Here is a 57,671-nt window from a genome sequence, read left to right on the forward strand (position 1 = left end):
CGTGACAGGCTCTGTTGGAATTTTAATTTTCTCACCGATACTCAACTGATTAGGGTCTGCCAACTGGGGATTGGCGGCAATAACTTTCTCCAGCGTCACATTATACTTCTGTGCCAGCAAGTACAGAGTGTCACCTTTTTTGACGATGTGTATTTTCACAGGTCACAAACCTCCTAGACTTTCGTTCGGGCGGGATAAACGCCCGGCTTCTGTTATTACATCCTATGCACCTCCCGGGCGAATGACCCCATACAAACAAAAAAATCCTTATAACTGAATACTCTCGCGAGCATTCAATTAAAAGGATTCGGTTTTATTTTAGTCCTGCCACACTTTGTAGCCATCCTGATCCACGATCTTCCGGAACTCAGCCAGGAGCTCCAAAGTTACTGGGCCAGCAACGCCAGAGCCGATCGTACGACCATCCACTTCATAAGCTGCAATAACTTCTGCCGCAGTTCCTGTAAAAAACACCTCGTCCGCAACATATACATCATGCAGTGTAAAAGGTTGTTCCTTAAGGGAGTACCCAAGCTTAGCACACAAATCGATAATAGCATTACGAGTGATCCCTTCAAGCGCCCCCAAATAGCAAGGAGGTGTATACAACACTCCGTTTTTGACAATGAAAATGTTGTCTGCAGAGCCCTCCGTCACATACCCTTGGGAATTGAGCATAATAGCCTCACCTACACCAGCATAGTTAGACTGGATCTTCACGAGGATATTGTTGAGATAGTTCAATGATTTAATCTTCGGATTCAAAGCATCCGGGATGTTGCGACGCTGAGAGACAGAAATTGTCTTCAGGCCAGTCAAGTAAGCTTCTTCTGGGTAAATGGCGAGCTGCTCCACGATAATGATGACACTCGCCTTCGCACAACGAAGAGGGTCTAAACCTAGATTTCCTGCACCTCGGGATACAATCAGACGGATATATCCGTTACGCATTTCGTTAAGACGAATCGTTTCAGCCATTGCTTCCAACATTTCATCAGGAGACAACGGAATGTTTAACTGAATGGATTTCGCAGAATCATACAGACGCTCCAAGTGCTCCTTACATTTAAAAATATTCCCGTTATAGATACGAATGCCCTCAAATATACCGTCTCCGTACAAGAATCCATGATCATATACGGAAACCTTTGCGTTTTCCTTAGTCACATGCTGCCCATCCAGATAGATCCATTGTTCTGCCATTAAAACCACACCTCCGATTAATGTTCCTTTAAAATAGGTTCGATCGCTGCTTCAACATACTTGTAGCTTGGATAAGAGCCAAGAACACGTACATGGCACCCCAAAGCCTCGATCTCTGCAAAGGCTGCCGGAAGTAGCACGGAATGCAGAGATTCCAAAACTTCAATGTAAAAATAGTAATTCCCCAATTGCTTTTTGGTCGGACGCGATTCAATACGGGACAGATTTAACCTGCGCCATGCAAATGCGGATAAAACCTGATGCAGCGCTCCCGGGAAATCCTGCGGCGGCGTGACCAAAATACTGGTTCGCTGACCTTCAGGCGTACCCGGGAGACTTATAGGTTGATGACCGATCAAGACAAAGCGGGTAAAGTTGTTATCGTGATCCGTCACTTTGCTGGCCAAAATATCCAATCCGTGTTTGGCAGCCGCAAGCTTGGTTCCGAGAGCGGTCCAGCCTTTACCGGGGTTATGTTTAACAATTTCGACGGCTTCCGCCGTACTTCCTGCACTCTCCAACTCGGCCTGAGGAGCGGAAGCCTGTATGAATTCTTTACACTGGGGAAGCGCCACAGGATGAGACATAATTTTGACCACTTTGCTCAAATCTAGCTTGTCCAAATCCTTCGTAAATTCACTGCGATGACCAATAAGATTTTGAATTGAAGGATATACCCATTCCGCCTGCATTTGAATGTCTACTTCATGTACAAGCCAATCCATATGCAAACTTACAGAGCCATCAATCGTATTTTCAATGGGAATTACACTATAGTCTGCCTGACCCTTGTCTACTGCCTGAAATACGTCCGCGATATGTTTGTAAAAAAGTAATTCATGGGACGTATCTCCTAACAAATACTTAATCGCTTCATGAGAAACAGTCCCCTCAGGAAGAAGTGCAATTCGTTTCATATCGTAAGTTCCCCTTTAATCATATCCATAAAAGGGAGAGTATTCCCTTCTGTATATACTTTAACTCCTTCATTCTCAGGGCGCAATTTTAAAACAGAAGCAGTGATCCCCTCTTTGTTCATGGTATCCGTTAAATACTGCTCCAGCTCTGCTTTCCGATTTTCCCGCCGATCTGTCAATGCCAGCAACGTTGGTCCAGCCCCACTTAGAGCCACACCCAAAGCACCATAATGGTGCGCATCCTGCAAGATCTCTGTCATACCTGGCACAAGTGCCGCGCGGTAAGGCTGATGAAGCTGATCACGCATCGCTTCAGCGATTAAGTCGGTTCGCCCTGATGCCAATGCTGCTACCAGCATGGAAGCATGACTTATATTATATACAGCATCCTTCAATGATACTTGTGCGGGTAGAACCTCTCTGGCTTTCGACGTGGACAGCTGAAAATCTGGAATAACTACCATAACCTCCAGATTGGTATCCGGTTCAAGTCGTAAATGCCTAGCACGCTCACCGTCCCACATCGCTGTAATAATACCGCCAAACAGAGAAGCTCCAACATTATCCGGATGTTTTTCAATGGCGCTTGCCATATCGAACAACTTGGAATCCGGCAGAGGCGAGCCAATCAACGTATTTGCAGCGACCAAGGCGCCCACAATGGCGGAAGCACTGCTGCCCAAACCACGAGTGAGTGGAATATCTGAGTACATCGAAATATCGAGCTCAGGAACTGATACACCCGTTTCCCGAAAAACCATTTGTGCTACCTTGAAAATCAGATTAGTTTTATCTTGGGGAACACCATTCATTTCATCTCCGTATAAATGAAAAGCCGTCTGTTCGGCCTCCTTCATTTCAATCCATGCATATAAGGACAACGCCATGCCCAATGTATCAAAGCCCGGACCCAAGTTGGCCGTACTCGCGGGCACACGCACTCTTGCTGTTTTTAAAACGGTCATACAGACAATTCCTCCTGCTTTTATTGACTATCCCTCTACTCGATATACGCTCTTGATGCGACGGATGACGTCCAAAGTTTCAAAATGCTCCAAAACCTTTTTCATACTTGCTTTACTGGCTAAATGAGTCACGATAATAATTTCAGCATCGGGGTTAACCTCATTCGGTTGCTGCACAACAGATGCCAGACTGACATCAAATTCAGCAAATACTTGCGTAATCCGTGCCAACACCCCTGCTTTATCATCCACATGCAGAAGCACGAAGTTTTTGAAATACACATCTTCGTCGTTACTAATTTTTTTAGGGTTGTAAGGAACGATGGCTTTAAGCCCATTGACACCAAGTTTGAGATTTTTCACTACAGCAACTAAATCGGCTACAACTGATGTTGCCGTCGGCATTTCACCTGCACCCGCACCATAAAACATGGTTTCACCCACTGCTTCACCATGCACATACACCGCGTTGAATACCCCGTTCACCGAAGCCAATGGATGTTGCTTGCGTACCATGGTCGGCTGAACGTTAATCGTAAATTCATCACCCTGGCGCTCTGCAATGCCTAGCAATTTCATTTCATATCCTAGTTTTTTAGCAAAAGCAATATCTTCACTGGTTACCTTTGAAATGCCGCTGACACTTACATCCTTGAGCTCTACATTAGAGCGGAAACCCAGCGTGCCGAGAATTGCCATTTTACGGGCTGCATCCAGTCCTTCCACATCTGAGGTCGGATCGGATTCAGCATACCCAAGCTCCTGTGCTTCCTTGAGAACTTCCTCGTACGAGGCCCCTTCCTGACTCATTTTGGTTAAAATAAAGTTTGTCGTACCGTTCACAATCCCCATAATGCGGGTAATGCGGTCGGAGGAGAAACCTTCAATTAGTGTACGAATGATCGGGATACCACCCGCTACACTCGCTTCATAAAAAATATCACACTGCTTTTCCTGCGCCTTTGCTAATACTTCAGAACCGTGCAAAGCCATTAAGTCCTTATTTGCCGTTACGATGTGTTTACCCCGCTCCAGCGCTTCAAGAATGTACTCCTTCGTCTGATCAACGCCGCCCATGACTTCGATAATTACATCAATTTCAGGGTCCCGAATAACTTCCCATGGGTCCTCAGTAAGTTTGCTCGTCTCCACTTCAATGGAACGATATTTTTCTATGTTTTTTACAGCTATTTTTTCAATGATGATCGGTGAACCGACTTGTCTGCTCAAGTCTTCCTGATTGCCTTCTACGATTCGAACGACCCCCGTTCCTACCGTCCCCAAACCTAACAATCCTACTTTGACCGGTTTCATCCATTCCCCTCCTGATAACTTTTATCTAATGAACTGTATTGCCTTAACCTTGCCCAATCAGGCGAACACGTTTGACTCCAGAGATATCTTCCAAGCCCTCCAGTAGAACACCCAACTCTTCACTGAGTCTGGACATTTCTACCGAGATGACTACGTTGGCTCTGCCTTGCAGTGGAATACTTTGCTGAATCGTCAGCACATTGCCTCCGAAATCTGCCACTCTGCCAAGTACCCTGGACAACATTCCGGATTGATGTTCCAAATCAATAGAGATATTAACAATTCGCTCACGCTCCAGCTGGTTAACCAAATGTATGCCATCCTTATATTTATAAAAGGCGCTTCGGCTTAGCCCAACTTGCTCGACGGCATCATGCACGGTTTTAACATCTCCTGAAGCCAGCAGCAGTTTCACCTGTATGGTCTTAACAATAGCTTCAGGCAAAATATCTTCCCGTACCAAGTAATAGCGCTCTTTCAAGAACGTCCTCTCCTCAAAGACTTATGTTTTTGTATAGAGGACATTATATCGAAACTCATGAAAATCGGCAAGCAAACAATGCAAAAAACGGCTACTGCCTTCTATAGAGTTTCCTATAGTACAGTAACCGTTCAGGTTTTAGACCTTTATTTGAAATTTAGTAGTAGCTGCTGCCTTCAACAAATTCGAACTCGAAATCAGCAATGCGTACAGATGTACCATCTTTGGCGCCACGCTTGCGTAACTCAGCATCCACACCCATGTGGCGTAACGTTCTTGCTAATTTCAAAATGGCATCATGCGAGTTCAACTGCATGCGCTTCATCATGCGCTCAATTTTAGGGCTCTGCACCACGAATGTATCGTTTTCACGTACAATTGTAAAGCCCTCGTCTTCTGCTGTATCCAGCTTAAATACCTTACGTTCATTAACTTCTGCTACTTCCTCAACAACCGGCTCGTCCGGTATTTGATCCAGCAAATCAGCAGCCCGGTAGAGCAGTTCCTTCACACCTTGACGTGTCAGTGAGGAAATAGGCATGATTTCAAGATCAGGACGTATAGAAGCAATCTGCTCTTTGAAGTGAGCCAGGTTTTCTTCAGCTTCCGGCATATCCATTTTATTGGCCGCCACAATTTGCGGACGCTCAGCCAATGCTGAATTATATTGCTTCAATTCGTCGTTAATTTTAGTCCAATCTTCAAACGGGTCACGTCCTTCGGAGCCCGCCATATCCACGACATGGATAATAATACGCGTCCGCTCAATGTGCCGCAGAAATTCATGTCCCAGCCCAATACCTTCATGAGCCCCTTCAATTAAACCAGGCAAATCCGCCATCACAAAATTACGATGATCACCCACATCCACAACACCCAAATTCGGAGTAATCGTTGTAAAGTGGTAGGCCCCAATTTTCGGTTTTGCGGAAGATACAACCGACAACAAGGTAGACTTCCCAACACTAGGAAACCCGACCAAGCCTACATCAGCCATTACTTTTAACTCAAGCGTGATATAACGTTCTTGTCCCTCTGCACCGTTCTCAGCCAACTCAGGCGCTGGATTACTCGGCGTAGCAAAACGGATGTTCCCGCGCCCTCCGCGTCCTCCTTTAGCTACGACGACTTGTTGACCATGACGTGTCATATCTGCTACTACTTCACCAGTATCATCATCTATGATGACCGTTCCCGGCGGTATACGTACGATCATGTGCTCCGCATTGGCTCCGTGTTGACTTTTGTTACGACCTTTCACTCCACGCTGGGCTTTAAAATGTCGTTGGTACCGAAAATCCATCAAGGTACGCAAACCCTCATCTACACGGAAAATTACATCTCCACCGTTCCCTCCGTCACCACCACCTGGGCCACCTTCAGGAACGTATTTCTCACGACGAAACGCAATTAATCCGTCTCCGCCGTCTCCGCCTTTAACAAAAATCTTCGCTTTATCTACAAACATGGTTACACCTTCCTTATGTCTGGCACTGCATCCGAATTTGAAACATTTCGCCCGTAGGGAGCTTCTCTGTTCGAATGCGTTCACTTCCGGGTACGGATCTGACCCGCTTAAGGATATTCAAATCCGCAGGTATGTCACTTCCTTCAAAACGGACGATAACATCATTCTGATCCATACCGAAATAAAGTGTCAATCTGCGCACTTCTCCCCAGGACGACCGGCCCCCGCCATATTGATACGCACGCACCGTTTCTATGACGGCCGAGGCAAGCGACTCGCCGTCTTCGGGAGACATGACAGCGTCTAACTTTAACTGCTCCTCAACCTGTACCGACAACTGTAAATTACCGGCGTTCACGCGAAAAGACTGTAAATAAAACACCAGTGAGGGAATACCCAACTTAGATATTTTACTGTCTTCCGCCACGCGCCCTTTTATTGTTTCCACATAAGCAACAGATTTATCATGCTTATTCATGCGAATATATCCATAAAGCACCTGCAAGTCATTCATCCAGTCATGCCGATGATGGTTAAGCATTGCAATCGCTGTACGCTCAAAAGAACGCAAAGCAGCTTTCCGCTCATACTCAACCTGTCTATTCGTATACCACATACCAAAACATGCAGCAACTACAGACCATACTGCTAATAAGATAATCGTTAATACTTCGGGATAGAGCAGTGAAAAAACCAAAGGAATCAGAATGGAACCCAACGCCAGATAAGGCGCTCTTATCCGCTGGAACATGGCTTCTCTCCGTTCTGCGATAATTAAATGGATTATTAAAGAACCTTAATCCAGTATAGCACAGACTAACTTTCCAGTTCATTACCATCATGCAAAAAAGCCTCCGACAAAAGTGCCGGAGGCTTTTCAGCGTGTCTAAGCCGCTATTAAGCTTCTACAGTAGCTGCTACTGGAGCAACGTCGATCGGGTAGATGCTCACCTTTTTGCGATCACGGCCCCAACGTTCGAACTTCACAACGCCGTCCACTTTCGCGAACAGGGTGTCGTCCTTACCGATGCCCACGTTCGTGCCCGGGTGAATTTTCGTTCCGCGTTGACGAACCAGGATGCTACCGCCGGTAACTGCTTGACCGTCAGCACGTTTCACTCCAAGACGTTTCGATTTACTGTCACGTCCGTTTTTTGTGGAACCTACACCTTTTTTCGATGCGAATAATTGAAGATCCAATGTCAATTTCAACATGATGTCTACCTCCTTCTTTGATTATTTTCTATTTGAATATACTTACCGTATGATTCAGCAATGCTTGTCAGCATAATCACCATGGACTCCAGCAACAGTTGAACCTGTGCGTTCGCATCATGATAACTTTCAGGAGAAAGATACGCGCTTAAAAAGCCGTTTTCCATTTCCGTTTCCATCTCAACGTCCGTAAGAGCTCCAATCGAATTGACAGTTCCTACTGTTACCGCCGAAACGCCAGCACATACGATATCCTCGCCAGATTTAGCGAAATTTGCATGTCCTTTAACGGAAAACCCCTGTATGCTGCCATCCTCCAGTCGTGTAATACGCACGATAATCACTTATCGCACCCTCTTACGCTTGGATTTTTTCAATCGTCACTTTCGTGTACGGTTGACGATGACCTTGCTTCACATGGTAGTTCTTTTTAGGTTTGTATTTGTATACGATGACCTTTTGACCTTGACCATGCTTCTCAACTTTAGCTGTTACAGAAGCTCCAGAAAGAAGCGGTGTACCTGCTGTCAAGCCATTGTCGCCGGACACTGCCAGAACACGATCGAACGTTACAGTTTCACCATCATTAGCTTCCAACTTCTCGATGAACAATACGTCGCCCTCTTGAACTTTGTATTGCTTACCACCTGTTTCGATAATTGCGTACATTTGCTTGCACCTCCTTATGTCTCAGACTCGCCTAATAGCAGGTGGCAGATTCCCTTAGGATACTGCACTTCAGTACCTGATTGGAGCGGTTACAGCATGTGCAGCCAATCTTACGCATAACACATACTAAATGATTGTAGCACAAGCTTTATACACATTCAACCTTTAGTTTTAAAATGATTTTGGGTTACGCATCGCTCTACACGAGCGTCTTTTCTTCACGCACTTTTTTGCGGGTCATTTCCAGCAAACCTAACCGCGTCCAACCGACAACATAAGATTTGGTCCGATCCTTCTTTAATCTTGCTTCCAGCACAGAGGATACTTCCCGACGGTTCTCCTCTTGTTCCATGTCAATAAAATCAATGATGATGATACCACCAATATCACGCACACGTACCAGGCGGGCAATCTCTTCAGCTGCTTCAATGTTAGTCCGGGTTACCGTTTCTTCCAGATTACTGCCTCCCGTAAACTTCCCGGTATTCACATCAATGACGGTTAGTGCCTCCGTATGATCAATGACAATGTATCCACCGCCCTGCAGCCATACCTTTCGCGCAAAATCGCGTTCCAGCTGCTCATGAATGCCATAAGCTTTAAAAATCGTTTCTTCTGCACCACGAAATATACTTACATGAGCTTTCGCAGGACCAATCTGTTGCAGCATGATTTCTGCATCCTTTGCTTGCTCTTCACTGTCAATAACCAGTTCATCCTGTTCAGGTGTAAACACATCCCGAATCAATCGCTGAACAATACTTAAATCCCGGTGTAATTCGCACGGAGCCGAGTGTTCACCAGCTTTACGCTGAATAGCCGCCCACTGCTTACGTAGTTGATTCAGATCATTTTCAATCGCCTCTATACTCATGTCCTCCGAAACGGTACGGATTATGAGTCCTTCCTCACTTGTGCGTAGCTGCTCTCCCATTGCTTTCAAACGGGTGCGCTCGCCCTCACGTTCGATCTTCTTGGATACGGCCACATAATCAGCACGGGGCATATATACGATCCAGCGACCCGGAAGTGAAAAATGAGTGGTGACCCTGGCTCCTTTGCTACCAACTGCCTCTTTTAATACCTGTACTACAATTTCCTGCCCCACTTTTAACACTTCAGAAATGGATGGCTTTACCTCCGGCTGCTTGTCCAAATGAGCGTGAAGTACGTCATCTACGTACAAAAAGGCATTCTTTCGCTGTCCAATGTCAACAAAGGCGGCTTGCATACCTGGTAGCACATTGACCACCCTCGCTTTGAAAAAAGAACCTAGAATCCCCCGTTTTCGCGGTAGTTCAGCCGCATATTCAACCAATCGTCCCTCTTCCAACAGCGCCATTTGGGTCATCTGCTGCTGGCATTGTACAATCATTTGCTTCATGGTTTTTCAACCTCTCTGGATACAGCCTCTTTCTTACTCATAAAACATTATTTAGGCTTGGGTTCTCCACCATCTGGCGGGCGTGTCGCAAAATAAGAGCGAATAAGGCGTTGCTCCGGCAGTACGGCTACAATTCGTCCCTGTTCATTCATAACATAAACCATATGATACCGATCTCTTCTGAAAAGACGCAAAATAGGCTCCAAATGTTTCATTGGCAGGGATACAATAGGTAAGGCAATACTTCCCTTAGCTATTTCGCGGTAAAAAAGCTCGTCCCTCCCCAGCAAAAACCGTATAAAACGGTAAGGGATATTCCGATAATCCACAATATTAGAATAAAGCAAAAAAATCCCTACCGCCAGCAGATTTAAATGCATAGGCCCATTTTGCCTTAACAACGGTGAAATACCATACATACAAAATAGCAGACTCGTTACGATACTGGCCCTAAAGGTCCACACTAATGTGCGGTGATAAGAAAAGGATAAGCTAATCATTGCCTGCAATATTTTCCCACCATCAAGTGGTAAAATGGGCAGCAAATTAAACAGTGCAATAACTGCATTCCCCTGAATTATATAATTTACATAATCATACTCCGGTCCACTCACATTTTTGAACCATAAAAGGATGATGATCATGATTCCGTTTTGCAGGGGCCCCGCTAGCGCAATGACAATCTCCTTCCACGCATTGAGCTTCCCCTGATCCTCAATGACCGCAACTCCTCCAAAGGGTAGCATCTGTATGGAAAGCACCCGCGCGCCTAACAACGAAGCAGCTGTCGCATGACCTAGCTCATGAATAAACACCAATGTAAATAAAGTGATGATCTCGATAAAATGTCCCGTTATTATGGAGGTCAGCATAACCAATACAAACAGTGGATGTAGTGATAAGGTCACCCCTCGGACATTAATCAAGGGCTACCACTTCCGACGGGTCAATGTAGTGATCCCCTCTCTGAACTGCCAAAAATAAAGTTGCCGCCTCGCTGCCGCTGCGACTTGCTGGCAGTACACCGATCTCATCTCCCTCCTGAACCCAGTCGTTCACTTTTAAGGTAGAGCGGGAAAGCCTCCCGTAAGTTGCTGTGATACCGCCAGTGTGTCGAACTGTAACCGAAATCCCGCTTTTGGGATGATTTAATATGTCTAATACTCGTCCTGCATCTATACTTTTAACAACGATTGGCCCGTTGTCAGTGACATTCGGCGTAATTTCTACCCCTTTCAGGCTCAGTACAAAAGGCTGTGTTATAGTACCTTCGATCGGTGGAGAGCCCTTTCGATTTGCGGCTACCTTGTGCGTTTCATGCTCCTCGCCAAAAATCGGCAAAAAGGAAGGAGCTCCGTCAAAATAAGTTTCATACCATTGTCCGACGGCTGCAAAATCCATATCCTTATTCAAGGCATCCGCAATAAACATTCTCAAATTCACTGCATAGGGAATATCCCAACGAAACATTCCCCATACCATTCCAAATAACACCGTTGCTATGACTGATCTTCGCCAAAAGGAAGTCCAAAAAGACGGAGCACGATTCGCCCCAAAAGATTGCTGCCAGTGTTGCCGCTCATTTTTCCACTCCGTTTCTGGGTCTCTGGACGAGTTGGCACTGACTATAGGCATCGACCTCATATCTTTATCCCCGTGCCTGTACTGATATATGCCAGAGGGATACGTCTCCGCTTTGCTTCCCGCGATTAGCTGCTGTATACGTTCTTCTCTGCGCTGCTTGATTCCGGAATTTTTATTCATCCTGTTCAGCCCCCTCAGCGAGGTATGTTTGATACATCTTATGAGGACGGGCTTCAACTTATGTTGTCCCGCTCGGGAATAAGTACCTAAAAATCAAAAAAACCGGCGCTAACGCACCGGATTTGTTTTGTGTTTATAATATTTATGTAGTGACCCTAAATTTTGTGAAGCCGTATTATAGGAATTTAAAAAGACAAACCAAAAACACTTAAATAAGATTATTACTTATTTAAGTGTCTAGTATTACAAATGAATACTACTACAGCTCCTACCTTAGAACCAATAGAAAATCACTTAGGAAGCGTGGAAGCAATTTACCAGCCATAACTTCCGGTTTTCCTCATCCACCCATACCAAAAAACTTCTTAAAACGTGTCATCACGCTTTTCTTCTGGTCTAGCTGCATGAGGGGCACTGTATCGCCCAAAATCCGTCTCGCAATGTTACGGTAAGCAATCGCGGCCTGTGAATCTGGATTCATAACGGTGGGCTCCCCTGTATTAGCTGCTTTAATTACCATTTCATCATCCGGCACAATCCCAATAAGGTCTATGCTAAGCACTTGTAAAATCCCATCAATATCCAACATATCTCCGGATTTAACCATGCTATTGCGAATGCGGTTAACCACCAACTTGGGTGATATCACATGTGAGCTTTCCAGTAAACCAATTACCCGGTCTGCATCGCGTACGGCTGCATTTTCCGGAGTAGTCACAACAATAGCCTGATCCGCCCCAGCAATGGCATTTTTAAAGCCTTGTTCAATACCCGCAGGGCAATCGATCAATATATATTCAAAATCCTTTTTAAGCTCCAAAATAATATCCTTAACCTGCTCCGGCGTAACAGCACTCTTGTCCTTGGTTTGAGCGGCTGGCAGCATATACAGCTCCTCAAAACGCTTGTCCTTAACCAGTGCCTGATTTAAACGGCAACGACCTTCCGCTACATCAACAAGGTCGTAAATAATTCGGTTTTCTAGACCCATCACAACGTCTAGATTACGCAAACCGATATCCGTATCCACCAAACATACCTTTTTGCCGAGCAGTGCAAGCGCTGTTCCTATATTGGCTGACGTCGTCGTTTTGCCGACGCCGCCTTTTCCTGAAGTGACGACGATAGCCTCTCCCATGTGCTACACCCCTTTGAACACGTTAAAATCGCGGCCCAGACGCACAATATTGCTCATTTTATCTATTTGCATAGCGCCATCCTTGAGATACGCAAATTCCATACCGGATTCACGTGTCTCCCATTCGTCTGGTGGACGGCTGATCATTTCGGAAATTCGCAACTGTGTCGGTGCAAAATAGGAAGCCGCTATAATCGCTTCACTATTTCCCTCCATCCCTGCATGCGCCATGCCTCGCAGAGCGCCGAGGACATAAATATCACCAGTACATGTTATAATTCCACCCGGGTTTACATCTCCCAAAAAGAGTAGGTTCCCATTGTGATGAAGCACTTGACCAGATCGGATAATCCCTGTCACCGTATGAATAGGGGGCTTTCCCTGCACTTCCACAGGCAGTCCAGGTGATTCTACAGACCTGATGAGCAGATTCCCCTTTTGCTTCAAAATCTCCAGAATACTTTCCTTCTGTTCCTCTGTCACTTCTCGGCTTCCCAGCTTAATATCCACATGAATGATCGGGCCTGTTAAAATATTTTGATGACTGTGCTCCAGCTTAAAACGCAGCTCACCCAGCAAATTCTCAAACTCGCATTGATCGTCCAGCAGGAATACCAGGCCATCTTTGATGCCTTTAATCGTGACATGATTCGATTTCACTGCCATTAGCCTGTCCCTCCTATCTCAATCATTTCGTCCCCGGGACGTCAAATCCCTGCTAACCCGGACAAAATGTGTGTAAAAAGACCTAGACAGCCTCTTCCTTTTTCACACGGGTACCCAAACGCTGCAACTGCTTGCGAACTGGGACATAAATGATGAGGGCGAACAGAAAATGGATAAATAAATCAGGAATTATATACTGAGCAAGTGCCCAATTGAAAGTCTGATGATTCAGCTGGAACAGCTGGTCAATGGCAAAAAGCATAGAATCCAAGAGGAAACTACCAATCAACACGGCTGCCATCATAATGGGCATCTGCGCACGTCGAGCTGTAAAAACAAGCCCCAATAAGTATGCAGACAACCCCATTGCAAAAGAATAAGGCCCAATGATAAACCCATAGAACACTACATCATGAATAAGTCCAAAAACAATACCTAGCACCAATGCTGTATGACGGCTGTAATACACAGACACAAACAAGATCACGACATACACAAAATTCGGAACCATTCTTGAATGCCAACTATCCGGAAGAAGCCATGGAAGAATCGTCCCTTCAGCTATAAACAGTACAAACAGCAGCAGTATTAGAACCTGACCGCGCATCTTCATTATTCCGGTACCTCAGGAGTGTAGAGGATGAGCAGTTCTTTCCAATCCACAAAGCTAGCTGCCGGTTTAATAATCGCTGTCCGTGTTTTGCCAAACTCCCCAACCTGAATCTTCTCTACCGTTCCAACCATTAGGTTTTTGCGGAATTTACCACCTGCGCCAGATGTAATAATCTGATCACCCTTTGCGATTGGATCTTTTTCCTCAATGCGAGTCATTTGAAATCTGTTCGTACCCGGATCATAGCTTTCAATCATACCAAACGATTGATTTTCCTTGCCCAAGACTGTCGCTGCAATAGCATAAGAATTCGGATTTTTAGGATCCAATGTAGTCAATAGGGTAACGGTGGACGTAAAATTCCCCGTTTGACTAATGACTCCGACAAATCCTTCAAGCGAACTGACTTCCTGACCAACCTTCGCTCCGTCCTTCTCACCAATATCGATCACAAGCGTTTTGGAATCATTGCTGACGCTGTTCACTTGAGCAACACGATAATCATAATTATTTTTCGCCTTTTGCGTTTGGGTGAACTTCAGTTCATTCTGCAGTCTGGCATTTGTTTCAACATAATTATGGGTCTGAATTTGGTCACGAGTCAGCTTTGCCACAGCAATTTTTAACCGTTCATTTTCTTCGTAGATACTGCGCATATTCCCGATATCTTCAAAGAAGCCCGCTATTGCAGAAGCGGGCCTGTAAAAGATACCTTGCACAAAGCCAATCGAATCTCTGGCGAACTTCTCGGGCCAGGTTAAGGAATTCCTCTGTCCAAGTGTAATCCCCATAAGGGCAATAAACAGAACGATTCCTATCAATAGAACAAATAGTCTTTTATTGCCAAACAGCTTAAACAGTTCCTACACCCCCGATTCAACGTTTGGAACGGACGGCAGAACTGCTGCGCGATTTGAACAAATGAATATTTTCCAACGCTCTGCCTGTACCGATTGCCACACAATCTAGAGGATTTTCTGCTACGATCACCGGCATTCCGGTTTCACCTGCCAACAGCTTGTCCAGGTTACGTAGAAGTGCTCCACCGCCAGTAAGTACAATACCTCTATCCATGATATCCGCTGCCAATTCGGGAGGGCATTTTTCCAGTGTTACTTTAACCGCATCCACGATTGCATTGACTGTATCCGATAATGCTTCACTAATTTCATCAGAAGTAATCGTGATCGTCTTCGGCAAACCTGTTACCAGATCACGTCCGCGGATTTCCGAGGTTTCCACTTGCTCTAATGGCATAGCTGAACCCACTTCCATTTTCAGTTGCTCTGAAGTCCGTTCACCAATCATCAGATTGTATTGGCGCTTCACGTATTGGATGATGGACTCGTCCATTTCATCGCCAGCGACACGCACGGAGCGGCTTGTTACAATCCCACCCAGGGAAATGACTGCCACCTCGGTTGTACCTCCACCGATATCGACAACCATACTGCCTGTAGGCTCCCATACAGGAAGATCAGCGCCAATTGCTGCTGCAAACGGCTCCTCTATCGTATATGCCTCTCTTGCGCCTGCTTGCTTCGTCGCATCTTCAACAGCACGCTGCTCCACCGCAGTAATGCCCGAAGGCACACAAACCATCACGTTCGGATGGCGTGGAAACAAAGAGCGTTGGGCTTGCGCCTGACGGATAAAATATTTGATCATCGTTGCTGTCGTATCAAAATCAGCAATGACACCGTCCTTCATCGGACGAATCGCACGGATATTTCCCGGTGTGCGACCGATCATTTTTTTCGCAGATTCACCAACAGCCTCAATGGTTTTTGTATCTGTACGCAAAGCGACTACAGATGGTTCACGAACCACAATTCCTTTACCTCTTACGTATACAAGCGTGTTTGCCGTCCCCAAATCTATTCCCAAATCTTTTGTAAAGCCACCCAGCATGATGTAATCTCCTTTTCTCTTCCCTGAAATCTGTTATCCAATGTATAAGCGGTTTATTCAGGCCGGATTATCCGGTCGTGTTTAAATGTTTGATTTAAATATTATATTATATCAGACCTTGTTCCTTCAAACTTACAAAGGTCCCGTCCCCGATCACTATATGATCAAGCACGTCGATACCCACGATGTTGCCCGCTTCCATCAGGCGGCGAGTCAACTGGACATCTTCGGGGCTTGGCTTCGGATCACCGCTCGGATGGTTATGAGCGCAAATTATTGAAGCACTGCTGCATTTGATTGCTGCCCGAAATACTTCACGTGGATGCACGATGGCAGAATTCAGGCTACCCATAGATAGTGTTTCCTGAGCAATGACATGATTTTTAGTGTTAAGGAACAAGCATACAAAATGCTCTTTCTGCAAATAACGAAGCTGCTCAAACAACAGATCTGCCACATCCCGCGGGCAACTAATCACCGGGGTCTCCAAATGGCGAGACAAAGCTAATCGACGCCCCAGTTCGATACCCGCTTTTAGCTGTATCGCTTTAGCATCCCCAATGCCCTTAATCTGGGTCAACTCGCTCAAGCTCATATCCACCAGTTGACGCAAATTTCCTGCCTGCTGCAAAATACGCTGCGCTAAATGCACCGAAGACTCATTTTGCGTTCCTGTACGCAGCAATATTGCCAGCAACTCCGCGTTGCTTAAGGCATCCGCCCCATATGTCATCATGCGCTCTCTTGGTCGTTCTTCATGGGGGAGGTCGCGAAGCATCAGTATTGGCGACTCCAGCATATGTTTATCCCCTTTATGGACGCAACACATTCACTCCAAAATCGGACAGCATGTCCGACAGCAAGGAAAGCGGCAATCCTACGACGTTAAAATAACAACCCTGAATAGATTCCACCAGCGTAGCACCCATGCCTTGAATGCCATACGCTCCTGCCTTGTCAGACGGTTCACCAGTATTCACGTATGCCACAATTTGCTCTTGACTCAGAGGCTTCATTGTAACCTCCGTTTGGCGATGTCTGACAAGCACTTCGCCGGTTCCGGTATGTATGCAGGCTACCCCGGTGTACACGCGGTGTGTCCTTCCCTGCAATGCAGTCAGCATGCGAACTGCGTCCGCATGGTCGGCTGGCTTGCCCAATACCGAACCATCCAGCACGACAATGGTATCACTGCCAATCACCAGTCCGGCTTCCTTCGACTGAGTGACGGTGTTCACGACCGCTTGGGCTTTGCGTGCCGCAAGGGTCTCCACGATTTGCTGAGGCGTCCAGCTCTCAGGCGTGCTCTCATCCGCATGACTTGGCACCACCTCAAAGGGGAGTCTCAAAAATGCGAGCAATTCCTTCCTTCTTGGTGAAGTCGATGCCAAAATAATGCGGGGCGTAATTTTCCCGTCCATAAGGGAAGCTCCTTTTCATCAGTTAGAGCCTGCGGTACAGCCAGAACGCGGCAATGATGCCGATCAGACTAAGCAGGCTCAATTCAAAATTTATTGTTATGTTGTAGCTGATAATATCCAGGTCCGCTCTCGGCGACCAAGATATCCTAGTGGGGTGGGTCAGAAAAGAAAGGAATTTGATCGATTGAAGGGCTTTGGCAATCCATGCACCCAAGAGCCAACCGAGCAACAAAAACAGTATAAGCATTCCTACATTTTTTTTCATCCTGATCTTCCCTCGCCATTTTTTGACACCTTCATTATTATACGGTGATTTGTACTGCAATACAAACAGAAATCCGGCATGGGGAACTATTTCCAGTTCCTTGCCGGAAAATATGGTTAGCCTATTGTTTTATGAATTGGATAAATTCCCTCTCACGCAAAACATATTCCATCATGGAGGACTGAATCTCCCAAATGTGTTCCTTGGCTGTATTCTTATTATATTCCCCAAGTGCAGAGATCGCGCTGTTCATCGCCTTTTCAAGTGAGGTTGCGGAGGCAACCGCTTCCTTTGGAAGACCACTGGGAAGTACAGTGATATTTTGTGTCCACTGCTGATGCAGGTCGTTCAGCTCCTTCATGTCGGAGGCTGGCACCGTATTCGGACCTCCTTCTCCGAGCAAGTTTGAGGAAAGTCCGCTCAACTTACCCACCAATGAGCTACTTAACTGAAAAAAGCTAGTGAGTTTATCACCTTCGCCTCCGTAAGCCGCTTTTTCAAATCCAGGCAATTCAAGCTCACGAACATACAATTCGACTCCTTGTGTTTTCAACTGATTGCTGAGCAACTTGGCTTGCTCCCTATCCGGTGATATTCCTGCATATACCCGGTTTTGGTCCTCGGTATCCCCTCCTGCTGCAATACCTGCCTTTAATAGTTCTTCTTTTGCTTGTAAGGCCCGTTCTGGGGTGCTGAAAACCCCATATTGCAACAAATAGTAGGTTTGAGGTGGTACCTGAGCCTCTATGACAGTGACAGGGACAGAATTCTCTTTTGCAGATATTGCATCCACACCAACAGATTCTTTAAAGACCGGTACAGCCTCCTCTACTGAAGGATCTGATCCCGGAACCATGCCTCCTCCGTTAAACAGTAACAACATAATATATCCAAACATGCCTCCGGTCACCAGTGCGCTGGCTACAGAGCCAACCAGTTTCCATCTAGAAGGGTTGGGCGGACGTCTTCTGTACTCTTGGCCAGAATGATAAGCTTCCTCATCCTCTTCCAGGCTATCCGGTAGAACTTCCGCATCTGACCAGGAAGCCGCCGAACGACCAAAGGGGTCATCCCATCCCTCTTGTACTCTTAATGTCGGAGCAAAACGCCGACTTGAAATGCGTTTATTCCGATCCTCAGGCTCATTGATCTTTGATTCTTGTGTAGTTGCAGTATTTTTCTCCATTCCTCTGTTCCGTTCCGTTCCTTTATGCGGGTTATCAGTTTCACGCTGTTCGTTCGTAATCGACTCGTTTTTGTACGGAAGCACCTGTAGCTTATCCTCCCGGCTTGTCTCCGGCAACTGTTGGTCGAACCGGAATGTCATCTTGGTCTTGTTCATGGATGCACTCCCTCCTTGTCCCATACTTCCTCATAGTCTGTTGTATGAGTCAAGCTAAGAATATATGCCCCAGCATTACAAAAAAGGGTATCCCGAAACAAGTCGTGTTCGGAATACCCTTGAATAATTGTAATTCATTGGCGCAACAGCTCATTTTTATACGGTTTACACTTGCTGTCCGCGAAGATGGCGCGCTAACGCGTCACCTGCTTTCCAGATATCTCCTGCTCCCATCGTCAGCACAAGATCACCCGGCTGTAATCGATCTTTCAACTCCTCGATCACAGCTTCTTTGGTCGGCAAATAGATTGCATTAGCATTGCTGTTTTGGACGATTAAATCCACGAGCTTGGAAGAATGCACGCCTTCAATCTGTTTTTCTCCCGCTGGTGAATAAATATCGGTAATGATGACTTCACTAGCCTCGCTAAACGCGCGGCTGAACGCATCGAGCAGGAAAAAGGTGCGGCTATAGCGTTGCGGCTGGAATACAGCAATAATACGCTTGCCAGTCGCTCTCGCTGCGCTAATCGTAGCCTCAATCTCTGTTGGGTGATGCGCATAGTCATCAATAATCAGTATGTCATTGCTTTCACCTAGTACTTGAAACCGACGCTTCGCTCCGTGAAATTCCACAATTGTAGCAGCGATTTGATCGAATGGAATCCCTGCTTCCAAACATGAAATTACAGTTGCCATCGCATTATACATGTTATGTTTACCCGGCACTGATAGTTCGATTGTTCCGAGTGCTGTTCCCTTACGGCTCATAGTGAAGCTTAATCGACGGTCACCTAATTGGATATCTGTCGCCATATAATCCGCTTCATGCTCCACTCCATAAGTAATGACCCGAGTCTGGAGTTGAGGCAGCATTTCCCGGATGTTCTGATCATCTGCGCATACAATAGCCGCTCCATCCGGTCGAATTTGACTCAAAAACTGTACATAAGCACTTTTCAGACGATTAAAGTCGCCATCGTAATTTTCCAAATGATCTGCTTCAATATTGGTTACGATGCCTTGCCAAGGATGATACTGCAGGAAAGAACCATCACTCTCATCCGCCTCAGCAACGACAAACTCGCTTTTACCTGCTTTGGCATTCGTCCCCAAATTCGTGATTTCGCCGCCAATAATATACGTTGGATCAACGTTACATCTCTCCATAACCAGAGCGATCATGGAAGAGGTTGTCGTTTTACCGTGCGCACCCGCAACAGCTATTCCCTTACGTTCGTTAAGCAAGCGAGCCAGCATCTGCGAACGGTGCAGAGTTGGAATATTCAATTCCTCCGCTGCCACCCGCTCCACATTGTCACGTGACAATGCTGTTGAATAGACGACGATATCCGCGCCTGCAATATGCTCAGGCGTGTGTCCAATATATATTTTTGCGCCTTTTGCCGCCAGTTTTTCTGTCAGCTCCTGTGATGCCACATCTGAGCCAGTCACGGTATAACCCATCTCCAGCATGACTCGAGCAATCGCGCTCATCCCGTAGCCGCCGATACCGATAAAATGAACATGTTCCGAAGTAATCAACAAATTTCACCAACCTTTTTCCGAATCGGTTTGATACATAAGGGTAGCCCGTACATCCGCAATAAGGTACAGCGTGCCGGACACCACCCCCAGATCTTCCGCTTCCGTATGTGATTGAAACAGGCCAAGAGCCTTTTTCCAGTCACCTTCTACAATTATTTTTAAATCCGTTTTGGCATAAGACGGCCGCAGCTTCTCCACGAGATGAGCCAATTCAGCGGCATTCATTTTGCGCCGAAAATCGGGCTCGGTCAGGATAAGCGTATCCACTAGTGGCAGTATATGCTGCAAGTATGCTTCATGATGCTTGTTTGACAGCATCCCCATCATTAAAACCAATTTTTTGTACGAATACACTTGAGGAAGACTCTTGGCCAGCGTCTGTGCTCCTTCTGGATTATGAGCCCCGTCAAGAACAATTCTCGGTGATGTACTGACTTGTTCGAGACGCCCTGCCCAGGCAGTTTGCCTAAAGCCCTCCAGCAGTTCTGCATCATCCAACACAAAAGCCATATACTGACGTAGGACCTCAAGTGCCATCATAGCTCCTGCCGCATTAGAACATTGGTGCTCGCCTAACAACGTGATGTCAATTTCCATATGTCGGAAGGGCCCCGCGAATGAAAAGGTTTGAGCTGTTTCATCTCCGTTTAGCCGTTCATACGTAAATTGTTCTCCTGCCAGGTACAAGGTAGCTCCTTGCTTTGTCGCCGTTTCACGTATGACCTGAATAGCCTCGGGTTGGGAAACACAACTGACGACAGGTACACCCGGTTTGATGATACCGGCTTTTTCCCTTGCAATCTGTTCGAGCGTATCTCCCAAAATATCCGTATGGTCATAGCCGACATTTGTAATAACCGAGAGGATTGGATTCACGATATTAGTTACATCCATCCTTCCCCCAAGACCTGTCTCCCATACCACAACATCTGGGAAAGATACCGTAGCATAGTATAAAATAGCCAACGCTGTCGATACCTCAAACATTGTAGGTGATCCCAATTCACTATCTGCGATTTCTTTCACCAACGGATACAAGCGATTGGCAAGCAAAACCAGCGTTTCATCGGGAATATCGGTCCCATTGAATTGAAAGCGGTTCGTAAATCGGGTGATGTACGGAGACGTAAAAGTCCCGACATTGTACCCACATTTAAGTAGCACAGAGGTCAGAAAGGCACAAGTCGAGCCTTTACCGTTGGTTCCCGCAATATGCACAAATTTCAGATGTCGTTGCGGATCACCCAATTTACTCATTAGTTGTTCAATTCGTTCCAGTCCAGGTCTGATACCAAACGGAATCAAGCCGTTAATCCATTCCACTGCCTCATCATAGCTTTGTAAAGGAGCCGTATCTCCGCCCCTGATCGTATCTGACATCCTCTTCACCTTCAGGTCATTTTATTGTGAGTGAAATTATCCCTTGAGTTCTTCAATACGTGCGATAACTTTAGCGCGCTTATCTGAGTAATCGGCTTGCTTGGCCTTCTCTTCCTCGATGACTTTAGCTGGTGCCTTCGCCACAAAGCCTTGGTTAGATAACTTTTTCTCCACGCGCTCCACTTCACTGTTCAAATGCTGAAGTTCTTTTTCCAGTCTGCTAATTTCCTGGGCAATATCAAGCAGTCCGGCCAGCGGCAGGTACAACTCTGCGCCGCTAACTATAGATGTCATCGCTTTATCTGGAACGGTGAACTCTAATCCCGCGTCGAATTCAGACGTATTACAGAATCTACGCACATATTCCCCATTGCGGTTAATGATATCGAGAACGGCTTGATCGCCGGGTTTTATGAGCAACTCAATTTTTTTACTCATCGGCACATTGACTTCAGCACGGATATTGCGCACAGCGCGAATTACGTCGATCAGCAAATTCATTTCTGCAACTGCATCCTTATCCTCAAAAGCCGGATCATAAACAGGCCAAGCGGCCAGTGTAATCGTTTCTCCCTCATGTGGAAGATGCTGCCATATTTCCTCAGAGATAAACGGCATGAACGGATGAATCATGCGCAGCGTCCGGTCCAATACATATGCAAGTACGGACTGCGTTTTCTTTTTCGCATCTGCGTTGTCGCCATATAGGGAAAGCTTCGCAAACTCAATGTACCAGTCGCACAAATCATCCCAAATAAAGTTATACAGAAGGCGGCCTGTCTCGCCAAATTCATAAGCATCTATTAGACGCGTGATGTCGCGTGAAGTTTCGTTTAGACGATGCAGAATCCAACGATCAGCGGTGCTCAGGTCACCAGTAATGTCTATATCTGCCGAAGTGACGCCTTCCAGATTCATCAGCGCAAAGCGTGACGCATTCCAGATTTTATTGGCAAAGTTGCGGGCCTGCTCCACCCGCTCCCAGCGGAAACGAAGGTCTTGCCCAGGCGTGCTACTGGTGGAAATCATATAACGCATGGCATCGGTACCATATTGGTCAATCACGTCGAGCGGATCAACACCGTTGCCGAGGGATTTGGACATTTTTCTACCGTCCGCATCACGAACCAACCCGTGCATAAGTACGTCCTTGAACGGAATCTCTTCCGTAAACTCGAGTGCTGTAAAAATCATACGCGATACCCAGAAATAAATAATGTCATAGCCTGTAACCAAGACATTAGTCGGATAGTAGCGTTTGAGGTCCTCTGTCTGCTCAGGCCAGCCCAGTGTCGAAAACGGCCACAAAGCCGAGCTGAACCAAGTATCCAGCACATCCTCATCCTGTTTTAGCTTTCTGCCAGCATACTCAGGCAAAGTTGTAGGGTCCTCCGCCGATACAATCACTTCTCCGGTATCCTCATCGTACCAAGCCGGAATACGGTGTCCCCACCATAATTGACGGGAAATACACCAGTCACGCACATTTTCAATCCAATGCAGATAAGTACGTTCAAAGCGATCCGGTACAAAGTTTACCCCGTTGCCAGCCTTCTGCACTTCAATGGCTTTAGCTGCCAGAGGCTTCATTTCCACAAACCATTGTGTGGACAGATAAGGTTCTACAACTACACCTGTACGCTCGCTGTGGCCTACTTGATGTACGTGCTCTTCAATACGAATCAGTACGCCCTGCTCTTTCAGATCAGCGACGATTTGCTTACGGCAATCGCTACGATCAAGGCCCTGATATTTGCCTGCTTCGGCATTCATCGTTCCCGTTTCGTCCATCACTGTAATTTGTGGCAGCTGGTGACGTTGTCCCATTTCAAAGTCATTCGGGTCGTGAGCCGGTGTAATTTTAACCGCGCCGCTACCGAAATCTTTATCAACATAATCATCCGCAATGACCGGAATTTCCCGTCCGATGATTGGGAGCACAAGCGTTTTGCCGATCATTTGCTTGTAGCGTTCATCTTCCGGGTGTACAGCTACAGCTGTATCGCCCAGCATCGTTTCAGGACGTGTAGTGGCTACCGTAATAAATCCGCTACCGTCTTTCAGTGGATATTGCAGGTGATACAGATTTCCGTTCACCTCTTTGTATTCCACCTCAATGTCCGATAATGCAGTACGTGCAGCAGGGTCCCAGTTTATGATGCGTTTACCGCGATAAATCAGACCCTTCTTGTACAGTTTAACGAATACCTCGCGTACCGCTTGGGACAGTCCCTCATCCAGCGTAAAACGCTCACGAGAATAATCGAGAGAAAAGCCCATCTTTTCCCATTGGTTATGGATATTATCTAGGTAAAGATCCTTCCACTCCCACACTTTCTCCAAAAACTTCTCGCGGCCCAAATCATAACGTGTCAGGCCTTCTTCACGCAGCTTTTGCTCTACCTTTGTTTGGGTAGCAATACCCGCATGGTCTGCCCCTGGCAGCCACAAGGCATCATAGCCCTGCATCCGCTTGGCGCGAATAATAATATCCTGCAAAGTAAAGTCAAGAGCATGTCCAATATGCAACATACCTGTAACATTCGGTGGTGGAATAACGATTGTAAAAGGCTCTGCCTCTGGATGTTGCCCAGCGCGGAAATAGCCCTTCTCCATCCACGTTTTGTACCATTTTTGTTCTGCTGATTTTGGATCGTACGTTGTTGGCATTTCCAAGGTTGTCTTGTTGTCTTGTTCTGACATATCAGGATACCTCCATGATTTTTCAATTGGCAAATAAAAAAAGCCCTTCATCCTCAAAGGACGAAAGGCTGTTCTCTCGCGGTACCACCTTTGTTTCACCCCTAGTGTATGTATCCACTGATCCATTACACATGGTGTGACACTTTATGCAGATAACGGTTGCGGACCGGCCTTATTCTACCGTGAACCTCTTATCTTCCGTAGGAATTAAATGAGGAACCGTTCAAACAGGCGACTCCCGGGTGACTTCGGCCAGTAGCTTCCTGCGGAACCTCACAGCGCTGCAATTCCACTCTCTGAAGGGCTTGCTGCCTACTCTTCCCGATCTCAGTCTTTCAATAACTATACCACATCATACATTTCCCATTGACTATAGTCAACACCCGCTGTGCATTTTTCAGCAACCGGATCAAGGGATGTACAATACCTGTCCTTCTTCCACATGATGCTCCGCCAATCTGTTATACAGTTGAAGCTCACGCGTGCTGAGCTGATAACGGTCAGCTATGGTTTCCAGTGTATCCTCGCGCTGTACTATGCATAACCGCACCTTACGAAAAGGTGTTTCATCTTGTGTATGAAAAAAAAGGTTCTTCCACTTGGCATTCTCCCGCTCTTCTTCGGCTTTCTGATCCTGCGGCTCCTGCTCCAATTGCTGCTGGTATTCCGCTTCTTTCACCGAACGGCTGGATTGGAGCAATGATGAGTAGACAACCGGGTCTGGCTCGTCTGCCTCTTCATCCTTTTTACTGTTAAGCGCCACACGCATCTCTGGCTTATCCTCAGTAAAAGTGTCATGGGCCTCGTGATTCACCTGTTCTGACGCTTCAGGCCTGAAGTCGAAGCTATCTACTTGACTCGCTTCCAACTGTGGCTCCAGATAGACCTCGGACTCCGTAGCAGGATGCGGTTCAGACAGCAAAGGGTCATAATTTACATTAGGAGATGCGGAAGATACTTTGGACTCATTTCCCCCTGCCCATGCTTCCTTTTGCTGAAATCCCCACACTTCCGGAGACCCATGCTCATGTTTGACCTCGGGAGAGTTATCTTCAACTGCTTTGCCCGTCCAAGGCTCATAGAATCGGTTAGGATCTACTGCTGGCTCATAAGCTTGCTGTTCCGACGATGATTGCTGTTCCCCTTGGTCCTCAGACAGCTGTTCCCAGGAAATGGACTCCTGTTGTACTGGCACACTGTAGGAGGTTTCAGGATCTGTAACGTAATCAGAGGTCGAGTCATTGGTAGAATAGGCCTCTGCCTGACGATACTCTTCATCGGCGGAAAGGGATTGAACCGGATGCTCAGGTGCATGCACTACGGTAAATTCTTCATCCAACCAGACCGCCGTCTCTTCCGCGTGCGAGCTTTCCACACCATGCAAAGAAAGAACGCCTGTAATGTTTAGACTACGTAAAGAAAGCAGGTCCACATCAAAATTTTCAATCTCGACAGAGATATCTTCCAATCTCCCTACGCGGTTTAGCGGAATGGTAATTTCCACAGGGATCAAATGATGAAGCTCGCTCGTGAACTGTTCAGGTGTGCGGTACACGCCCTCCAGCAGCAAATGCCCTCGCAAAGCGGCATGGTCGCCGTGGGTTACAACCTGAATGCGTGGCAGAAGCTCGATTTCCTCCAACTCAGCAATCCCGGCAGCTTCCTCCGTCAAATGAATGCGTTCATAAATATCAAAACGCAAGCCTTGCGGCTGATCATTCTGTTGTTTGTTCAAGGATGGCATCCTCCTTTGGGCAGTCTCCGCACATCCTCTGACTTCTGGTCAGGCGCACGGAAACTCCATATTGCAAACCGTTTCTAGGTTCAAGTATATGCGCCAAAATAGAAGGCATGCCATCTTTTATAGCTGTTTGTGCAGCTTTTGAAAATCATCCGGCCAAGCATCCTCCACAGTAATCGTTTCGCCACTCAGCGGATGACAGAAGGTAAGACGCTCTCCGTGTAGCGCCTGCCTGCCAAAATCAGTAGCACGCCCCCCGTATAATACATCCCCAAGCAACGGGTAGCCAGCATGACTAAGATGTACGCGAATCTGGTGCGTCCGTCCTGTCTCCAGCGTCAGATATACGAGACTCACTGCACTTGAACCGCTTCCCCATACTTCCCCGAGTTCAATATGGGTAACCGCCTTCTGCCCAGTCGGAGATACACGACGGCGCTGCTTATGATGCCTGTCCTTGCCAATCGGCCAATCCAACATTCGCAGCGATGGAGGTACTTTCCCTCGTACCAAAGCTACATACCGGCGGTCGATATCCTTAGCTCTCATTTGCTCGTCCAGCTTGAGCAACGCAAACTCATTTTTGGCATATAGCACTGGGCCCGTCGTATCCACATCCAGACGATGTACATGCCGTACCACCGCATGAATGCCATTCATCTCATAGTAGGATGCGACAGCATGATCCAACGTCAGCGGACCATCCTGCACACCACCGTCCGGATGTACTGCCATACCTGCTGGTTTATGTACTACCAGACAAAAATCATCTTCATACAGTACCTTCAAATCATACCAGCGAGGGGTGATGCCAAGGTTCATTACAGGAAAAAGGGCCAGCCGTAGCCGGTCCCCTGTAAGTTCAATCTCTTTATCATGGCGCAGTCTGCGCCACAGCTTTTCCGGTAATTCCAAACGATTCAGCAACCACTGATCTACAGCATCAGCGCTGTTTTTTTCCTCGTCTGTGATTTCCCGTCCTGGCGTGACTTCCAGCCACGGTCCTCTTCTTTTCCAGCCACCTTGCCAGCTCATAGACGTTTGAGCGCGCGATAGTTCGCCTCAATGGTGGCATCAATATCCTCTACCGTATGCACGCCCGATACAAACATACCCTCAAATTGAGATGGTGCTACACTGACTCCCTCATTCACCATTTCAGTAAAGTAACGACGGAAGTGGTCCTGATTACTCGTTTTAGCTGTATCAAAATTGACAACCTTTTCTTCTGTAAAAAATGGACAAACCATGGAACCCACGCGATTGATCGTGACAGGGATACCTAGCTCGTTCGCATTACGTTCGAATCCGGCTTGAAGTCGTGCTGCCCGCTCTTCCAAGCGATCGTATACTTCTGGCGTCAGCAATTTAAGTGTCGAATAACCTGCTGCCATAGCCAGCGGATTTCCGCTAAGCGTACCCGCTTGATAAATGGGCCCCGATGGAGCAATCCGCTCCAGAATATCACGACGTCCGCCGTAAGCACCTACAGGGAGTCCACCACCAATCACTTTACCCAAACAGGTAAGATCCGGTGTCACACCAAAGCGACCTTGAGCCGAATGAAGTCCAACCCGGAATCCAGTCATCACTTCATCAAAAATCAGCAGACTTCCGTACTGCTGGGTTACCTCACGCAAACCTTCCAAAAATCCAGGCTGTGGCGGTACAACTCCCATATTGCCTGCTACTGGCTCGACAATAATTGCGGCAATCTCTTCGCCAAATTTCTCAAAAGCTAGCTTCACCGAAGCTAGATCATTATAAGGGACAGTGATGGTATGGGTGGCCACAACTTCAGGCACACCGGGACTATCGGGCAAGCCTAATGTGGCAACACCAGAGCCTGCTTTAATCAGCAAGCTGTCCGCATGACCGTGATATGATCCCTCAAATTTAAGAATTTTACTACGGCTCGTAAATCCGCGTGCGAGTCGAATCGCACTCATAGTCGCCTCAGTACCGGAGTTAACCATACGTACAATGTCCATAGAAGGAACACGCTCACATACGAGCTTGGCCATTTCGGTTTCTGCCAACGTTGGTGCGCCGAAGCTGGTTCCTTTTACAACAGCAGCCTGTAAAGCTTTAACCACTTCGGGATGTGCATGGCCCATAATAAGCGGTCCCCATGAACATACATAGTCTAAATAGGATTGACCATCAATATCATATACGCGCGATCCTTCGCCATGGTCGATATACACAGGTGTAATTCCAACAGATTTAAAAGCCCGTACCGGGCTGTTTACGCCACCCGGAATGTATTGTTTTGCCTCATCAAAGGCTACTTTGGAGTTCGTATCCTTGCGCACTGTTCGTTGTTCGTCGATCATTCTGACCACTCCTATCTTCTGAAAATAGACTTATTGCTTCAACCATCTTGCCGCATCCTTGGCCGAATAGGTAATAATCATATCTGCACCCGCACGCTTCATACTTGTCAAAATCTCTAGCACCATTGCTTTTTCATCAATCCAGCCTTGAAGAGCCGCTGCCTTGACCATGGCATATTCACCACTAACGTTGTAAGCCACCATAGGCAGATCAAATTGATCCTTAATCGTGCGCATTACGTCAAGATAAGAAAGGGAAGGCTTCACCATCAGCATATCTGCCCCCTCCAGCACATCAGATTCTGCTTCTCGCAATGCTTCACGTGCATTAGCAGGATCCATCTGATAGGATTTGCGGTCACCAAACTGCGGCGCAGAATCTGCGGCCTCCCGGAAAGGACCGTAAAAAGCAGACGCATATTTGACGGAATACGACATAATTGGAATATGTGAAAAGCCTTCTAGATCCAACCCCTGCCGAATCGCCTGTACAAAACCGTCCATCATATTAGATGGCGCGATAATATCTGCACCAGCTCTGGCCTGAGATACAGCTGTACGTACCAGCACCTCCAGAGATTCATCATTCAATACCTCACCGCATACCTCACCATCATGCTCATGCATGTGCACCATACCGCAGTGTCCATGGTCCGTAAACTCACACAAACAAGTGTCAGCCACAACCAGCAGTTCGGGATAACGCGACTTGATCAGACGAGTAGCTTCCTGAACAATACCATCGTCCACAAAAGCCGAAGTCCCTACGCTGTCTTTGGTTTCTGGGATGCCAAATAGGAGCACAGCGGGAATGCCGAGCTCACTAATCTCTTTCAGTTCTTCCTCCAGCCGATCCAGAGAAAAACGGTATACACCTGGCATAGAGCTAATTTCCTGTTTCACCCCAGTGCCAAATGTTACGTAGATCGGTTGGATAAAATCAGTGGGATTCAATACGGTCTCACGCACCATACTGCGGATTGCAGCCGACTGGCGCAAACGGCGATGTCTGGTAAAAGGAACACTCATGATTACAAACCTCCATTTTTTATACATTCATTAGTAAAAACAAAAAAATTATAATGTCATAACAGTACTTGAACGTTTCCACTCACACAACGATTGGATCAGACTTTCAATGGTCGCCTTCTCTGACATAAAACTTACAGTCAAGCCGGCTTGGGTAGCTGTCTCACCGGTCAAAGGACCTATCACAGCAATCGTAACTCCCTCCAGCAGCGACACCGGATCATGGATCCCCATTTGTCTGAGGGCTTCTAAGAAAAAGGTTACAGTTGAGGAACTGGTAAACGTAATCGCATGAATGGCACGCTCCTCAAGCAGCTTGAGAAGTTCATCATCCTGTGTGTTGGCTGCTAGCACCGTTTGATACAAATCAGCCTCGGTCACATGAAGTCCCATCTCCCTCAGCTTTTCTGGCAGCCACGGCCGAGCTAGATCACCTCTTGGGAGAAATACGTTCTGCCCTGCCTGCAAATCCTGCTCAAATCCCTCGAGCAAGCCCTCTGCCTGAAATGGGCCCTCGATCTGTTCTGCCACAATTCCGTGCGTCCGAAGCGCGGCTGCTGTAGCCGGTCCGACTGCGGCAATACGCGCTTTGAACAGCATACGTACGTCCTTGCCCTGTTCCTTTAAGTGCGTGAAAAAGTATTCCACTCCATTAACGCTGGTAAAAAACACCCAATCATATTCTGGCAGTCGCGCAAATGCCTCTTTAATTTCCTGTTTGGTTGGCTCGTCCGAAGGGGCGACCGTCTGAATAACTGGAAATTCATAAGGCTCGCCACCAAGCTCTTCTATCCGATGGACCAGACTGCTGGCCTGCGCACGCGCGCGAGTAACCAAAATTCGCTTGCCAAACAAAGGCATGTCCTCAGCCCATTTTAACTGTTCACGTTGATTGACCACTTCTCCAACAACGATGACGGCGGGAGGCTGAAAATTCGCAGCCTTCACCTTAGCTTCAATATCCGCAAGCGTACCCACCAGCGTATCCTGCTCGGCACGGGTTCCCCAGCGGATCAAGGCAACAGGAGTATTTGATGGCTTGCCGTGTTTTATCAGCTGTTCACTGATATAGCCAATCTTTGCTACACCCATCATAAAGATCAGTGTGCCCGTTGCGTTCGTCACTTTATCCCAATGAATACTTTTGTCGAGTTTATCCGGACTTTCATGACCTGTAATGATAGATAGCGATGAGGCCATATCCCGGTGTGTGACTGGAATCCCCGCATAGGCGGGCACACTGATTGCTGATGTGATGCCGGGTATAATTTCATAGGAAATACCATGTTTACGCAGTAGCCCGGCTTCCTCGCCGACTCGTCCAAATATAGTAGGGTCTCCCCCTTTAAGACGAACAACTGTTTTTCCTTCCAAGGCCAAATCCACCAACAGCTGATTAATTTCCTCTTGCTTCATAGTGTGACGATCTGGCAACTTTCCAACATATATTTTTTGGGCCTCTGGCTTCATCAATCCCAAAAGGCGCGGGCTTGCCAGTCTGTCGTACACAATGACATCGCCCAATTGAATGCATTCCCAACCCTTGACCGTAATTAATCTTGCGTCTCCGGGTCCTGCACCTACCAAATATACTTTTCCTGCCATGCTATCATCCCCTCACCTGCGCCAGAATCTGTTCTGCTCCTTTGGCTATCAAACTGGCCGCCACCGCTTCTCCCAGCTTTTGCGGATCATTTCCCTGGAGCGTTTCCTTCAAAATAACCTCGCCATCTGGCGAGCCTACCATGCCCGTAAGGCTGATTTCTTGACCAGCCCAGACGGCATGAGCCCCGATCGGCACTTGGCACCCCCCATTTAACACGCCCAAAAAGGTTCGTTCTGCCGCAACGGTAGCCGAGGTATCCCGGTCGTTGTAAAGGCGCAGCAAGGCCAATAGCTCTTCATCACTCGCGCGACATTCAATACCCAGCGCTCCCTGCCCAACCGCCGGCAAACAGTCTTCTTCCGGTATATAGGATGTAATTCGATCTTTCCAGCCCATCCGATGCAAACCTGCTGCCGCCAAAATGATAGCGTCAAAACCTTCCGTCTCCAGCTTTTTCAGACGGGAATCAATATTCCCACGCACAGGCTCCAATTGTAGATCAGGTCGCATGGACTTGATTTGACTGGCTCTGCGCAGGCTACTCGTGCCCACCTTTGCCCCTTGAGGCAATTCCTCCAGGCTCTCGGCGCCCAATGTGATCAGGCAATCACGTGGATCCTCACGACGCGGTACAGCGCCGTTGACAAGCCCTTCCGGCAATTCGGAAGGCATATCCTTCATACTATGTACTGCCATATCAATCTCACCAGCCAGCATGGCCTGTTCAATCTCTTTGACAAAAAGCCCTTTGCCACCCACTTTGGACAAGGTTACATCCAATATTCGATCACCCTTGGTCAGGATTTTCTTTACGACAAATTGCAAATCCATTCCATGCTCCGCGCATAGCGCGTTCAAATCTTCAATGACATGCCCGGTCTGAGTTAACGCCAGCGCACTCTGTCTGCTGCCTACCACAATTGTTCGCATGTTATTCCTCCTGATTTTGCGCAATCCACAGGTCTATTTGTTGTTCGGTCCAAGCCATAAATTCATGACGGCGTATTTGATCCAAAATTCCGCTACTCGCCAAGCGCCTCAGTAGTTTAGTCCTTTGCTGTGGGGAACTTATCTTACGTTTGATGATCTGTCGCATATCGTGCATGAAATCCAGATATGGCTCGTATTCGCTACCAAACAACGTATCCAAGGCTGATGTAATATCAGCGGTCACAGCGGGGCCTGCCCCTTCTGTAGAGATACTAATCGTCAGTCTCCCTCGTCGGATGATGCCCGGCGTTATAAAATCTCCCTCTTCCGAGCGATCCGCCACATTTACCAGTATACCCCTTTGTCTGGCCTCATGCGCAACCTTATTATTCACTTCTCTCTGGTTCGTAGCGGCATATACAAGAAAGGCTCCCTGGAGGTCACCCTCGCGATATACGCGATTTACCCAGTGGAGCTGCTTGTGATCGGCCAGGACCTGTAAATCCGGCGTTATATTCGGGCTAATGAGGGTAATGGACGCCCCACTTTCCATCATCCCCTTAACCTTTCGTTCCGCAATCCTGCCGCCGCCTACAATACAACAGATCTTATTGTTACAATTCAACGAAATCGGGACAAAATGCTGCAAATGGCTTTTCACTCTCCCGTCCACTGATGAAATACAGACCAGGAATTCAGCAAAAAATTAAGAATCAATAGCGTGTAGCCCACCAATGCCCACTTTGCCATCACAAGCCCTGAACGCTGATTCAATCTTTTGCTCACTAAAAATATAATATACACACACAGGGCAATCGCTGTCATCAGCACCTTGGTATCTAGCAAGAGAAGCCAGCGTTCCTCAGCAATAATAGAAATAACGGCAACTACAATAGAGACTCCCAGCAAAGGAGTACCAATCAACAGCGCCATATGCGTATACCGATCCATCATTTCCAGACTCGGCAGGCGTCTGATCGTGTCATTCCATTTCTTTACTTTCAATTTACGATGCAAAAACAGATATAACCCCGAAAATACAGCTGCTACCGTCATCGCTACAAAACCAAGATTAGCCAGCGCAATATGAATCAGGAGCAGCCCATGCACGGTATGCCAATTTCCAAGTGGATTGTCGAGAGGCTCCATCCATATATTGTTGAGCACCAGCACTGCAAAACTAATAATATTAAGCAGCAATACCGCAAATTCGGAACGCTGATAACGTGTCAAAATCAAAGAAATCAGCACTAAAATAACTGAAAACAGAAATAGAAAATCGTAGGTCACGAAAATAGGAAGGTGCCCTTCATTCCAGGTTCTTATCCCCATATAAGCAAGCTGGAGCACCAGAACGACAACAAGAAGCCCTGTACCTGTCCGTTTAGCATTCGCATTGCGACGAATCCCATCCGAGAATACAAACAGAAGGCTCAGGGCAAAAACATAAATCATTGAATCATATATAAGCATGCCTGAAGCCACGTCTGTTCACCCACTTTTACAGGCTGGCCGGCGCAAACGACGCTGGCAAAGCCTGAGCCTGAACGGTTTTTTCATGAACACCGGCTTCCGGTTTTATTAACGCAGATGCATCGCTTTTATCTACTTTCTGAGCGGCGTCATCCAAACGATCCTCCAGAGCAAAAATGTGGCTAAACATGTCTAGGGCCTCATTTCCCTGTTTTTGGACAGCCAGTTCCTTTACCCGATTGATCGGATCATGCATCATCTGGTTCAGCATACTCTTCGTCAAACGGCTAATCACTTTGCGTTGCCGTTCATCCAGCTCGGGAAGCTTATTGAACAAGCTTTCCAACGTATCCTGATGTACAGACTCCGCTTTTTCCTGTAATGCACGAATCACCGGACGCACTCCCATCGTTTTCAACCATTGATAAAACTCGCTAAGCTCATCTTCGATCATATGCTCGATTTTTGTAGCTTCGGTACGGCGCATTTCCAAATTGCTCTCCACGATCCCTTCCAGATCATCAATATCGTACAAGAAAACATTCTGTAATTCACCAATAGCCGGGTCGAGATCACGCGGAACCGCAATATCAATCATAAACAAAGGACGGGACTGTCGACGTTTCATACTTGCTTCAACCCGAGTCCGATCCAGAATATACCCCTGGGCACCTGTCGAGCTAATAACAATATCCACGTCCGCCAACCGATTCATGCCTTCCTCCATCGTAACCGGCGTTCCATGGAACTTGGAGGCAAGGTCTTCCGCACGGGACAAGGTTCGGTTGGCTACAATAACCTCGGCTGCTCCGCCGCTGTACAAATGCTTAACCGTAAGTTCGCTCATTTTACCAGCACCGAGAATCAGTACCTTTTTATCGGTAAACATCCCGAAAATCCGTTTGCCTAGCTCAACTGCTGCATAGCTGACAGATACGGCACTTTCTCCAATAGATGTCTCTGAATGGGCACGCTTGCCCAATGTGACGGCCTGCTTAAACAACATATTAAACCACGTTGCCGTAATTTTCTGGGATTGAGCCTGAAGAAAAGCGTTCTTTACCTGTCCCAAAATTTGTGTTTCTCCGATTACCATAGAATCAAGACCACAAGTCACACGGAACAAATGCCGAATCGCCTGCTCGTCCTCATATATATATAAATGTTGTGTAAATTGATCACGCGGAATGCCAAACCATTGCTCCATAAAACTGCGTATAAAATAGCCGCACATGTGAAGGCGGTCCACTACAACATATATTTCAGTCCGATTGCAGGTTGCGACAACTACGCCCTCCAACACACTTTTGGTAAGTTTGAGTTGCTCCAGCGCTTTTGGCAAATCTTGTTCTGCAAATGTAAAACGCTCTCTGACTTCCACAGGCGCCGTACGATAATTCAACCCAACAACGACGATGTGCATTGCAAATTCACCTGCCTAAACTGTAATAAGAATAACCACTGTTATCATAAACTATGTTAATTATATCACAGAAGTCCGAATCTCCTCCGGCTGTTTTATGAATTGTTTATGAAAATTGAATAGCTTTCATGAAACCAGCACGTTCTGTATGATTTGATTTAGTGTAGACCACTTTTAAAACAAATAACCATGGAAATGTTCCATGGCTATAATATAGGACGCACAAACGGCTCCATAAAAAACGATTTACACTAACTCAGCCAGCTTGCACTCTGGTGATTCCACCTGAAGTTCTCCCAAGCCGCGAATCAGCTTTTTCGCATATGTTTTTTTCGGTTTTAGAACGGATACCAGGTAATCAATAGCCAGCTGCGGATCGACAGTCTCACCGCAAGTATAACAATCAATAGCGGCAAACCCTCTCTCAGGATACGTATGAATAGAGAGATGACTCTCCGACAACAGTACAAGCACGGTAGCTCCCTGTGGTTCGAACTGCTTGGATTGAACGGACATCACCGTTGCTCCGCAAGCTTCAGCTGCTTCAACTAATTGAGCCTCCAAAAACTGCGCATCATTCAGTAATTCAAACTCAACACCCCAAGTATCTACGGCAACGTGTCTTCCGAAAGTTGAGTACTCCAATTCCATCTTTCGGTTCCCCCTTCCTAGGAATAAAATGTTTGGAAAAATTTCATCCGCTAGGACCTACGTCATTCACTTCCCGAGGGAATAACCTCTCGCAACATTCAATGTCCTGAGTGAATCCTGGTTCCTATATTTCATTTTCAACGAGATTAAAAATAACATCTATGTGCAGCAAATGCAATCATTTTTTAAGAATAAAAAAGCCTATTTCGGTAAAGAAAGGGACTACATGGCATAACGATTCATTCCATATATTCATGCCTTATTAAGCTTCCAGTGCAAATAATTTTGAGCAACTCATTCGAAGCTTGTGGTCAATCTGTTCCAACTCCGAGAAAGTACGCGCCAAATTCCGCTGGTCAAGCAACGAATTAATGAGATGATATACGTCAGATATTTCATTTTCGACGTTCTGATGCTGAAAAAGCTGTTGCAATTCCTGCACCGTATTTTTATATTCGAATACCAGCCTGGAACCTCCGGCATTCTTCTCCATAATTTTACGAACCGTACCTTCATTATAAAAATACACCATAGTGAATCCTTGATACATTCGGTAAACGATGCCTTCGCCCTTAAAACGAACAAAAAGTTTGCGTATAAACAGGGTTAGTTGCGGATGAATTAAGCGACAAGTCAATTCACACACAAACGCTCCCTCTTTGGCTTCAAAAAACAAATGAACTTCCTCACCCGCACTATGCTCCAGAACGATTTCCTGTCTTCCGTTATCTAGAACTTTAATATAGTAATGCACCTGGGGATCATCCACTGCCCGCAAAAATTCGTCCATTTGGGTTTCCGACAAGGTCAAAGTGGTTTTAACATACTCTGTGGCTAACCGCTGAGCCATACCCATCTCCTCAATTCTTTCCTGAACCTATAAGTTTAAGCTTTAAATTTATTATACATCAGACCTAAAGTGCTTTTCTTGCACATCAAATCATAAATTCCCGCCATACATCGGAAATAAACGGAAAATGATGGGGTTGAGACTGCATTATCCCCCATATACTCACTTTTCGGCTTAAAATCCACGAGTTCTTTTTGTTATTATATATTATTCCCACCTATTTAGTAAGTTTATTTTTTTGAAGCCCGAACCATGAAAAAAGGACGTCCTCAAGGACGTCCCTAGCCTTACAATTCCGTCTGCTCTTCTTCGTCATTCTCTATATAGCTGGAGATGACAGACCACAGCTCTTCCTTGCCCATACCTTCTTCGGATGAAAAGGGGATAAACAATCCCCCGGGAAGTATTCCGAGTTCCTGCTTGATTACCTTGTAATGCTTTTCTCGCCGCGTTTTAGGGATTTTATCTGCCTTCGTGCCTACTACACATACGGGAAGCCCGTTATGACGCAGCCAATCATACATCATGATATCGTCCTTGGACGGCGGATGGCGCAAATCTACCATTTGAAGCACCAGTTTGAGTGGCTCACGCTCCAGCAAATAAGACTCAATCATCTGCCCCCAAGCCTTGCGGGACGTTTTGGATACCTTGGCGTAACCGTAACCGGGAAAATCGACAAAATAGAGATCATCATTAATCCGGTAATAATTGAGTTGCTGGGTTTTACCTGGCGTAGAACTGGTACGCGCCAAATTTTTACGGTTAATCAACCGATTAATCAATGAAGACTTTCCTACATTGGAGCGCCCCGCCAGAGCAATCTCTGGCAAAGCGTCCACAGGAAACTGATCGGGACCAACCGCACTTATTATAAATTCTGCTTTTGTTACTTTCATTGTGTCCTTAATTCCTCTCTAATGTACCCTTGCCTGCTCAACCAAAGCATGCTTTAGCACCTGATCCATATGGGCAACGGGGACAAATTCAACATCCTGCCGGATACTGTCGGGAATATCCTTTAAATCCCGTTCATTATCTTTGGGAAGCAGAATTTTTTTGTAGCCTGCCCGGTGGGCAGCCAGCGACTTCTCTTTTAAACCACCAATCGGCAATACACGGCCGCGTAGAGTAATTTCGCCCGTCATAGCCACATCCTTGGATACATGACGGTTGGTCAAAGCTGAAATTAACGCGGTAGCAATAGTAATTCCCGCAGATGGACCATCCTTCGGAATCGCACCCTCAGGAATATGAATGTGGATATCATTTTTCTCATAAAAGTCTAGTTCAATGCCCAGATCAACTGCTTTGGAACGGGTGTAGCTGAATGCCGCCTGTGCAGATTCCTTCATAACGTCTCCCAGTTTACCCGTAAGAATCAGTTTACCACTACCAGGTACGACCGTCACTTCAATCATCAGTGTTTCACCACCGACCTCTGTCCATGCCAAGCCTGTAACCGTACCGATCTGATCCTCCAGTTCTGCAACACCGTAACGGAATTTAGCGATACCCAGATAATCCTTCAGATTATCCGGTGTGATTTGAATTGGTCCTTCGCCACCAGATACAACGGACTTCGCCGCCTTGCGGCACAGAGAAGCCATTTGCTGCTCAAGATTCCGCACACCAGATTCACGCGTATATTCGCGAATGACACGCAGTAGCGTATCCTCCCCGATAACCAGTTGTTCCTCGTCCAAGCCATGCTCTCTCTTCTGCTTGGGCAATAGGTACCGATTGGCGATTTCCAGCTTCTCCAGTTCGGTGTAGCCAGGAATATAGAGCGTCTCCATGCGGTCCATTAGCGGACGCGGGATGTTGTGTGCAGCATTGGCTGTCGTTACAAACATCACATTGGACAGGTCAAACGGCAGCTCAACAAAATGGTCACTGAACGTATTGTTTTGTTCAGGATCAAGCACTTCGAGCAATGCCGCCGATGGATCTCCTCGAAAATCGGAAGCCATTTTATCAATCTCATCCAGCAAAAATACTGGATTAGACGTTCCTGCGGTCTTCATCCCCTGAATGATCCGCCCCGGCATCGCACCAACATAAGTCCGACGGTGACCGCGGATTTCCGCTTCATCCCGCACACCTCCGAGAGAGATGCGGACAAATTCCCGACCCATGGATTTGGCAATCGAACGGGCCAACGAGGTCTTGCCGACCCCTGGCGGACCCACGAGACACAGAATCGGTCCCTTAATGGTCTTCACCAGCTTGCGTACAGCCAAATACTCCAATACACGCTCCTTGGGTTTATCCAATCCGTAGTGGTCGTTATTAAGTACCTCTTCAGCTTTGACGATATCCAGATCATCATCGGTAAACTTGTTCCATGGCAAGCTTAACAACCAATCCACATAATTACGGATGACGCCACCCTCGGCAGAGCTTGCCGGCATTTTTTCCAGACGATCGATTTCCTTTTCGACCTTCTCCTTCACCGGAACAGGCAACTCCAGTTCACTTAGCTGGTTGCGCAGTTCTTCAACTTCTCCCGCGCGACCTTCCTTCTCGCCAAGTTCCTTCTGAATTGCCTTCATTTGTTCACGCAGATAATACTCCTTCTGCGTCTTTTCCATCTGCTTCTTCACACGCTGGTTGATTTTACGTTCCAGCTCCAGTACTTCACGCTCATTGTTCAAAATATCCAGAAGCTTCTCCAGACGCTGAGTAACGTCGATCGTCTCCAGTATATCCTGCTTTTCCTTAATTTTGAGCGTCAAATGACTTGTGATTACGTCTGCTAGCCGTCCCGGCTCCTCAATATCCGATACCGCAGCGAGAGTCTCCGGTGTTACCTTTTTGGACAAGTTGATATAATGCTCGAACTGAGTTAATACAGTGCGCATTAGCGCATCCGTCTCAGGCTGTACGTTTTCTGCCTCGTGCAGCTCCTTCGCCATTACCTCGTAATATTCTTCATTGTCCGTATATTGAATAATCTCGGCCCGTTCCAGCCCTTCCACCAATACTCGAATGGTTCCATTAGGAAGTTTGAGCATCTGGCGTACCTTGGCTACCGTGCCGACTCGAAAGATGTCCTCTTGTGTAGGTTCTTCAATATTTACTTCTGATTGAGAACACAGGAGAATCAAATTGTCTTCAACCATCGCTTTTTCCAAAGCCTTGACCGATTTTTCCCGGCCCACATCGAGATGCAGAACCATACTCGGGTAGACCAGAAGCCCTCTTAAAGGCAGCAAAGGAAAACGACGACCTTTTGTCTTGGTGGGTCCCATCGCTTTCGCACCTCCAGTGATTCTCAGGTTCCGGATTTTACAATCCTCAAGTTGTTATCTTTCATATTTTATCAAATGTTTTATGAAAAAACCAATGAAAGGGTGGTTCATCAGCAAGATCCTGTATCTGATATCGTCCCGTTATGCGTTCCATCAGCCTGTAACAAGGAAGATTGGGATGGGCGAAAAGTCTCAATTGGCGCATGTACAGGCGAATCCGACGTTATCTCTTCCCCGAACACATGTCGGAACACTTCGGTAACCGACTGTACGGGAATCACTTTTAAACCCTCAATGCTGTCAAAAAGAGCTTGCCAGTTGTCCTGCGGAATGATCACTTTTTTGGCTCCTGCCTGAAAAGCGGCTTCAACCTTGGCTAATACACCACCAATCGGTTTGACACGACCATGGATGCTAATTTCGCCAGTCATTGCAATTTCATGATCCACCGGAATTCCCCGCATCGCGGAAGCAATGGCTGTTGCCATCGCAATTCCTGCGGACGGGCCATCTACCGGCGTACCCCCAGGAAAATTGATATGCAAATCGTAATTCGACGGAGACAATCCGAGCGTACGCAAAACGGTTAGAACATTTTCTACAGAACCTTTAGCCATGCTCTTACGGCGCAGTGTACGGGACCCGCCTCCGATTTCTTCCTCATCCACAACCCCCGTAATATTATAGCTGCCCTTTCCCTCAGGAACCGGAACTGCTGTAACTTCAATTTCAAGCAGCATCCCCATGTTCGGGCCATATACAGCTAATCCGTTAACGAATCCGATTTGCGGCAAGCCTGGTATTTTTCGGTCAGGACGCGGTTGAATTTGACTACTGCCCGCTACCCATTCGACGTCGGAAGCATTGAGACATTCCCTTTTCTCGGTAAGTGCCAAACCAGCAGCCAGCTGGATCATATTGACCGCCTCCCGACCGTTCGTTGCGTAACGCTGTACAACTTCTACCGCCTCAGGACAAGGGCCAAAGCCTAGCTTGTGGACGGCATCCTCTGCAATACGAGCAATCTCCTGTGGCTGCAAGGCACGGAAATAAATCTCCATGCACCGGGAGCGAATCGCAGGTGGCAGTTCATGCGGCGAACGGGTCGTCGCACCCACCAAACGAAAATCGGCTGGCAAACCGTTTTGGAAAATATCGTGGATATAAGCAGGAGTATTCGAATCTTCCGAGTTGTAATACGCACTCTCCAAAAATACCTTGCGATCCTCCAGTACTTTCAAGAGTTTATTCATCTGCGTTGGATGCAGCTCACCAATCTCATCAATGAACAGCATCCCCCCATGCGCCTTCGTCACAGCTCCGGGTTTAGGTTGTGGGATACCCGCTACCCCCATCGCTCCTGCCCCTTGATAGATTGGATCATGCACTGAACCTATCAGCGGGTCCGCAATACCGCGCTCATCAAAGCGGGCCGTCGTAGCATCAATCTCCGTGAATTTGGCATCTCCCTTGAACGGAGAGGACAGATTCTTCTTAGCCTCTTCCAGCACAACGCGTGCAGCAGCTGTCTTCCCTACACCCGGCGGGCCATAAATAATGACATGCTGCGGATTCGCACTACATAACGCAGCCTTGAGCGCGCGCAGTCCATCCTTCTGACCCACGATATCCTGTAATGTGGCAGGACGTGTGCGTTCAGCCAACGGCTTGGTAAGTGAAATAGAACGCAATTTGCGTAGCTTATCCAATTCCTTGCGGGATTCCCGATCCACCGCACTACGGTTCGTTTTCTGGCTCCGCAGGAGGTTCCAGAAATACAGACCAATAACAATCCCGAAAAACATTTGCACCAATAACAAAATCATAGTCAAGTCCATCGTATTTCCTCCGTTTCTCATCTCAGCAATTTTAAAAATGCCGCTCTATGAAAAACAGTATTTCCTTTTCCGCGATAGCTAAACGGCGGTCTTTCAAAAGATCAGAGAGAAATACAAAAACACCGCGAAGAACAGTTCTGTAGCAGAGCTGCTCTCCACGGCGTTTAAATGATGACAATAGATTATGACTATGCCTCTTTATAATAACTGCTTTTTGCCTACACCTTCTCGGCGGTATGACGTTCTTCACGTCCAGGTATTTTCCCTGTTTCCTCATATGCTTTGACGATGATATCAATTTCTTTTTTCAATTCGTCCACCATATCAGCCTCAGGTACTTTGCGAATCATTTTTCCATAACGGAACAAAAGGCCTTCACCGCGCGCTCCGGCAATTCCAATATCAGCTTCCTTCGCTTCACCCGGGCCATTTACTGCACAACCCAGTACTGATACTTTAATCGGTACCTTGAGTTTTGCAATGTAGTCTTCTACCTCGTTGGCAATAGAGAACAGATCAATATCCAGACGTCCGCAAGTCGGACAAGAAATCAGTGTAGCTGCGTTTGTGATTAATCCAAACGTCTTGAGCAACTCACGAGCTACCTTCACTTCTTCCACCGGATCAGCACTAAGTGAAATACGCATTGTGGAGCCGATGCCTGATGCTAGCAAAGCGCCCATACCTGCCGCGCTTTTAACTGTACCCGTAAAGAGTGTACCCGCTTCGGTAATACCCAGATGGAGCGGATACTTAATAATTTCAGCGGCCTTCGTATAAGCAGCAATCGCCATAGGAACATCAGACGCCTTCAGTGACACGATAATGTCATGGAAATCAAGCTCTTCCAGTATCCCGATATGATACAGCGCACTTTCTACCATCGCTTCTGGTGTAGGGTAGCCATACTTATCAAGTAAATGCTGTTCCAATGACCCGGCATTCACACCAATTCGAATCGGAATCCCTTTTTCCTTACATGCCTTCACAACAGCTTCCACTTTTTCACGTCGTCCTATGTTACCTGGATTAATGCGAACTTTATCAATCCCATTTTCAATTGCCAGTAGAGCCAGCTTGTGATTAAAGTGAATATCTGCAACTAGCGGAATATGAATCCGTTTTTTAATTTCCTTAATGGCTGCGGCAGCTTCCTCATTGTTGACGGTAACCCGCACCAGTTGACACCCGGCTTCTTCCAAGCGAAGAATCTCGGCTACAGTTGCTTCCACATCTGCTGTTTTAGTTGTACACATGCTTTGGATGATGACTTCATTGCTGCCGCCAATCGTCAGATTCCCGACTTTAACGGGACGTGTGTCTTGTCTTAAGAACATGTACTTTTCTCTCCCATTAACGCCAAACCTCCACCCCTTAAAACCTCATACAGGTTTAGTGAAGTGGAGATCCGGCTTCTCATGTTTTAGAGATCGCGAAGTATCAATCCTTAGGCGCTCTCTTCTTGTTTTTTATCCTTATCTGTACCACCGAGTTCCGGTGCGATTTTGTCTTTTACAACCTGCTCATTGATGACGCAAGTAGTCACATCCTCACGGGAAGGAACCTCATACATTACGTCCAGCATAATACCTTCGATGATCGCACGAAGGCCACGGGCACCCGTGTTACGCTTGATCGCTTCACGAGCAATGGCTTCCAGAGCATCTTGCTTAAACTCCAGTTGCACATTATCCAGCTCAAGCAGCTTCTGGTATTGCTTGGTTAACGCATTTTTCGGTTCGGACAGAATACGAACCAATGTGTTCTCATCAAGCGGCTCCAGCGTAGAAATTACTGGCAAGCGTCCTACAAATTCCGGTATCAGACCGAATTTCAAAAGATCCTCAGGCAATACCATTGAAGTATATTCGCCTGGTTTCAGATCTTTTTGTTCGCTGGTAGCGTTGAAGCCGATAACCTTTTTACCGATACGGCGTTTGATCATTTGCTCCAGACCATCAAAGGCACCACCACAAATGAACAGGATATTCGTGGTGTCAATTTGAATAAACTCTTGATGTGGATGCTTGCGACCGCCTTGAGGTGGTACAGAAGCAACCGTGCCTTCCAAAATTTTAAGCAACGCCTGCTGTACACCTTCACCCGAAACGTCACGCGTAATGGACGGGTTTTCGGATTTGCGGGCTACTTTATCAATTTCGTCAATGTAGATAATGCCGCGTTCGGCTTTTTCTACATCATAATCGGCAGCTTGAATCAGTTTCAGCAAAATATTTTCAACGTCTTCACCCACATAACCTGCTTCCGTAAGGGAAGTGGCATCTGCGATAGCAAAAGGAACGTTCAAAATTTTAGCCATGGTTTGCGCAAGCAACGTTTTACCCGAACCTGTAGGTCCAAGCATCAAGATGTTACTTTTTTGCAGTTCCACATCATCAATTTTGTTTTGAGTATTAATTCGTTTGTAGTGATTATATACCGCTACAGACAACGATTTTTTCGCTTGATCCTGACCAATAACATATTGGTCCAGAATGTCACGGATTTGCATTGGTTTCGGAATGTCTTTCAGATCTACTTCTTCTTCATGACCCAATTCCTCTTCTACAATCTCCGTACACAACTCAATGCATTCGTCACATATATATACGCCCGGTCCGGCAACAAGCTTGCGAACCTGATCCTGAGATTTACCGCAGAAAGAACATTTCAATTGTCCTTTTTCATCATTAAATTTAAACATAGAGCCACCCCTTTACAGATTAATCGGTTTAGACAGCACCTGGTCAATGATACCGTATGCTTTTGCCTCTTCCGCTTCCATGAAGAAATCCCGGTCAGTATCACGTTCGATTTTTTCGAGGGGCTGACCCGTACGCTCTACATAGATTTGATTCAGCTTAGCACGTGTTTTGATAATCCAGTCCGCATGAATCAGCATATCGGAGGCTTGCCCCTGAATGCCACCAAGTGGCTGATGAATCATGACTTCACTATTGGTAAGCGCGTATCTCTTACCTGGCGCACCCGCTGTTAGCAGCAACGAACCCATACTTGCAGCCATGCCTACACAGATCGTCGATACGTCCGGCTTAATGAATTGCATTGTATCATATATACCCATGCCCGCAGTTACAGAACCGCCTGGCGAGTTAATGTACAAATTAATATCCTTCTCTGGATCTTCCGCAGAAAGGAACAATAGCTGTGCAATGACGAGATTGGCGACATCGTCATCAATCGGGCCACTTAGGAAAATAATACGATCCTTAAGCAACCGCGAGTAAATATCGTAAGATCGTTCTCCTCGATTCGTTTGTTCCACAACCATAGGGACGAGACTCATCACGACCAACCTCTTTTCTTTATTAAAATGAACACCTGTATTCATCCGCTTCCTTATGTCCCATTAAAACGGAAGCAGCAAGCATGAAACGTGAACACCTTACAAAATATTTTAACATGTTCAGAGTCTCGTGTCATATTTGCATGCGCTCATATATGCAGTGCGGGCTATTTACAGTACACTCTGCCGAGACCTTCTCATATTTAACCATGTTTCGTATGTATGTGCAAATATACGGTAGTGACTTATGTAAAACAAGAAAACGCGACTCACAGCACTTTCCATAAACGACTAAAATTTGGGTTATCAAAGGTAAAAATAAGGCACGTAACTTTCACTACGTGCCTTATCCCTATCTAATTACTACGTTTCAGCTTGTTACAGCATACTCCGTATATTTTATCGTCTGAATTACTCAGCAGCTTCAACTGGCGCTTCTACTTCTTTGCTGTTTTCCACCAACAAAGCAATGGTTTTGCGCAGTGAAATTTCTTCTTTCAGGTTAGCGAACGAGCCGTTACCTTCCAGAATGCTACGGATTTCTTCAACTGAACGTTTGTAAGCTTCAGCCATGTTTTTCAGTTCTTCATCAATTTCCGCTTCGGAAACTTCGATGTTTTCTGCTTTAGCCACTTGCTCCAGCACGAGGTTGTTACGTACGCGCTTCTCAGCATCAGCTTTCATTTGCTCTTCCAGGTCTTCCTTGCTTTGACCAGAGAATCCAAGGAACATTTCAAGGTTCATACCTTGGCTACGCAAACGGTTGTCGAAATCGCGAACCATGTTTTGCACTTCGCTCTTCACCATTGCTTCAGGAATGTCGATTGTTGCATTCTCAGCAACTTTCTCCACTACAGCACCCTCGCGGGCTGCTTTAGCTTCGTTTTCCTTACGATCCAACAATTGCTTTTTCAAGTCTTCCTTGAATTCAGCCAGTGTGTCAAATTCGCTTACATCTTTAGCAAATTCATCGTCCAGTTCAGGAAGAACTTTGCGTTTCAGTTCGTGAACTTTCACTTTGAATACCGCTTGTTTGCCAGCGAGGTCAGCAGAATGGTAGTTCTCAGGGAACGTTACTTCAACGTCCTTGGAATCGCCAGTGTGCAAACCAACCACTTGCTCTTCAAAACCAGGGATGAATGTGTTAGATCCCAGTTCCAAAGAATACTTCTCAGCTTGTCCGCCTTCGAATGGTACACCGTCCACGGAACCATCGAAGTCAATAATAGCTGTATCACCGGATTGAGCAGCATCTTCATCAACGACAACCAGTTCAGCATGACGTTGTTGCAGGCGCTCCAGTTCTTGAGCCAGTTCTTCGTCGCTTACTTCGAGTTTGCTTACAGGCACTTCTACGCCTTTGTAATCGCCCAAAGTCACTTCAGGTTTAACAGTAACCTTTGCTTTGAACTTGAAAGATTCGCCTTTAGCAAATTGATCAATTTCAACGTCAGGGCTGTCAACCGGGAAGATGTCCGTTTGCTCTACAGCTTGGCTGTAAGCTTCTGGCAACAGGATGTCAATTGCATCTTGGTACAGACTTTCAATACCATAGCGTTTTTCAAAGATAGGACGTGGTACTTTACCTTTACGGAATCCTGGTACACTTACTTGTTTTGCCACTTTATTAAAAGCTTTGTCGAGTGCAGCGGCTACACGATCCGCGTCAACCTCAACTTCAAGAACCCCAAGGTTCTTCTCTATTTTCTCCCAAGTTGCTTTCATTTTATGCTTTCCCCTCCAACAAAATCTTCACTTAGTTTTCATTACAATCAACGCACACAAAATAACCACTATAGTATATCTAACATTACTGTCTTTTTCAAGAGCAGCCCTTTGAATGCTTCACAGGTAAACGTTTCCGGTCACTAAGGAGTGTGCATTCCCGCCGCTACGAATAGTCGCATCGACCGATACGCCTGCTCAAAACGGAAGCGCAACGCATCTGTAATACCATATATAGCACGGGTTTCTTCCTCATTATTATTACCGTTCAAACTTTCCGAAACGGTCTGATGGAGTGCTGCGGCCCAAATATCCGGCATTCCGTCCTCTTCCACCAACATGGATCTATAATCATTCGTACCGTATACTGCCATCACAAACTGTGACCACAACTCCTGTGCAAAATAGAATAGTGTAGGCTCGTGCACCTCAGTCTGATCAGCCACCCGTTCCAAAATACGCATAATCGACTCTGGAAAATCACCAGGCTGTAACGGAACCGTTTCAATGTCGATTTCCGCTTGTTCATCACCCCGTCTGATTTCTATCGTCCCTTCCATTCCGCGTCGTCGCATTGTCTGTAGAACACGGAATTGAAGTAAAGGATGGATTTCCCGGTCCATAATCCAGCGAAGCAAGGCATCGTCGATTTCTGGCAGTTCCAAATAGGACAACTGCTCCAACGCTAAAATCGTCTGTTCGGATAAGGGTTCATCCATAGCCATCCGCAACAGCTTGTTGCCGTAGCCCGCATCCTGCTCCTGCTTAAAGCGTGCATGACGGCGAGCTAACTCTACTTCACTGACCTCTTCTTCCACAGCGTCCGTTATCGCCCCGCTGTCAGCGTGCTGTGGAAATGCAGCTTCCAGCCATTGTAATAGAGCGTTCCATTCATCGTATTGCTTCTGCTCCTGTCCCTGACACTGCATTAAAAAACGCAGCATCGCCATCGCCTCTCCGTAACGTTCGTTTTCAAGCATCACAGTAAGTTGGATTTGATAATAGTCCAGTGTCTTCGGAAACAATACAATATTATTTTCTTTTGTCGTCACCTTGGAGTCCTTTATTCAAGGCACCCCCTCTCCTTCACAAGCTCAAGTATTTGTAGATTATATGAGAAATAGTAGCCGAAGTCCAACCACTCGTCTTACACATATTCACCTGTATTCTAACATACCCTTTTATAAGGCAAAAAAAACTACGTCTACTCAGAATTTATGCTGTATAAAGCCTAAATAAGCGATATATGCAAAATAAGACTTGAATTTCTTTTATCCATATGATATATTAATATTCGCTTGAATTTTATGTCCCAGTAGCTCAGCTGGATAGAGCAACGGCCTTCTAAGCCGTCGGTCGGGGGTTCGAATCCCTCCTGGGACGTCATAACAAGAAGCTTCCATAATGGAGGCTTTTTTTGTTCTCATGAAATAACTCACAGGGGAACGTCGGCCCATCGGCATCGTTAGCCTATACTTCGCAGTCAACCATAGGGAGAGTATCTCTCTTGATAAATTACATCAAAAAAAGCTTCCGCAAGGGAGCTTTTTTTGATGATAAATAATGTAGAAAGAATAGTCTGCCACGCTACTTTAGGCGCTGGTTTCAAGTCACTACTCTTTCAATAAAACGCAGATATTGCTATCATCTATCATGTTACACCATTTTGAAGTAAAGGAGGTTGGCTGACTCCCTTGACTACGAATAAACTCCAAAAGTCGCGGGAAATTCATCGTTTTGTTGCCACTTTGCTTTCTATATTAGGTACTGGATTGGGTATGTTTTATCTCGCCATTCCTTCCTATATGATTGGAGGAGCGGCTCTGATCATCACACAGGGAATTCTGATCTATTTTACATTATTTTCTCTCGGATACCTGCTTATTATTTCGGGACCGCTGGCCATTATTCTCCACATTTTAGGCATTATTTTTACAATACGATCTTTTCAAATTACAAGCAATGTGGGTAGCGCGCCGACAAGTGCATCGTTGCCTTCCAAATGGCGCATGTTGCTCAGTCTCACTGTGGGAGCTACACTTCTACTTCTTGCAGTCACAATGAAATACGTAGATATTATAGAACCTTTTACACAAACAGGTGAAAATAAACGCAACGTAGCCGCAGAATCAGAGCAATATCTGGAGCAGAAATACGGAGAGGACTTTCAAATTCAAAATATTAGCTATCATAGTATTCCCTTCACTGAATATACCATGGAGGCGATCTCTAATCGTCATCCTTCCGTCCTCTTTAACATGACCAAGCGTCCTTATGAGGATGTCCCATTTAGAGAAAAATATCTTAACGCCCTTTGGGAGAGCCAACTGGACATGAAGCTCAAACCTGTTATACAGAAGCTATACAATGATGCAGCCGCTGTTCATTCTGGGGTGCAAGAAGGGGAAACAGATAAAATGATCAAAGAATACGACGATTTTAAACTGAATCCCGAAGCGGTCGGCGATCAATATATTCGTATAATTGTATTCGAGGATCTAACTGACTCAGGATTGTCATTGGAAAAAGAACGGGTATTACAAACTGCAAAAGTTCTCAAAACAGTGTTGGCCGGAAATAAAGCCTCATTAGACATCGAATACTTCCCTTCGGCTATGAATACCAACCGAAACCTTAAGGCAATAGAACTAAACGATTATATGTTTGGTCAGGACCATTTTGATGAAAAGACCTATGAAGTCAAGATAGAAGACATTTATAAGCTTATGTCAACAAAGGATATACAAATCACATCGCTTGACCGCGTGAAGTAGCAAGGAGATTAATCAAATGAAATTAATATCTTGGAATGTAAATGGCTTAAGAGCCTGTGTGACCAAAGGGTTTTATACTTATTTAAAAGAAACGAATGCCGATATTTTTTGCGTACAGGAAACGAAGCTTCAAGAAGGGCAGATCCTCATGGAGAACATGGAGGAATACACACAATACTGGAATTATGCTGAGAAAAAAGGATATTCCGGCACGGCTATTTTCACCAAAATCAAGCCGCTCTCTGTGCATTATGGACTTGAAGAAAATGAAGAACCGGAGGGCCGAACCATCACTTTGGAATTCGAAAAATTTTATCTCGTCAATGTGTACACACCAAATACCAAACGGGACTTATCCCGACTGCCCTACAGACTGGAATGGGAAGACCGTTTTCGCAGCTACCTGCAACAACTGGATGCTTTGAAGCCTGTCATCGTGTGTGGAGACTTGAACGTAGCTCATCAGGAGATCGATCTCAAAAACGCCAAAGCTAACTACGGAAATGCCGGTTTTACGCCTGAGGAACGGGAACGCATGTCACAGCTGCTAGACGCCGGATTTATAGATACCTTCAGAACCTTTTATCCTGACCGGACGGATGTTTATTCCTGGTGGTCCTACATGCCAAAGGTGAGAGAAAGGAATATTGGCTGGCGGATCGATTACTTCCTCGTCTCGGAGAGACTTCGTTCGCTATTGATGGATGCGAACATTGATTGTCATATTACAGGCAGTGACCACTGTCCTGTGATATTGGAGTTGCAAGATATTTCAGCATAAGCCCCCTGCCCTGACACAAGGATTTATGAAACTTTAAAAAGCGGTCATGCTCTGTTATTGCAGCATGACCGCTTTAATGAATGGAGCTATGTCCCCAAATATACCTCGATACGGGAAATCAACCGCTCTCTCACATCTTGTGCCTCTTTATGATCTAATATAGCCTGTCTTATCGTCTTCTTTTCGCCACTAGCGTAATGCAGTACATACTGGGTCACTATGCATTCCGGTGGATAAGTATCCTTGCGATCCGTATTAAAATAAGTCACCTGACAGCTTCCGAGAAAACAGAAAGATAGCTCACCTGTAGCTGTGAACAGCCAGCCTGGCAGCTTGGGCTCCAGCTTCAAGGATAGGCCCCTATGATCATAGCCAAACGGCTGCCCGCCCGTCATCATCCATATCCACATATGAATAAATTCTGCCGTAGATCCGCTCAGCCTCGCGATATATCCCGTTCCATGCAAACTTGCATCAGGATTAGCACTGCTAGCAATAAAGGAGCTGTTCGGTTGGCCGGAAAAAACTCCATGATAGCTCCATTCTTATCCTCCACACCAAAGCTCGCAATTCCTTGTCCACGATTAACATAATACGCCCACAGAGGAATTCCCTGAACACCAGCAATACCGGGTAGAAAACTGGAAAAGGGCTTGGCCTGCGCAAAATTCTCAATCACAAAACGTCCTTGATCGTCAAAATAATACTGCTGCATCGTGCACCCCTTTTCTTTTTAAAACCCGTTATTCGCCATCATTTGCTTGAACCACAGCGCACTTTGTTTGGGTGTCCGTTCCTGCGTATCGTAATTGATGTGTATAATACCAAAACGTTTGCTGTATCCCCAGGCCCATTCGAAGTTATCGAGGAATGACCATACAAAATAGCCCTTAAGCTGACCTCCCTCCCCAATAAAGCGATGGCATGCCTTTAAATGTTCCTCAATGTAATGCTGACGCCCAATGTCTTCAATCTTTCCATTCACCAGTTCGTCCTTCATCGCTGCTCCGTTTTCTGTAATCAGGATGGGTAATCCTCTGGTAAAATCCTTCTCAATCCGTGTCAGCAGCTTATAAAAGGATTCAGGGTGAATCTCCCATCCCATATCCGTTACCGGTTCCTCTATGGAAATCTGCTCGACCTGAAGCAACGAAGCGTCTGTAGTCGCTCGAATGATACTGCGGGCGTAGTAGTTGATGCCCAAAAAATCCCCTGGCTGCTGAATCAGCTCCATATCACCAGGCTGTACAAAATCCAATCCGTTCAAATGCTCCCCGTACCATTCCACCATATCCTCAGGGTATTTCCCGTTAAACAATGGCTCGGCAAACCAACGATTAATAAAGCCATCCCGCCGGACAGCAGCGGCTACATCCTCGGAGTGTTCAGAGGCTGCATCGACATGCTCCATGTTCAGCGTAATACCGATATTGCCCGTCAGGCCCTTTTCCTTGTGTAAGTTCATGGCTATCCCGTGACACATCAGAATATGATGAGCGGCAGCAAGAGCTTCCCTCCAGTTCTCATGGCCGGGGGCATGCTCGCCTGTGCCATAGCCCAAAATAGAGGCGCAGTAGGGCTCATTTATCGTATTCCACCAGCTTATACGCTGTCCAAATCGATCCATGATTACAGAGGCATACGTTTTAAAATGTTGGATAGTCTCTCGCTGCGTCCAGCCACCCTCGTCCTCAATCCATTGCGGCAGATCCCAATGATACAGCGTCAGCATTGGAATTAGCCCAGCCGACTCAATCTCATCCAGCAGACGCTCATAGAAGAGTAGCCCCTGTTCGTTAACCACGCCAGGTGCGGGAATAATGCGCGGCCAGGCCACGGAAAAACGGTAATGTAAAAAGCCAAGTTGCTTCATTAATTGCACGTCTTCCTTAAAGCGGTGAAAATGGTCACAAGCCACATCTCCGCAGTCCCCTCCGATCACCTTCCCGGGTACTTGACAGAAAGTATCCCAAATAGAAGGCGTTCTTCCTTCCTCATCCACGCCACCTTCAATTTGATAAGAAGAGGTCGAAGTTCCCCACATAAACGTGGTGGGGAATGTATAGGTATTCTCATTCATACTTGGTATCATCCTTTCAGGAATCAAGACTTCACAGCTCCGGCTATCTTAGAATAAATGCACTTACCTTTACGAAAGCGGTTTAGTTAATTACAGCTACTATTATGTATCGGATAGCCTGTATTTGTAAATAGAGATTTGTAAATTATCAAATAAAATACAAATCACCGTTATTACTCCTTAAAATATTAGGAACCATCCTTTATTAGCACGGTTGACTCACTTCTATGAGGTAGCATAGAATACGAGTAATCATTAATTTTGAAAAACAAAGTCAATTTAACTAAATCAGTTTAGTTGCGGAGGATTCCATGAATATAAAAACAATAGCTAGCATGGCAGGCGTTTCAGTAGCAACGGTTTCGAAAATCATTAACAATTACACAGACATCAGTGAGGAAACCCGGCAGCGGGTACTTAAAATCATGGAGGAAACAGGCTATAGACCCTCCTCCTCGGCTAAAACACTTGCTACCAAAAAATCTAATCTGGTAGGCGTTATATTTGCTGGTAAGCTGAATGTTGATTTTAGTCATCCTTTTTTTGTAGATATCATTAATGTCTTCAAAAAACAGATTGGCTTGCTCGGTTACGATCTGCTGTTTTTTTCAAATGAGAAATTTCTGGATAATGGAGAGGACTATTTGGCACGCTCGAAATATTTTTCAGTGGACGGGTGCATTATTATCGCTGGAGATGAAGTGGAGAAGAGTGTTTTTGATCTCGACGCCAGCCCTATCCCCTGCATCGGTGTCGATATTGAGCTAACCGGAGCCAGCTCCTGCTACATTATGTCCGACAATCAGAAGATTTCAATGAAGGTTGTTGAGCACTTTTACATGAATGGATACCGCGACATGGGTTTTATAGGCATTGAACGCCCCTCCTTGGTTATTAAAGAGAGAGAGGAGGCCTTTATCGCTTCACTAAAACGGTTTAGTCTTGATGTCAGACCTGAATGGGTCGTATATGGTAAGGACTACGCGGCAGAAGATGGATACCAGGTCGCGAAGGCGTGGATACAGCAAGGAAATTTACCAAAAGCTATTTTTGCGGCTACCGACCTGCTTGCCTTTGGTGCCATACGTGCTTTCAAGGAAAGCGGCTTGAGGGTACCCGAGGATATTGCTGTAGTGGGATGTGATGATATAGAAGCCTGTCGTTATACCGAACCTCCACTGACAACTGTAAAACAAGACAAGCAAAAAATAGGCCGTCTAGCTGCTATGGTGCTGTTTGACCTGATGAATAAACAAATGGATACCAAATGTATTAAAGTCGAGCCGGAACTGGTCATTCGTAGTTCCTGCGGAGCCGGCCAACATTGGAACCATACGAAGGTCAAAGGTTAGCTCATGCCTTAAAAAAGATGACTCCTGATAAGATTCAGAAGTCATCTTTTTGCAGTTTAATATTCAGAGACCCAGCGCTTAATCATTACTTGTAGGCCATCGTCGCATTCACAGCCTTTTTCCAGCCTTCATACAAGTCTGCACGTCTTGATTCATCCATATTCGGGGCAAAAGAGGTTTCCACCCTCACCCGCTTACGAAGTTCATCCGTACTCTTCCAATATCCAATAGCCAAACCTGCCAGACATGCAGCCCCCAGTGCCGTCGTCTCATGGATCACTGGCCGCTCCACCGTTGCATCTAAAATATCGCTCTGGAATTGCATCAGAAAATTGTTCAATACAGCTCCTCCATCCACCCGCAGCGTCTTCACCGCAATACCTGAATCGATCTCCATGGCTGTAAGCACATCTTTGGTCTGATAAGCGAGTGACTCCAATGTGGCGCGGATAAAATGCTCCTTCGTGGTCCCTCGTGTTAGGCCGAACATCGCTCCGCGCACCTCGCTATCCCAGTAGGGGCTCCCCAGTCCGACAAAAGCGGGGACAAGATACACTCCTTCCGTAGACGAAACACGAGCGGCATAAGGCTCACTGTCCTTCGCTTCACGGAACATACGCAGCCCGTCTCGCAGCCACTGGATCGCCGACCCCGCTACAAACACACTCCCCTCGAGTGCGTATTGCACTTTGCCTTCCTCCAGTCCCCAAGCGATGGTCGTAATCAGGCCGTGTTTAGATTCAACAGGCTGATCCCCCGTATTCATTAGCATAAAGCAGCCTGTGCCGTAAGTATTTTTGATCATCCCTTTTTCGTAACATGCCTGACCGAACAAGGCTGCTTGCTGGTCACCTGCTGCACCGGCGATCGGTACATTCTGACCGAAGAAATGATAATCCACGGTGTGCGCATATACCTCAGAAGAAGGTCTTACCTCAGGCAGCATGATTTTCGGAACACCCAGAATGTCCAGCAGCTCTTCGTCCCACTTTAGCTCATAAATGTTGTACATGAGCGTCCTGGCTGCATTCGAGTAGTCCGTCACATGTGCCTTTCCGCCGGATAGTTTCCAGATCAGCCACGAGTCAATCGTACCGAATAACAGGTCACCTCGTTCCGCCTTTTCCCGCGCGCCCTCTACATGGTCCAGTATCCACTTTACTTTAGTGCCTGAAAAATACGGGTCGATCAGCAGCCCTGTTTTGCTGTGAAACAGTTCCTCGTGCCCTTGTCGCTTCAATTCATCACAGATGTCCGAGGTTTGGCGTGATTGCCATACGAGTACATTATATACGGGCACTCCTGTATTTTTGTCCCACACAGCCACCGATTCTCGCTGATTGGTAATGCCGATGGCAGCCACTTGATTTGCTTTTACACCGGATTCGGAAAGACAGGAGGCAATGACTCCGAGAATAGAACTCCAGATTTCATTCGCATTCTGCTCTACCCAGCCGGGATGAGGAAAATATTGCGGAAATTCTCGCTGAGCCGAGTACACTACATCTCCCTCGCTATTGAACAAAATCGCTCTTGAGCTTGTCGTTCCCTGATCTAGTGACAAAATATATTTTCCCATTGTTCATCTCTCCCCGTGTAAATCCATCGTTTTTACGCTGTAAGTTTGTGATCCGTTTTATGATTTTTATAAGTACGACTCATACGGAAGGTAATCAAGAGTACAATCACGATGATCCCTAGTAAAATCCAGAAAGCCGGAGTCACACTCCCCTTAAAAACAGCCTGATAAAACAGCCCTGCGAAAGATCCACCCAACAGAGGCCCTACAATGGGCACCCAGGCATATTTCCAGTTGGATGCTCCCTTACCGGGAATCGGTAGTAAATAATGCATCAGACGCGGCCCAAAATCCCTCGCTGGATTGATGGCATAGCCCGTTGTGCCTCCAAGGGATAAACCGATACTGACAACTAAAAAACCAACAATCAGCGGTTTCAGGCCGTCTGTAAATGAATTGGCGCCAAACGACAGTAAAGCAAGAACAAAGATGAAAGTACCTATCATTTCACTAAGCACGTTGGCAAACGGATGATCAATAGCTGGTCCTGTCGCGAATACACTGAGTTTGGCTGCTGTGTCCTCCGTCTCTTTCCAGTGGGGCCAATAATGCAAAACGACGATGATCGCACCCGCCATGGCCCCAAGAAGCTGAGCCACAATATAGCCGGATACATCTTGCCATGGAAAACTACCCTGAAATGCCAACGCGAGTGTAACTGCCGGATTCAAATGCGCTCCGCTGATTTGACCCACTGCATACACCGCAATAGCTACCGCAAGCCCCCAACCCATTCCGACCACAATCCAGCCGGAAGCGTGGGCAAATGACTTTTTCAGGGACACCCCTGCGCACACTCCGCCACCTAGGGCAATAAGAATCATTGTCCCTATGAATTCGGCTGCGTATGGCGACATACAACCTACCTCCTCAATAGATCACCCGATTTTGATCGCTTTCATCGCACAAAAAAAAGAAAAGCCATCACAAATCAACCCTGTGCTATACCATGGGATGTCTGCGTGGCTCTCTTGTCTCCGTCACGATTATTAACTTAAATTTGATACTATATAAGCATGTAAGCGATGTCAACTGCGGATTTACGTCATTTCATAGCTTAAAATAATCGTTGACCATGTTAGATCCCCCGATTTATGATGTAAAAAAATGGGCACAAGTAAGGATTTCAGGATGAATACGACACTCCCAAACTCGATGAAGAAGGGAAGAATGTTATGCTGAAATTTCTGCAAAAAATCGGCAAGTCGTTAATGCTTCCAGTAGCTACTCTACCCGCCGCAGGGATTTTGCAAGGATTAGCTCTGATTAATTATGAAACGGATATACCGTTTGGTCCCGTAGTTGGCGGATTTCTGAATCATTATGTCACTCCTTTTCTGAACGAGGGGGCGGGGGCTATCTTCGGTAACCTTGCGCTCATTTTCTCCATTGGTGTTGCCATTGGTCTGGCAGGCGACGCAGTAGCCGCATTATCGGCAGTCATTGCCTATATGGTGTTGACCCGTATTTTGGCGGCAGTGCCGGGTATATTTGCATATATTCCAGACGACGTCAAGCTGGACATGGGCGTATTGGGTGGTATTTTTATCGGTGGATGGTCTGCTTTTCTGTTTAAAAAATATCATAATATTCAGCTCCCGGATTGGCTTGGCTTCTTCTCAGGCAAACGTTTTGTCCCCATGATTACCGCCTTCACGACCATGATTCTGGCCATTCTGCTCGGAATGATCTGGAGTCCGGTACAAGATGGGATTGCAGCCTTCGGCAACTGGATTGTCGGGTTTGGCGGAATCGGATCAATGGTATTCATGATTGCCAATCGGCTGCTGATCCCGCTCGGTTTGCATCATGTACTAAACTCAATCGCGTGGTTTCAGATTGGTAACTATACGAATGCAGCTGGCGAAGTTGTTCATGGTGACCTGACCCGTTTCTTTGCAGGCGATAAATCAGCTGGTCTATTCATGTCCGGTTTCTTCCCTATTATGATGTTTGCTCTCCCGGCAGCCGCTCTCGCATTCATTCATACGGCTAAGCCGGAAAAACGTAAAGCCGTCGCTTCCATTTTCATCGGTTCTGCGCTGGCATCGTTCCTGACCGGAATTACCGAGCCCCTCGAATTTTCGTTTATGTTCATTGCACCATTGCTTTACGGCGTTCATGCTCTGCTGACAGGCCTGAGCGGCCTGGTCGTATACCTATTGGATGTCAAACTGGGCTTTTCCTTTTCAGCAGGACTCATTGACTATTTGGTCAATATGAAACTCTCCACTCACCCATTGCGAATGATCCCGGTCGGGCTTGTCTTCGCCCTCATCTATTACTTTCTGTTCCGATTTATCATTCTCAAATTCAACCTAAAAACTCCTGGGCGTGAAGATGATGGAGAAGACAGTCACCTGTCTGAGGCTAACGAATCTGTACCCATTGGAAAGGCAAGCGCCACATCCGACACTCCGTCCAGTCAGGCAGGCAGAATACTAACCTATCTCGGTGGTTCGGACAATATCCTAAGTATTGATGCCTGCATCACACGGCTGCGTCTTGTCGTCAAAGACGACAAAGCAGTTAACGATCAAGCTCTCAGGCGGCTCGGAGCGTCGGGAATCATCAG

The 57,671-nt window shown here is 46.4% G+C and carries 54 protein-coding genes, 1 tRNA gene and 1 other annotated feature (2 of these 56 cut by a window edge); of the genes, 5 read left to right on the plus strand and 50 right to left on the minus strand.

The window, feature by feature from the left end:
- From MKY98_RS19820 to MKY98_RS20040, 45 genes are all read right to left on the minus strand, one after another.
- Nucleotides 1-159, minus strand: partial view of a LysM peptidoglycan-binding domain-containing protein gene (locus MKY98_RS19820; protein WP_069011270.1) — the 5' end (the start) only. 1,440 nt of this gene lie to the left of the window's left edge; the window shows 159 of its 1,599 coding nt (coding positions 1-159); its start codon is at nucleotides 157-159; the stop codon falls past the left edge of the window.
- 159 nt (nucleotides 160-318) lie between these two features.
- Nucleotides 319-1,203, minus strand: coding sequence for a branched-chain-amino-acid transaminase (ilvE, locus tag MKY98_RS19825; protein ID WP_029518432.1), 885 nt, complete (start codon nucleotides 1,201-1,203; stop codon nucleotides 319-321).
- 17 nt (nucleotides 1,204-1,220) lie between these two features.
- Entirely contained in the window at nucleotides 1,221-2,120 is a 900-nt protein-coding gene (gene pheA / locus MKY98_RS19830; protein WP_029518431.1) for a prephenate dehydratase, read from the minus strand.
- Nucleotides 2,117-3,085, minus strand: a complete 969-nt coding sequence (gene thrB, locus MKY98_RS19835; protein WP_069011269.1) for a homoserine kinase — start codon at nucleotides 3,083-3,085, stop codon at nucleotides 2,117-2,119. Before thrB ends, pheA begins: the two co-directional genes overlap by 4 nt.
- Nucleotides 3,086-3,112: 27 nt before the next feature.
- The gene (locus MKY98_RS19840; RefSeq protein WP_029518429.1) at nucleotides 3,113-4,399 is read right to left on the minus strand and encodes a homoserine dehydrogenase; all 1,287 of its coding nucleotides are present in this window, start codon (nucleotides 4,397-4,399) and stop codon (nucleotides 3,113-3,115) included.
- 43 nt (nucleotides 4,400-4,442) lie between these two features.
- On the minus strand, nucleotides 4,443-4,880 hold the full coding sequence (locus tag MKY98_RS19845) for an ACT domain-containing protein (protein WP_013311587.1): 438 nt from the start codon (nucleotides 4,878-4,880) through the stop codon (nucleotides 4,443-4,445).
- A 157-nt stretch (nucleotides 4,881-5,037) separates the two neighbouring features.
- Nucleotides 5,038-6,348 (minus strand): GTPase ObgE, encoded by a 1,311-nt coding sequence (gene obgE, locus MKY98_RS19850; protein WP_029518428.1) that lies wholly within the window; start codon nucleotides 6,346-6,348, stop codon nucleotides 5,038-5,040.
- A gap of 13 nt (nucleotides 6,349-6,361) precedes the next feature.
- Nucleotides 6,362-7,099 carry a Spo0B domain-containing protein gene (locus MKY98_RS19855; RefSeq protein ID WP_029518427.1) on the minus strand — a complete coding sequence of 246 codons (738 nt, stop codon included), beginning with the start codon at nucleotides 7,097-7,099 and terminating at the stop codon, nucleotides 6,362-6,364.
- A 146-nt stretch (nucleotides 7,100-7,245) separates the two neighbouring features.
- The gene (rpmA, locus tag MKY98_RS19860) at nucleotides 7,246-7,563 is read right to left on the minus strand and encodes a 50S ribosomal protein L27 (protein ID WP_039272574.1); all 318 of its coding nucleotides are present in this window, start codon (nucleotides 7,561-7,563) and stop codon (nucleotides 7,246-7,248) included.
- Nucleotides 7,564-7,568: 5 nt separating this feature from the next.
- The gene (locus tag MKY98_RS19865; protein WP_013311591.1) at nucleotides 7,569-7,907 is read right to left on the minus strand and encodes a ribosomal-processing cysteine protease Prp; all 339 of its coding nucleotides are present in this window, start codon (nucleotides 7,905-7,907) and stop codon (nucleotides 7,569-7,571) included.
- Between the two features lie 13 nt (nucleotides 7,908-7,920).
- On the minus strand, nucleotides 7,921-8,232 hold the full coding sequence (gene rplU, locus MKY98_RS19870; protein ID WP_013311592.1) for a 50S ribosomal protein L21: 312 nt from the start codon (nucleotides 8,230-8,232) through the stop codon (nucleotides 7,921-7,923).
- A 13-nt stretch (nucleotides 8,233-8,245) separates the two neighbouring features.
- Nucleotides 8,246-8,333: a sequence feature (ribosomal protein L21 leader region), on the minus strand.
- A gap of 98 nt (nucleotides 8,334-8,431) precedes the next feature.
- The gene (locus tag MKY98_RS19875; RefSeq protein WP_029518425.1) at nucleotides 8,432-9,616 is read right to left on the minus strand and encodes an Rne/Rng family ribonuclease; all 1,185 of its coding nucleotides are present in this window, start codon (nucleotides 9,614-9,616) and stop codon (nucleotides 8,432-8,434) included.
- A gap of 47 nt (nucleotides 9,617-9,663) precedes the next feature.
- Nucleotides 9,664-10,542 carry a M50 family metallopeptidase gene (locus MKY98_RS19880; protein ID WP_029518424.1) on the minus strand — a complete coding sequence of 293 codons (879 nt, stop codon included), beginning with the start codon at nucleotides 10,540-10,542 and terminating at the stop codon, nucleotides 9,664-9,666.
- Nucleotides 10,535-11,380: a peptidoglycan DD-metalloendopeptidase family protein gene (locus MKY98_RS19885; RefSeq protein WP_069011268.1), complete on the minus strand. Its 846-nt coding sequence runs from the start codon at nucleotides 11,378-11,380 to the stop codon at nucleotides 10,535-10,537. The genes MKY98_RS19880 and MKY98_RS19885 overlap by 8 nt, the downstream gene beginning before the upstream one ends.
- Before the next feature lie 340 nt (nucleotides 11,381-11,720).
- A complete protein-coding gene (gene minD / locus MKY98_RS19890; RefSeq protein WP_013311596.1) occupies nucleotides 11,721-12,518 on the minus strand; it encodes a septum site-determining protein MinD in 798 nt (265 codons plus the stop codon).
- A gap of 3 nt (nucleotides 12,519-12,521) precedes the next feature.
- Nucleotides 12,522-13,184, minus strand: coding sequence for a septum site-determining protein MinC (locus MKY98_RS19895; protein ID WP_029518422.1), 663 nt, complete (start codon nucleotides 13,182-13,184; stop codon nucleotides 12,522-12,524).
- Nucleotides 13,185-13,266: 82 nt separating this feature from the next.
- Entirely contained in the window at nucleotides 13,267-13,797 is a 531-nt protein-coding gene (gene mreD, locus MKY98_RS19900; protein WP_029518421.1) for a rod shape-determining protein MreD, read from the minus strand.
- Nucleotides 13,797-14,618: a rod shape-determining protein MreC gene (gene mreC, locus MKY98_RS19905; RefSeq protein WP_029518420.1), complete on the minus strand. Its 822-nt coding sequence runs from the start codon at nucleotides 14,616-14,618 to the stop codon at nucleotides 13,797-13,799. Before mreC ends, mreD begins: the two co-directional genes overlap by 1 nt.
- A 55-nt stretch (nucleotides 14,619-14,673) precedes the next feature.
- Nucleotides 14,674-15,708: a rod shape-determining protein gene (locus MKY98_RS19910; RefSeq protein WP_013311600.1), complete on the minus strand. Its 1,035-nt coding sequence runs from the start codon at nucleotides 15,706-15,708 to the stop codon at nucleotides 14,674-14,676.
- A gap of 106 nt (nucleotides 15,709-15,814) precedes the next feature.
- Nucleotides 15,815-16,507, minus strand: a complete 693-nt coding sequence (gene radC, locus MKY98_RS19915) for a RadC family protein (protein WP_025722728.1) — start codon at nucleotides 16,505-16,507, stop codon at nucleotides 15,815-15,817.
- Nucleotides 16,508-16,520: 13 nt separating this feature from the next.
- Nucleotides 16,521-17,129: a Maf family protein gene (locus tag MKY98_RS19920; RefSeq protein ID WP_039272577.1), complete on the minus strand. Its 609-nt coding sequence runs from the start codon at nucleotides 17,127-17,129 to the stop codon at nucleotides 16,521-16,523.
- Between the two features lie 22 nt (nucleotides 17,130-17,151).
- A complete protein-coding gene (locus MKY98_RS19925; RefSeq protein WP_023989955.1) occupies nucleotides 17,152-17,394 on the minus strand; it encodes a DUF4321 domain-containing protein in 243 nt (80 codons plus the stop codon).
- Between the two features lie 121 nt (nucleotides 17,395-17,515).
- Nucleotides 17,516-18,736 (minus strand): SPOR domain-containing protein, encoded by a 1,221-nt coding sequence (locus MKY98_RS19930; protein WP_069011267.1) that lies wholly within the window; start codon nucleotides 18,734-18,736, stop codon nucleotides 17,516-17,518.
- A 165-nt stretch (nucleotides 18,737-18,901) separates the two neighbouring features.
- The gene (gene murC, locus MKY98_RS19935; protein ID WP_013311605.1) at nucleotides 18,902-20,281 is read right to left on the minus strand and encodes a UDP-N-acetylmuramate--L-alanine ligase; all 1,380 of its coding nucleotides are present in this window, start codon (nucleotides 20,279-20,281) and stop codon (nucleotides 18,902-18,904) included.
- Between the two features lie 6 nt (nucleotides 20,282-20,287).
- The gene (locus tag MKY98_RS19940) at nucleotides 20,288-21,664 is read right to left on the minus strand and encodes a bifunctional folylpolyglutamate synthase/dihydrofolate synthase (protein WP_069011266.1); all 1,377 of its coding nucleotides are present in this window, start codon (nucleotides 21,662-21,664) and stop codon (nucleotides 20,288-20,290) included.
- A gap of 36 nt (nucleotides 21,665-21,700) precedes the next feature.
- The gene (locus tag MKY98_RS19945; protein WP_029518416.1) at nucleotides 21,701-24,367 is read right to left on the minus strand and encodes a valine--tRNA ligase; all 2,667 of its coding nucleotides are present in this window, start codon (nucleotides 24,365-24,367) and stop codon (nucleotides 21,701-21,703) included.
- A gap of 409 nt (nucleotides 24,368-24,776) precedes the next feature.
- On the minus strand, nucleotides 24,777-26,102 hold the full coding sequence (locus MKY98_RS19950; protein WP_069011265.1) for a LysM peptidoglycan-binding domain-containing protein: 1,326 nt from the start codon (nucleotides 26,100-26,102) through the stop codon (nucleotides 24,777-24,779).
- A gap of 126 nt (nucleotides 26,103-26,228) precedes the next feature.
- Nucleotides 26,229-27,143, minus strand: coding sequence for an RluA family pseudouridine synthase (locus tag MKY98_RS19955; RefSeq protein WP_069011264.1), 915 nt, complete (start codon nucleotides 27,141-27,143; stop codon nucleotides 26,229-26,231).
- Nucleotides 27,140-28,444 carry a glutamate-1-semialdehyde 2,1-aminomutase gene (hemL, locus tag MKY98_RS19960; RefSeq protein ID WP_069011263.1) on the minus strand — a complete coding sequence of 435 codons (1,305 nt, stop codon included), beginning with the start codon at nucleotides 28,442-28,444 and terminating at the stop codon, nucleotides 27,140-27,142. The genes MKY98_RS19955 and hemL overlap by 4 nt, the downstream gene beginning before the upstream one ends.
- 30 nt (nucleotides 28,445-28,474) lie before the next feature.
- On the minus strand, nucleotides 28,475-29,473 hold the full coding sequence (gene hemB / locus MKY98_RS19965; protein WP_069011262.1) for a porphobilinogen synthase: 999 nt from the start codon (nucleotides 29,471-29,473) through the stop codon (nucleotides 28,475-28,477).
- A 48-nt stretch (nucleotides 29,474-29,521) separates the two neighbouring features.
- A complete protein-coding gene (cobA, locus tag MKY98_RS19970) occupies nucleotides 29,522-31,078 on the minus strand; it encodes a uroporphyrinogen-III C-methyltransferase (protein ID WP_069011261.1) in 1,557 nt (518 codons plus the stop codon).
- A gap of 4 nt (nucleotides 31,079-31,082) precedes the next feature.
- On the minus strand, nucleotides 31,083-32,009 hold the full coding sequence (gene hemC / locus MKY98_RS19975; RefSeq protein ID WP_029518410.1) for a hydroxymethylbilane synthase: 927 nt from the start codon (nucleotides 32,007-32,009) through the stop codon (nucleotides 31,083-31,085).
- Between the two features lies 1 nt (nucleotide 32,010).
- Nucleotides 32,011-32,658, minus strand: coding sequence for a precorrin-2 dehydrogenase/sirohydrochlorin ferrochelatase family protein (locus MKY98_RS19980; protein ID WP_069011260.1), 648 nt, complete (start codon nucleotides 32,656-32,658; stop codon nucleotides 32,011-32,013).
- 8 nt (nucleotides 32,659-32,666) lie between these two features.
- Nucleotides 32,667-33,494: a cytochrome c biogenesis protein CcsA gene (ccsA, locus tag MKY98_RS19985; RefSeq protein WP_029518408.1), complete on the minus strand. Its 828-nt coding sequence runs from the start codon at nucleotides 33,492-33,494 to the stop codon at nucleotides 32,667-32,669.
- A gap of 16 nt (nucleotides 33,495-33,510) precedes the next feature.
- Nucleotides 33,511-34,905, minus strand: a complete 1,395-nt coding sequence (hemA, locus tag MKY98_RS19990; RefSeq protein WP_029518407.1) for a glutamyl-tRNA reductase — start codon at nucleotides 34,903-34,905, stop codon at nucleotides 33,511-33,513.
- A 246-nt stretch (nucleotides 34,906-35,151) separates the two neighbouring features.
- The gene (gene speD, locus MKY98_RS19995; RefSeq protein WP_025365654.1) at nucleotides 35,152-35,550 is read right to left on the minus strand and encodes an adenosylmethionine decarboxylase; all 399 of its coding nucleotides are present in this window, start codon (nucleotides 35,548-35,550) and stop codon (nucleotides 35,152-35,154) included.
- A 268-nt stretch (nucleotides 35,551-35,818) separates the two neighbouring features.
- Entirely contained in the window at nucleotides 35,819-36,406 is a 588-nt protein-coding gene (locus MKY98_RS20000; protein WP_029518406.1) for a hypothetical protein, read from the minus strand.
- A gap of 287 nt (nucleotides 36,407-36,693) precedes the next feature.
- Complete coding sequence (gene yihA, locus MKY98_RS20005; protein WP_029518405.1) at nucleotides 36,694-37,305, minus strand: ribosome biogenesis GTP-binding protein YihA/YsxC; 612 nt, start codon at nucleotides 37,303-37,305, stop codon at nucleotides 36,694-36,696.
- Between the two features lie 18 nt (nucleotides 37,306-37,323).
- A complete protein-coding gene (gene lon / locus MKY98_RS20010) occupies nucleotides 37,324-39,660 on the minus strand; it encodes an endopeptidase La (protein ID WP_023989969.1) in 2,337 nt (778 codons plus the stop codon).
- Between the two features lie 110 nt (nucleotides 39,661-39,770).
- The gene (gene lonB / locus MKY98_RS20015; RefSeq protein WP_029518404.1) at nucleotides 39,771-41,498 is read right to left on the minus strand and encodes an ATP-dependent protease LonB; all 1,728 of its coding nucleotides are present in this window, start codon (nucleotides 41,496-41,498) and stop codon (nucleotides 39,771-39,773) included.
- 218 nt (nucleotides 41,499-41,716) lie between these two features.
- Nucleotides 41,717-42,835, minus strand: a complete 1,119-nt coding sequence (gene ispG, locus MKY98_RS20020; RefSeq protein ID WP_025718670.1) for a flavodoxin-dependent (E)-4-hydroxy-3-methylbut-2-enyl-diphosphate synthase — start codon at nucleotides 42,833-42,835, stop codon at nucleotides 41,717-41,719.
- 110 nt (nucleotides 42,836-42,945) lie between these two features.
- Nucleotides 42,946-44,202, minus strand: coding sequence for an ATP-dependent protease ATP-binding subunit ClpX (gene clpX / locus MKY98_RS20025; protein ID WP_013311623.1), 1,257 nt, complete (start codon nucleotides 44,200-44,202; stop codon nucleotides 42,946-42,948).
- A 12-nt stretch (nucleotides 44,203-44,214) separates the two neighbouring features.
- Nucleotides 44,215-44,805: an ATP-dependent Clp endopeptidase proteolytic subunit ClpP gene (gene clpP / locus MKY98_RS20030; protein WP_016324659.1), complete on the minus strand. Its 591-nt coding sequence runs from the start codon at nucleotides 44,803-44,805 to the stop codon at nucleotides 44,215-44,217.
- A gap of 411 nt (nucleotides 44,806-45,216) precedes the next feature.
- Nucleotides 45,217-46,530 (minus strand): trigger factor, encoded by a 1,314-nt coding sequence (tig, locus tag MKY98_RS20035; protein ID WP_028541569.1) that lies wholly within the window; start codon nucleotides 46,528-46,530, stop codon nucleotides 45,217-45,219.
- Nucleotides 46,531-46,673: 143 nt separating this feature from the next.
- Complete coding sequence (locus tag MKY98_RS20040; protein ID WP_176715714.1) at nucleotides 46,674-47,582, minus strand: hypothetical protein; 909 nt, start codon at nucleotides 47,580-47,582, stop codon at nucleotides 46,674-46,676.
- A gap of 257 nt (nucleotides 47,583-47,839) precedes the next feature.
- Between MKY98_RS20040 and MKY98_RS20045 the strand changes: the two genes are divergently transcribed.
- The 3 genes from MKY98_RS20045 (at nucleotide 47,840) to MKY98_RS20055 (ending at nucleotide 50,085) form a co-directional block, all read left to right on the plus strand.
- A tRNA-Arg gene (locus MKY98_RS20045) sits at nucleotides 47,840-47,913 on the plus strand.
- 311 nt (nucleotides 47,914-48,224) lie between these two features.
- Nucleotides 48,225-49,304 carry a hypothetical protein gene (locus MKY98_RS20050; RefSeq protein WP_069011259.1) on the plus strand — a complete coding sequence of 360 codons (1,080 nt, stop codon included), beginning with the start codon at nucleotides 48,225-48,227 and terminating at the stop codon, nucleotides 49,302-49,304.
- Between the two features lie 16 nt (nucleotides 49,305-49,320).
- Nucleotides 49,321-50,085: an exodeoxyribonuclease III gene (locus MKY98_RS20055; protein ID WP_029518401.1), complete on the plus strand. Its 765-nt coding sequence runs from the start codon at nucleotides 49,321-49,323 to the stop codon at nucleotides 50,083-50,085.
- Nucleotides 50,086-50,171: 86 nt separating this feature from the next.
- Here MKY98_RS20055 and MKY98_RS20060 read toward each other — a convergent pair whose 3' ends face one another.
- From MKY98_RS20060 to MKY98_RS20070, 3 genes are read right to left on the minus strand one after another with little or no spacing between them, the layout of a single operon-like run.
- Entirely contained in the window at nucleotides 50,172-50,495 is a 324-nt protein-coding gene (locus MKY98_RS20060) for a hypothetical protein (RefSeq protein ID WP_230585102.1), read from the minus strand.
- Between the two features lie 26 nt (nucleotides 50,496-50,521).
- Nucleotides 50,522-50,800: a hypothetical protein gene (locus MKY98_RS20065; protein WP_029518399.1), complete on the minus strand. Its 279-nt coding sequence runs from the start codon at nucleotides 50,798-50,800 to the stop codon at nucleotides 50,522-50,524.
- Nucleotides 50,801-50,818: 18 nt separating this feature from the next.
- On the minus strand, nucleotides 50,819-52,165 hold the full coding sequence (locus MKY98_RS20070; RefSeq protein WP_069011258.1) for a GH1 family beta-glucosidase: 1,347 nt from the start codon (nucleotides 52,163-52,165) through the stop codon (nucleotides 50,819-50,821).
- 311 nt (nucleotides 52,166-52,476) lie between these two features.
- Between MKY98_RS20070 and MKY98_RS20075 the strand changes: the two genes are divergently transcribed.
- A complete protein-coding gene (locus MKY98_RS20075) occupies nucleotides 52,477-53,517 on the plus strand; it encodes a LacI family DNA-binding transcriptional regulator (RefSeq protein WP_029518397.1) in 1,041 nt (346 codons plus the stop codon).
- Between the two features lie 85 nt (nucleotides 53,518-53,602).
- Here the strand turns inward: MKY98_RS20075 and glpK are convergent, their stop codons facing one another.
- Entirely contained in the window at nucleotides 53,603-55,096 is a 1,494-nt protein-coding gene (gene glpK / locus MKY98_RS20080; RefSeq protein WP_069011257.1) for a glycerol kinase GlpK, read from the minus strand.
- Between the two features lie 32 nt (nucleotides 55,097-55,128).
- The gene (locus MKY98_RS20085) at nucleotides 55,129-55,953 is read right to left on the minus strand and encodes an MIP/aquaporin family protein (protein ID WP_069011256.1); all 825 of its coding nucleotides are present in this window, start codon (nucleotides 55,951-55,953) and stop codon (nucleotides 55,129-55,131) included.
- Nucleotides 55,954-56,271: 318 nt separating this feature from the next.
- Between MKY98_RS20085 and MKY98_RS20090 the strand changes: the two genes are divergently transcribed.
- Nucleotides 56,272-57,671 carry the 5' portion of a PTS transporter subunit EIIC gene (locus MKY98_RS20090; RefSeq protein ID WP_069011255.1) on the plus strand. The gene runs 82 nt beyond the window's last position, so the window shows 1,400 of its 1,482 coding nt (coding positions 1-1,400); the start codon lies at nucleotides 56,272-56,274; the stop codon falls past the right edge of the window.

The sequence above is a fragment of the Paenibacillus sp. FSL M8-0228 genome (assembly GCF_038007385.1).
Classification (GTDB): Bacteria; Bacillota; Bacilli; order Paenibacillales; family Paenibacillaceae; genus Paenibacillus; species Paenibacillus polymyxa_D.

What these genes read in the sequence shown, in the direction of transcription:
- ilvE (WP_029518432.1), bottom strand. Translation starts at nt 1,203, where the DNA reads ATGGCAGAACAATGGATCTATCTGGATGGGCAGCATGTGACTAAGGAA.
- pheA (WP_029518431.1), bottom strand. Translation starts at nt 2,120, where the DNA reads ATGAAACGAATTGCACTTCTTCCTGAGGGGACTGTTTCTCATGAAGCG.
- thrB (WP_069011269.1), bottom strand. Translation starts at nt 3,085, where the DNA reads ATGACCGTTTTAAAAACAGCAAGAGTGCGTGTGCCCGCGAGTACGGCC.
- MKY98_RS19840 (WP_029518429.1), bottom strand. Translation starts at nt 4,399, where the DNA reads ATGAAACCGGTCAAAGTAGGATTGTTAGGTTTGGGGACGGTAGGAACG.
- obgE (WP_029518428.1), bottom strand. Translation starts at nt 6,348, where the DNA reads ATGTTTGTAGATAAAGCGAAGATTTTTGTTAAAGGCGGAGACGGCGGA.
- MKY98_RS19855 (WP_029518427.1), bottom strand. Translation starts at nt 7,099, where the DNA reads ATGTTCCAGCGGATAAGAGCGCCTTATCTGGCGTTGGGTTCCATTCTG.
- rpmA (WP_039272574.1), bottom strand. Translation starts at nt 7,563, where the DNA reads ATGTTGAAATTGACATTGGATCTTCAATTATTCGCATCGAAAAAAGGT.
- rplU (WP_013311592.1), bottom strand. Translation starts at nt 8,232, where the DNA reads ATGTACGCAATTATCGAAACAGGTGGTAAGCAATACAAAGTTCAAGAG.
- MKY98_RS19875 (WP_029518425.1), bottom strand. Translation starts at nt 9,616, where the DNA reads ATGAAGCAAATGATTGTACAATGCCAGCAGCAGATGACCCAAATGGCG.
- MKY98_RS19885 (WP_069011268.1), bottom strand. Translation starts at nt 11,380, where the DNA reads ATGAATAAAAATTCCGGAATCAAGCAGCGCAGAGAAGAACGTATACAG.
- minD (WP_013311596.1), bottom strand. Translation starts at nt 12,518, where the DNA reads ATGGGAGAGGCTATCGTCGTCACTTCAGGAAAAGGCGGCGTCGGCAAA.
- MKY98_RS19895 (WP_029518422.1), bottom strand. Translation starts at nt 13,184, where the DNA reads ATGGCAGTGAAATCGAATCATGTCACGATTAAAGGCATCAAAGATGGC.
- mreD (WP_029518421.1), bottom strand. Translation starts at nt 13,797, where the DNA reads ATGAAGATGCGCGGTCAGGTTCTAATACTGCTGCTGTTTGTACTGTTT.
- MKY98_RS19910 (WP_013311600.1), bottom strand. Translation starts at nt 15,708, where the DNA reads ATGCTGGGTGGCTTTACAAAAGATTTGGGAATAGATTTGGGGACGGCA.
- radC (WP_025722728.1), bottom strand. Translation starts at nt 16,507, where the DNA reads ATGCTGGAGTCGCCAATACTGATGCTTCGCGACCTCCCCCATGAAGAA.
- MKY98_RS19920 (WP_039272577.1), bottom strand. Translation starts at nt 17,129, where the DNA reads ATGGACGGGAAAATTACGCCCCGCATTATTTTGGCATCGACTTCACCA.
- MKY98_RS19925 (WP_023989955.1), bottom strand. Translation starts at nt 17,394, where the DNA reads ATGAAAAAAAATGTAGGAATGCTTATACTGTTTTTGTTGCTCGGTTGG.
- MKY98_RS19930 (WP_069011267.1), bottom strand. Translation starts at nt 18,736, where the DNA reads ATGAACAAGACCAAGATGACATTCCGGTTCGACCAACAGTTGCCGGAG.
- MKY98_RS19940 (WP_069011266.1), bottom strand. Translation starts at nt 21,664, where the DNA reads ATGTCAGATACGATCAGGGGCGGAGATACGGCTCCTTTACAAAGCTAT.
- MKY98_RS19945 (WP_029518416.1), bottom strand. Translation starts at nt 24,367, where the DNA reads ATGTCAGAACAAGACAACAAGACAACCTTGGAAATGCCAACAACGTAC.
- MKY98_RS19955 (WP_069011264.1), bottom strand. Translation starts at nt 27,143, where the DNA reads ATGAGCTGGCAAGGTGGCTGGAAAAGAAGAGGACCGTGGCTGGAAGTC.
- hemL (WP_069011263.1), bottom strand. Translation starts at nt 28,444, where the DNA reads ATGATCGACGAACAACGAACAGTGCGCAAGGATACGAACTCCAAAGTA.
- hemB (WP_069011262.1), bottom strand. Translation starts at nt 29,473, where the DNA reads ATGAGTGTTCCTTTTACCAGACATCGCCGTTTGCGCCAGTCGGCTGCA.
- cobA (WP_069011261.1), bottom strand. Translation starts at nt 31,078, where the DNA reads ATGGCAGGAAAAGTATATTTGGTAGGTGCAGGACCCGGAGACGCAAGA.
- hemC (WP_029518410.1), bottom strand. Translation starts at nt 32,009, where the DNA reads ATGCGAACAATTGTGGTAGGCAGCAGACAGAGTGCGCTGGCGTTAACT.
- hemA (WP_029518407.1), bottom strand. Translation starts at nt 34,905, where the DNA reads ATGCACATCGTCGTTGTTGGGTTGAATTATCGTACGGCGCCTGTGGAA.
- MKY98_RS20000 (WP_029518406.1), bottom strand. Translation starts at nt 36,406, where the DNA reads ATGGCTCAGCGGTTAGCCACAGAGTATGTTAAAACCACTTTGACCTTG.
- yihA (WP_029518405.1), bottom strand. Translation starts at nt 37,305, where the DNA reads ATGAAAGTAACAAAAGCAGAATTTATAATAAGTGCGGTTGGTCCCGAT.
- lon (WP_023989969.1), bottom strand. Translation starts at nt 39,660, where the DNA reads ATGGGACCCACCAAGACAAAAGGTCGTCGTTTTCCTTTGCTGCCTTTA.
- lonB (WP_029518404.1), bottom strand. Translation starts at nt 41,498, where the DNA reads ATGGACTTGACTATGATTTTGTTATTGGTGCAAATGTTTTTCGGGATT.
- ispG (WP_025718670.1), bottom strand. Translation starts at nt 42,835, where the DNA reads ATGTTCTTAAGACAAGACACACGTCCCGTTAAAGTCGGGAATCTGACG.
- clpX (WP_013311623.1), bottom strand. Translation starts at nt 44,202, where the DNA reads ATGTTTAAATTTAATGATGAAAAAGGACAATTGAAATGTTCTTTCTGC.
- clpP (WP_016324659.1), bottom strand. Translation starts at nt 44,805, where the DNA reads ATGAGTCTCGTCCCTATGGTTGTGGAACAAACGAATCGAGGAGAACGA.
- tig (WP_028541569.1), bottom strand. Translation starts at nt 46,530, where the DNA reads ATGAAAGCAACTTGGGAGAAAATAGAGAAGAACCTTGGGGTTCTTGAA.
- MKY98_RS20055 (WP_029518401.1), top strand. Translation starts at nt 49,321, where the DNA reads ATGAAATTAATATCTTGGAATGTAAATGGCTTAAGAGCCTGTGTGACC.
- MKY98_RS20060 (WP_230585102.1), bottom strand. Translation starts at nt 50,495, where the DNA reads ATGTGGATATGGATGATGACGGGCGGGCAGCCGTTTGGCTATGATCAT.
- MKY98_RS20065 (WP_029518399.1), bottom strand. Translation starts at nt 50,800, where the DNA reads ATGCAGCAGTATTATTTTGACGATCAAGGACGTTTTGTGATTGAGAAT.
- MKY98_RS20070 (WP_069011258.1), bottom strand. Translation starts at nt 52,165, where the DNA reads ATGAATGAGAATACCTATACATTCCCCACCACGTTTATGTGGGGAACT.
- MKY98_RS20075 (WP_029518397.1), top strand. Translation starts at nt 52,477, where the DNA reads ATGAATATAAAAACAATAGCTAGCATGGCAGGCGTTTCAGTAGCAACG.
- glpK (WP_069011257.1), bottom strand. Translation starts at nt 55,096, where the DNA reads ATGGGAAAATATATTTTGTCACTAGATCAGGGAACGACAAGCTCAAGA.
- MKY98_RS20085 (WP_069011256.1), bottom strand. Translation starts at nt 55,953, where the DNA reads ATGTCGCCATACGCAGCCGAATTCATAGGGACAATGATTCTTATTGCC.